Source organism: Collinsella aerofaciens (assembly GCF_040926185.1).
GTDB lineage: Bacteria > Actinomycetota > Coriobacteriia > Coriobacteriales > Coriobacteriaceae > Collinsella > Collinsella aerofaciens_BC.
In genome coordinates, this window is the sequence record NZ_JBCOIQ010000018.1 from 1 (window position 1) to 46415 (window position 46415).

The following is a 46415-nucleotide window of genomic DNA, read 5'->3' on the forward strand; positions in this document are numbered from 1 at the left end:
TACGCCGCGTTCCCGCTCAAGGACGGCGGGGCATGCGCGCTCGTCAGCGAGTACCTGCCGCAGTGGGTCTCGCGCGATCTCGCCGGCCTGCTTCCCAACCCGCAGAACCTCATGCTCGTCGGCGCCGCGGCGGGAAGCGCGCTCGCGCTTGCGCTCGTGGCGCGCCGCGCGAGCCGCGTGATCTCGCGCAAGATGGCGCCGCTCGCGGAGGCGGCGGGGCGCGTCGGCGCGGGGGAGCTCGACTTCGCGGTCGGCAGCACCAACGTGCGCGAGGTGAACGACGTCCTCGCCGCGATGGACGCCATGCGGGCCTCCCTCGCCGAGTCGCTCGAGGCCCGCTGGGCCGCGGAGCGGGGGCAGCGCGAGCAGGTGGCGTCGCTCGCCCACGATCTCAAGACGCCGCTCACCGTGCTGCGCGCCAACGCCGACTTCGTGGCGGAGGAGCTGGAAGACGAGAAAGACGCCGACCTCGCGGCCGCCGCGCGCGACATAGCCGGCAGTGTCGAAAGGCTCGACGGCTACGTGCGCCTGCTCATCGAGGCCTCGCGCGGGTCCGGCGGGGCGGAGAGGGCCCCCATGCGGCCGGCCGAGCTCTGCGAGCAGGTCCTCGCCGAGGCCGCCCAGATCGCCCGGGCGCGAGGCGTGACGCTCGACGCGGCCACGGGCCCCGCTGTCGTGGGCGCGCCCGAGGCCCCGCTCGACCGAACCGCCCTGGCGCGAGCCGCCGCGAACCTCGTGGTCAACGCCGCCGAGCACGCGCGCTCGCGCGTGGCGGTCTCCTGCGACGTCGCGGGCGGACACCTCGTCATCGAGGTGGCCGACGACGGGCCGGGCTTCTCTCCCGCCGCCCTCGAACGCGGCTGTGAGCGCCTCTTCACAGACGACTCCTCCCGCTCCTCGCGCGACGGAGGCCGCCACTATGGGCTCGGCCTCCACGCCGCCGCCGAGGCCGCGAGCGCCCACGGGGGCTCCGTCTCGCTCGCCAACAGCCCCTCGGGTGGCGCGGTGGCCACCATCGCGGTCCCCCTGTGCGGGGCCTGACGACTCAGGCCCCGCACAGGGGCGTGCCTCGCAACCAAACGCTTCCCGGATAATAATGCCCGTTGCGGGGATCGCCCTGGCTAGTCGCCGCCCATGTGCATGAGCATGTCGGCGATGCGAGTCGCCATCTCGTCCGCCGCTTCACGGATGTTGGCGACCCAGGACGCATGGCCGGCCTGATCGGATGCCTCCGCCTCAAGCACGTCGCAAATGACTGCGGCGACCGCCCCGGGAGCCGCCCGCGGCCGGGCACGCGAGGGAGCCTCGAGACGAAAGGAGCTCGAGGACGACCATGACCAAGAGCATTAGCAGGAGCCAGGTGAGGCTCATCGCATCGACCAACGCGATATTCGGCGCCGACGAGGCGTGCGCGATGCTGCGCATCAGCCGCGACGCCATGTACCGGCTCGCCCCCCTGCACTTACCGTCAGAGCATGCTATAAGGTTATTGGTGGCCCATTGAGCTACTTCCAAGTGCCGGGGGAGTCCCCCGGCTATTTTTTTATCCATTCCATTAGGAATCCCCATTGGCCAAGGAGCTCAACATCTTCGTCGACGAGAGCGGCGACCGCGGCGGCAAAGCTCGCTACTATCTGCTCACACTCGTCTTTCACGACCAGGCAGACAGCATCGCCGAGGCGGTCACGGGCTATGAGACCAAGCTCGCCAGGGCTGACCTCCCCAACATTCCGTTTCACTCCGAGCCTCTCATGAACGGACACAAGGACTTACTGCATGATTCGTGTGTTATAGTTAGATGTCTCTAACTATTTGGGGGCGATAGCAATGCACGAACGCAAGGGCTTCTGGGACAAGAATGCCGGTCGGTACGACCGTTTCATGCGAAAGGACCGGGCGGCGTATGAGAAGATGTATGAGCTGATCAGGCCGGTGGTGAAAGCAAAAACCGTACTGGAGGTTGCCACCGGCACGGGGCTTATCGCAAAGAGCATCGTAAATGCGGCGGCGCACATCGAGGCTACGGACGCTTCTGCAAAGATGATCCTTGAAGCAAAGCGGGACAATCAATCCGCAAAGCTGCACTTTTCCGTACAAGATATGTTCCGCCTGCCCTATGCACAGAAGTTCTTTGATGTGGTGATCGCGTCCAACGCGCTTCACATAGTGCCGCATCCGGAAAAGGCCCTGCAAGAAATCAGGCGGGTGCTGAAGGACGACGGCGTGCTCATCGCGCCAACCTTCACCCACGCGGGGAGCTCGGTTTCCGGCAAGGCAAAAGCTTTTTTCATGAGTATGGTGGGATTCCCCCTCCACAGCAGGTGGACAAGCGAGGAATACCTACGTTTCCTGCGTCAAAACGGCTGGGCAGTGCAGAAAAGCGTGGTGCTGAAGGCCTCATTCCCGTTGACCTATGCGGAATGCACGAAATCGGAGGGGCCAGATGTCGTTCTTTGAAAACACCCGCAAGCCCGTGGGCCTCGGCGGAAAACTTATGGTTGCCATGATGAATCTGGGCCACAGCCCTGTGGCGCGGTGGGGACTTCGATTTCTACGACTTGCACCAAATGCCAAGGTGCTGGATTGCGGCTGCGGCGGCGGGGCGAACATAAAACGGCTGCTGAAAAAATGCCCGCATGGCGTCGTTAAGGGCATCGACTATTCGCCCGTCAGCGTGGAGAGGACTAGAAAGCTCAACCGAGCTGCAATTCAGGAGGGGCGTTGCGCCGTTCTGCAAGGCAGTGTGGCGGATATGGCGTTTGAGAACGCCATGTGAGCATTTTTCATCCATCCTGCACATGGCGATAGGCATGACGGTCATAGTGGCTTTGCTGGCGGCAATTATGACAGTTTTTATTCACTGAGGAAGGAACCTATGAAATGTAAAATTGAGAAAAACACCGTGCAGGAGACGCTGATCCTCCCGCTGTATTCCCGAAAGCTGTGTACGGAGCTATACCCGAACCTTTACAGGGATGAAACAGCGGTTCGTCTGCTCGATCAGATCGACTACGACTTTTCAGAGGCAGAGAAAAACTCCCGCAGCCTGATGCAGCGCTTTGGTGCGCTGGAGGTGGCCATGCGGCAGAGTGATCTTGCTTTCGAGGTGTGGGATTACCTGAAAGGCCACCCCAATGCGGCGGTGGTCAATCTGGGCTGCGGGCTGGACAACACCGGCAGAGCCTGCGACAACGGTAGATGCAAGATCTACAATCTGGACTTCCCGGATGTGATTGCCTTGCGGCAGCAGCTACTGCCCGCCGGGGATCGGGAGCATAATATCCCCTGCGACCTGAAAGACACCGCATGGTTTGGCAAAATCGATGCCTCCGGCGGGGCGGTGTTCTTTGCCTCCGGGGTGTTCTATTACTTTCTGACCCAGCAGGTCCGGGAACTGGTGCGGGGGATGGCGGACGCTTTCCCCGGCAGTGTGCTGGTCTTTGATGCTGCCAATCGGACGGCGGTAAAGATGATCGCAAAAACATGGCTTAAGACTGCAAAAATCAAGGATGTGGGGGCATATTTTGCGGTTTCGGATGCCGCCAAGGAAATCGGCACGTGGGACAGCCGTCTGCAGGTCACAAGTCGCGGCTATATGCTGGGCTACAACGATTTGAAAGACCCTTCTGTCAGCGGCTTTTTCCGGTTTCTCGCAAGGGTCGGTGACAACGGGATGAAAATGCAAATCGTGAAAATAAGATTTTGAGAGGCAAACATAAAGCGCATTCACTTTGACGTTGAAGAAGACGGCTTTTACGGCGCATATTGGGCGTGCAAGGGCACGCGAGGGAGGTCGGAAACGGCCTCCCTCGTTTTTATTCATGGACTTTAGTCCGTGCCGCACGGCACGCGCGGCATAGAAAGCCACCCGCTCAGCGGGTGGAGGCCAATTTCCGCTACGCGACAAAAACCTTCCCCCTAGCATGAGGATTGTTCAGGTCATCATGCTAGGGGGAATGTGATTGCTGTGGCCCAGAAAGCCAACAGCCTCGCGCACACGAAATGGCTATGCAAGTACCGCATCGCACCGAGGTCAAGCTCGTCGCCGCCATCGCCGAGAAGCACCCCAGGGTGCGCTTTGCCGTGAGCTACACCTCGGCCTACGCCGACCTTTACGACCGCATGGAGCAGGCCCTGCGCGAGCGCGTGGCCAACGCGGTGGAGATCGTCCGCTCCGACATCAGCCCCGCGCTTCTTGTCCACACCGGTCCAAACCTCGTGGGTGTGGCGGTCCAGGGACTCTAGCGGAGGAGGGGCGTTCTGCCCAAAAACAAATGCAAAAGACGAGCGCTTCTTGCCGCCCAATTGGCAAGAAGCGCTCGTCTTTTCTTAACGCGTTGTATGGCGGAGAGAGCGCAAGTTACGCGAGCGCCCTTCTTGCCAGCTCGGCCGCGCCGAGGATTCCTTGGTCGCCGCCGCAGCCCGGGGCGCAGATGTAGCTCTCCATGTCCTTAAGCTCGGCGGTCTGGATGTAGCCACCCAGATATTCGAGGGTCTTCTTGCGGACGATGCCGTAGAGCTGCTCCTGGTGCATCACGCCACCGCCGAGGACGATGCGGCGAGGCGAGTACATGAGCACGAGGTTCGCACACATCTGCCCCAGATAATCCCCCTCGAGCATCCACACCTCATCGTTGTCCGCGAGCTCGGCCGCGGGCTTTCCCCAGCGCGCGGCGATGGCGGGGCCGGAGGCGAGGCCCTCGAGGCAGCTCGCGTGGCTCGGGCAGACGCAGCGTCCTTCCTCGGTGGGACGGGTCCTTACCAGCATGTGACCGGCCTCGGGGTGCAGCATGCCGTGAAGGAGCCTGCCCGCGCACATGACGCCCGCGCCCACGCCGGTGCCGATGGTCACGTAGACGGCGTCCTTGAGCCCCTTGCAGCAGCCGAAGACCACTTCGCCGAGGCAGGCAACGTTCACGTCCGTATCGTAGGCCACCGGAATCCCGAGGGCGTCGGCGAACGCGGCGCGAAGACCATAGCCTCGCCACGCGAGCTTGGGCGTTTGGAGGATGGAGCCGTAGCGCTCGTCGGCGGGGTCGACGCAGGTCGGGCCGAAGGCGCCGATGCCCAACGCGTTCACATCACGGGCGGTGAACCACTCGACCATTTGTGGGACGGTCTCGGCGGGCATAAGCGTCGGGGTCTCCATACGGTCGAGGACCTCGCCGTCGCCGGACACCACGGCACAGACCATCTTGGTCCCGCCGGCCTCGAGGGCGCCGAGCCTCATTTGCTTTTCGCTCATGTGATCCTCCTTACAAAGGGACGCCCGCAGTCATGGTCAACCGCGGGCGCCCATAACGTTGGCTTGTTTCGAGGCGACCCTACCTGGGCACGCGGTCCTGCCTTGCGGCAAACGGGGCGAGCACGGCGTGCGGCTCGCTTTGGTACCAGTAGGCGACGGTGGAGATGTCGTCCTCGCGCTCGTAGAGCTTGATGTCGTCGTTGCCGAGGTCCTGGAACGTCACGCGCAGGTCCTCCTTGAACGAGATCGGGTCGGGAAGGTGCCACCTGTAGAGGCCATGCCTGGGCAGCGCGTCGTCGTTGGTCGCGAGCATCGGGTTCGGGTTCGGCTTGCCCGCGCTGAAGCGGTCGCGCGTGGCGTCGCGCGTCGAGCGGTACGGGTAGCCGGCGAACAGCGTGTTGAAGCACTGCGCCTCGGGCAGCGCGTGGGGCGGCCTGTCGAGGAAGGCCCAGGCACCGCCGAAGTAGTCCTCGGCTCCCGTCGAGGTGACCGTGGGGAACTCCTCGTCGCCGTCGAGGAAGAACTTCATCTCGCCCTCGCCCCACCAATAGCGCTCCAGGGCGCACAGGGCCATGTAGGTGCCGACGTAGTAGCCCTTACCGCGCACGCCGTCGAGCACGGTGTAGTCGACGCCCCTGCGGGTGCTGCGCTCGCGGTTAAAACGGGCGTGGAAGTACATGGCGTCGTCCGGCACGTCGGTGAGCGCGTAGTTGAACGTGTAGAAGATGTACTTAATGAACCCGGGGTGCTCGCTCGTAAGCGTGACCTTGGCGTGCTTCCTGAAAGGCATCTCGAAGTAGCAGTTCATGCCGCCCGTCGGGTTCACGCAGATGGGCATCGAGTTGACGATGGCGCGCTCACCGAAGCCGTTGCAGAAGAAGTCGCCGACAGGGCACTCGACCGAGGGGGTCTCCTCGTCGTCCCAGTAGAAGCGCAGCACGAGGTCGCGCATGACGAAGCTGCCGGCGGCGGTCTTGTCGGGGACGGTCATCCAGATGTGGCGGATGATGCCGGGGCCCTCGATGTCCGCGAGCGTGATGGTCTCGCCGGACTCAAGGGGCACGCAGCACGAGCCCTTGCGGCCGACGCCGAGGTGGCTGGCCGACATGGCGGCACGGCCCTTCTCGCCCGTGATGTTCTCGGGGGTGATGGCGCGGCTTTCCTCACCGCCGTGCATCCACACGTCCTTAAGGAACTCTCTCATCGTCGACCTCCTCTATTCGTCGTCTTCGCACTCGGCGGAACTGGCACCGTTCACGTAGACGATCTGCTGGCGCGCCTCGTCGACGAGGGCGTCGAAGTCGAGTTTCTCGTCGGGGCGCGCGAGCGCGACCGTCATGGCGAGCGGGAGGTTGACACCCGCGATCACGTGGATCCGGTCGGAGGCGAAGCGGGAGAAGCGCTGGTTCACGCTGCCGCCGAGCGCGTCGGTGAGGACGACGACCTCGTCAGTGCCCGAAAGAGCCGCCTCGACCGCCGCGTCGAGCCCCTCGCCGTTGTCGTTCACGTAGGCGCACACGGCGTTGACGGCGTCGCTCTTACCCGTAAGGAACTCGAGGGTGTCCTTGAAGCCCTGGGCGAGAAGGGAATGGCTCGCCACAACTATCTTTCTCATTGATTCACCAATCTCTTGGGTCGAAGCTAGGCGAGGATGCCAGCGGCGGAGGCGACCATCGCGAGGACGATCACCACGAGGATGAGGGCCGTCATGCTCGCGTTCTTCTTGGTAAGAAGGTAATACGCGCTTCCCGTGATGGCGGCGGGGATCATGGCAGGCAGGATCTTGTCGAGCAGCGGCTGAATCTCCATCGAGACGTCGCCGAAGCTGAAGCTAATCGGGCAGGTGACGCCGATGACCGAGGCGATGAGGCAGCCGACCACGGTGAGGCCGAGCACGGAGGCGGCGGCAGTGAGGTTGGGAAGCTTCTCGCTGAAGTCGGTGACGAGCTTCACGCCCTGCTTGTAGCCGAACTCGAGGGCGTGCATGCGGACCCAGAAGATGGCCAAGATGAGCGCGAACCAGATGCCGGCTCCCACGGGGTTGCCCTCGATGGCCATGTAGGCGGCGATGGAGCCCATGATGGTCGGGATCATGGTCATGAGCAGGGAGTCGCCGACGCCGGCGAGCGGTCCCATGGTGCCGATCTTCAGGTCTTGGACGGCGTCCGCCGCCGCTAGGCCGTCGCGTTCCTCCATGGCCACGCAGGCGCCAAGGATGATGGCGGCGAGCCAAGGCTGGGTATTGTAGTAGCGGAAGTGGTTGTTGAGCGCTTGCTTATAGTCCTCGTCGTTCGTGTAGATCTTCCTCAGGACCGGCGAGAGGGCGTAGGCGACTGAGGCGCCCTGCTGGGTCTGGTAGTTGAAGGTGCACACGCTCATGAGCCAGCGCCAGTTCGCGTTGCGCAGATCCTTCTTGGTGACCTTGTAGCCGGAGGGCTTGCCCTCGGCGACGGCGGTGATGTTCTCGTTTTCCATGGTTACTCATCCTCTCCGATGAAGGCGTCTGCGGAAGCGTGGGCGGCGAGCTCGGTGTCCCTCTCGGCACGCTGGTAGAACGCGATCGCGAGGGCAACGCCGACGATGGCGGCGCCGATGATGGGCACGTTCAGGAAGGCCGAGAGGAAGAAGCCGACGAGCAGGTACTGGAAGTACTTGCCGGTGGGCATGTAGCGGAGCAGCATGGCGATACCGATGGCCGGGAGCATCTTGCCGGCGAGGGTGAGGCCGGAGAGGAACCACTGAGGCATGACCTCGAGGAGCCAGTTGACGGCGGGCTGGCCGAGCGTCACGGAGACAAAGACGGGCAGGGCGGCGCACAGGCCGAAGAGCGCGGGGCAGACCCACAGGATGGCGTTCATCTGATTGAACTTACCCTCGTTGCAGAACTTCTGGGACTTCTCGACGACGAAGCCGTTGAGGATCTTGACGATGACGTCGAGCTGGATGCCGAGCATGCCGACCGGCAGGCCGATGGCGAGGCCCGTGTCCGCGCCCAGGGTCACGCCGTAGGCGGTGGCGATGATGGCCATCGTGCCGTAGTCGGGAATCGACGAGCCGCCGAAGCCCGCGACGCCGAGCTGCATGAGCTGGATGGTGCCGCCGATGACGAGGCCGGTCTGCCAGTCGCCCATGACGACGCCGGTGATAAGGCCCCAGAAGACGGCATAGTTGACGAAGATCATCGGGATGCCGTAGTAGTCCACGTGCTTGATGAAGGCCAGCAGGGTCAAAAGGACGACCTGCAGGATAGTGAAGTTGACCATGATCCCTCCTTAGATGAGGTCGGCGACGGAGACGGGCTTGTCGGCGGGCACGAACTGTGCCGTCACCTTGACGCCGCGGGCGATGAGCGCCTTGTAGCTCTGGACGTTCTCGGCGGAGGCATAGGCGCGCTGGGTGAGCTGGACGCCGCCCTCCTTGACGAGCGAGCCGCCGACGATCAGCGACGGGAGCTCGATGCCCGACTCGACCAGGTGAAGGATCGTCTCGGGCTCCTCTGCGATGACAAAGACCTTCTCGCGGTCGTACTTGCCCGCCGCGAAGTTCTTGAGCGCGGTCTGCTCGGAGATGATCGAGACGGCCATGCCCGCGGGGCGCGCCATCCTCATAGTGGACTTCAGGACCTCGTCGCCGGCGACCTTGTCGTCGATGACCATGACTCGGGTCGCGCCCGACACCGGGGCCCACTGCGTCACGATGATGCCGTGAAGCAGGCGATTGTCGATTCGTGCCATAACAACACTCATGTTTGCTCCTATCAAATGAAGTTTTACGTTCGGTACTGCCTCGGCGCTATCCGGATTCGCGCCGGGCAAGGGGTTATCGGATTATTGAGGACGCGCGGTCAGCTTGCGGCGGCGCGGGGAAGGTCACTCGTCGAGCAGGAGGTCCGAGGAGCCGAGGCGCTCTTCTCGCGCCGGGGCGGCGCTCACGCTTATGTAGTCGAAGACATATGCGATCTCGCTTACGGGAACCTCTACGCGATAGCGCGTCGAGATACTCGAGAAGCTCTGCCTGAAGGACTCGATGAAATCGGCACGCTCCTCCTCGAAGCGGTCCTGGCCAACGTAGGTCTCAATGGGGTTTCTGGTAACAAGGCGCTCGACGAGACAGCAGAGGTGGACGTAGAGCCCAATGATGGCGTTGCTGCCGATCTTCTCGCCTGTCCTGCGCTGAAGCTCGTGCACGGCGCTCTCGATCTCGTGGAATAGCCGCTCCGGGTCGAGGATGGTGATGGAGCGGATGACGTTCTGCAGCGTCATGTTCGAGAGCAGCTTCTCGTGGAAAGAAGAGAGCTCGGAAGCGTCAAGCCACCTGCCGAACACGGCATCGACCTTAGAGGCGGACGCCGTCGACATGATGTCCTCGAGGGCGACGAAGGGGATGGAGGCGACCCCGGGGTCTCCCGTGCCGATGACGGCGCAGACGCGGTGCTCGGAGAAAACGGCGTCGTTCGACCCGTTCGCGACGAGCTGCTTGAAGGGCCTCGTGAGCAGGCGCGCGCCTATGGTGCGCGGGAGGCTCTGCGAGACGAGCTGGCGTATCCTCTCCGCGGCGTCGACCCCGGACTCGGAGCAGAAGACGATGGCGTCCTCACGGTTGACGCGCTCGATCACCTTGCAGTGCGTCACGCACGCGGCGGTCGCATCGCCAAGAACCTCGGCGATGGACTTGCCGCCGAGCAGCCCGACCCCGATCTCGAGCGCAAGACCGGTAGAGACGTTGTTCACCACGCCGATAGTGGAGTCGGTAACGTTCTCGAGGGCCTTATAGGCCTCCTCCAAGGAGCCCATGTCGACGAGGAACACGACCCCGGTGCAGTAGGAATGGCGGTCGACGAGGTGCTGGAGCGGACCGACGATGTCCTTCAGCTGCTGGTCGTAGGGCATGTCGACAGCCTCGTACACATGCATGCCGAGCATACGGTTCGCCGCGTCGGCGATGCTCGTCGCCGTTGAGTAGCCGTGGGACAAGATGACGCAGAGCGTCCGAAGGGCCTTCGCATCGCGAGACTCCGATGCGACGCACAGCGTCAGAAGCGTCTTCGTGAAGTGATCGAGCGAGATTCCCAGCGCCCCTTCCACGTCTGCGGCGACCTGATCGGAGACACTCGAGGCAAACGGCAATTCGGAGGTCACGGCACCGAGGAGATGGGAGATTTGCTCCGCACAGGCAGACTTTCGCTTAGCCAGGCCGATACCCGGCCACAACTGCAGGCAAATCTCCTGGGCCAGTAGAAAAGCGACCTTCCTCGAAAGCTCGATGCCATAAGAAGAGCCTGCGTCGGCAAGGACCGCGCCCACGACGCGCTCGAAGGCGCGCGACCTCGAGGAGGCGACGCCGTGGTCGAAGATCAAGTGATCCTCAACGCCGCGCACAGCGGAGACAGCTTGCGAGACGAGCTCGGAGACAGAGAGCTCCCCGGCGCAGAATCGCTCATCGAGGGAGCACAGGGCATCGAGCGCCTGCTCGACCGGCCCTGTGCCCTCGGCGGCATCCAGGGACGCGTCGATCAGAACGCCATCGTCGGGCTGTTGATCGATCTGCGCGGAGGAGAGGAGCCCGCTGGGAAGAAGATACGGGCGAACGACGACGTAGTCGCCCTCGCGATTGAGGAACGCTTTGGCGCAGCAGTTCGTCACGCAGGCGCGCAAGCCGGCGATGTTATCGGAAAAGTCCGCGTTCACGAGGCAACGGTATGCGCCGCGGCTGATCTTCACATCAGAACCGATTCGGCACCCCTCGCTGCGCAGGAAGCTCAAGATGAGATCCTCGCGCTCCTCGGGGGTCCGCTCCTTGAGTGAGGGGACGCGGGCACAGATGGGCATTTTGCTGTAGGCCGAGGAAACCTTCAGGTCATCGGCGGAAAGCGTCGTCGAAAGAACGAGGCGAGCGCGCGGCGCATCCTGGGAGGCATCGAGCCCGAGGGCCGTCGCAAGGCAGTGCTCCATCGCAGAGGGAGAGAGTGCCTCGATGCCGTTGACAAAAACCACACCCCGCGCGATTTCGCGATCGACTCGTCAAGAAGCCCGTTGAACGAGGCGGCATCCGGGACCCCGGCGCAGTCGATGCGCACATAGGAGGAGTCGCGGGACAGCAAGCCCTGGTTCTTGCCGTACTCGTACACAAGGCGAGAAAGGAAAGACTTACCGACACCCACGCCGCCGCTCAAGAGGATGGGCAGGCCAAACGGAGGGTACTGAACCGCAGCCTTGCACTGCTCGACAACGGAGCTGAGGCTCAGGTCAAAGCCCACGGCACGCGCGAAGTCGCGATGATCGGCGATTCCCGTCGCCTGGATGAGGTCGGCGAGCGAGGCGTACTCGCTTGCAGAGAGCTTTACCTGAAAACGCTTCTGGAACGCGCGGCGATGAAAAAAACGGACAGGCCTGCCCGCCACCTTAACCACAAGGCCGGCGCGAACAAGGTCGTTGAGGTACTGGCTCGCCAGGCTCCTGGAGATGATGAGCGTCTCGGCGATGTCGGAGGTGGACAGACGGGCAAGGTCGTCGAGCGAGACGGCAGAGGTGAGGGCCTCGAGATGCTCGAGAATCCTGTCCCTCATGTCGACGGGTTTCTTTGCCAAGCTGTCCTGTGCGGTCTTGTCCATGACTTCTTACCTCCTCGTACAAGGAGTATAAGGGGAGAACAGAGAACGGAAGGGGGCGCGTGGGGGAATCAACAGCTCCGAGGAAAAGTCCACCACTTGAGGGGCAGAAAACAACGGTCATTGAACATTCAGGGCCGACGCTCAACACTTCGGCTCGACACTTCGCTTTGGAAAGGGCCCTGCACGATGGTGCAGCCCTCCATCTCGCAGCACAGGTCGCTGAAGGTCGAGAGGATGCGCTCCTTCTGTTCCGCGGGCGAGACGACTCGGTGGGCAAGGTCCTCTCAAAAGGGGTCGTCCGACGCCGCAAGACCTCGATGACCGACTACCGCCTCGAGCAAGTGGCGGATTACCTCTACACTATCGAACTTGCCTTGGTCAAGTACGAGGCCAAGGAGAACGGTGAGACGTACAACAAGCTCTTCGGAGGTATAGGCTCTTTCAAGAGGAACTGGCTCAAGCAAGCCCGCAACAAGCGGATATAGCTGGTCTCGCGGTTTCGCAAGGAACGGTCAGTTCTCCTCTGGCGAGGAATCCCGGGCGACGTGCTTCGAGCAGCGGAAGCTGAAGCAGAAGCAGCGCGGGCATTGATCGGTGCCGACATGGGCCCAGACGTGAACAGTGCTACGTCCCCTGTTCACGGGGCGCGAAACCGCAAAGGTTGCACAGAGGTTGCAAAATAAGAAGCCCCCGACCTGTTTTCGCAGGTCAGAGGCTTGAAATCAACGAATATCGTTTACTCCCACTCGATGGTCGCGGGCGGCTTGGACGTGATGTCGTAGCAGACGCGGTTGGCGCCGGGGACCTCGGCAACGATGCGGCCGGAGATGCGGGCAAGCACGTCGTAGGGCAGCTTGGCCCAGTCGGCGGTCATGGCATCGCTGGACTCAACGGCACGCAGGATGATCGGGCGCTGGTAGGTGCGCTCGTCGCCCATAACACCGACGGACTTAATGTCGGGCAGGACCGCAAAGTACTGCCAGCAGCTGTGCTCGGAGTTGCGCTCGCCGGTCTGCTCAAACAGACGCTGGTTGTAGGCGTCGAGCTCCTCGCGCACGATGGCGTCGGCGTTCTTGAGGATTTCGAGTTTCTCCTTGTCGACCGCACCAATGATGCGGATGGCAAGACCCGGGCCCGGGAAAGGCTGGCGGAACACGATGTGGCCCGGCAGGCCCAGCGCCAGACCAAGTGCGCGGACCTCGTCCTTAAAGAAGTGGTCGAGCGGCTCAATAAGGTCGAAGTGCACGCCCTCGGGGAACGGGATCAGGTTGTGATGGCTCTTGATGGTGGCCGTCTTGCCGCCCGTCTTGCGAGCGCCGGACTCGATGATGTCGGGGTAGATGGTGCCCTGAGCCAGATACTTGACCGGCTTGCCATCGGTCTCGAGCTGCTGCGCCACGGCGAAGAACTCTTTCCAGAACTGCGTACCGATGATGCGGCGCTTCTCCTCGGGCTCGGTCACGCCGGCCAGAAGCTCGGCATAACGGTCCTCGGCGTGGACGTGGATAAAGTCGACGTCAAACTGCTTGGTGAAGACCTCCTCCACCTGCTCGGGCTCGCCCTTACGAAGCAGACCGTGGTTGATGAACACGCAGGTCATCTGCTTACCTACGGCACGAGCACCCAGCGCAGCCACGACGGAGGAGTCGACGCCGCCGGACAGGGCCAGAATCACGCGGTCGTTGCCGACCTTCTCGCGGAACTCGGCCGTCATGGTCTCGACCAGGTTGTCCATGCTCCAGTTGGGCTCCAGGCCGCAGATCTCAAACAGGAAGTTGCTCAGCAGCTGCTGACCATACTCGGAGTGCTTGACCTCGGGGTGGAACTGCGTGGTGAAGATCTTGCGCTCGGGGCACTCCATGGCAGCAACCGGGCACACGTCGGTGCTGGCGGTAACGGTAAAGCCCTCGGGCACCTCGGAAACGGCGTCGCGATGGCTCATCCACACGGTCTGCTCCATGGGCGTGGAGTTAAAGAGCTTGGCGCCGGCCGTGCGCGTGATGGTGGCGCGGCCGTACTCGCCCACCTCGGAGTGGCCGACCTTGCCGCCGAGCGTCACGGCCGTGATCTGATGGCCGTAGCAAAAGCCCAGGACGGGAAGGCCCAGGTCAAAGATGGCGGGGTCGATAGACGGAGCGTCCTCGGCATACACAGAGGCCGGGCCGCCGGAAAGGATGAGCGCAGAGGCGTTCATCTCGCGAATCTCGTCGGCCGAGATGTCGCAGGGGACGATCTCGGAATACACGTTGAGGTCGCGGACGCGACGGGCAATGAGCTGACCGTACTGCGCACCAAAGTCGAGTACGAGGACCTTTGCGGAAGCCTTTTGATCCATGGTTCCCCCTCTTGTTGGCGGGGAGCCGGTGCCCACCCGCGTGAATGAACGAAAATAACCTCCATAGTGTACACGTTATATGGGGTTTCTCGCCCCTCGCGGCCATCAGCGCACGGCAAACGCACGACCTGGGCCCCTATTTGACGGCAATTGAAGTGTTTTCAAACGTTACAGATGATGTAATACGTTTGAACATTGGACGCCCTGTGCCACAATACTGCCGAACGACTCCGCCTCTGCGGCGGCAAATACGATAGGAATACCAGCATGAAGCGCATCCTTCTCATCGCCACGGGCGGCACCATCGCATCGACCGAGGACGGCAACGGCCTCTCCCCCGCCCTGACCGGTGAGGAGCTCGCCCAGAGCGTCCCCGAGATCTCGGGGCTCTGCGAGCTCGACGTCGTGCAGCCCATGAACATCGACAGCACCAACATGCGCCCGAGCGACTGGATGCGTATCCGCGACGTCATCGTCGAGGGTTATGCCGACCACGACGGCTTCGTGATTCTGCACGGCACTGACACCATGAGCTACACCGCGGCAGCGCTTTCCTACCTGATTCAGGACAGCCCCAAGCCCATCGTGCTCACCGGCTCGCAAAAGCCCATGGGCAACCCCTTTACCGACGCCAAGCTCAACCTGTACCAGAGCCTGCTCTATGCGCTCGACGAACACTCGCACGACGTCTCAATCGTGTTTGGCGGCGTCGCCATTGCCGGCACGCGCGCCCGCAAACAGCGCACCATGAGCTTTAACGCGTTCATTAGCGTCAACTATCCGCCCATCGCCTATATCCGCAACGACCGCATCGTGCGCAACGGGCTTCACGGCACGCATCAGGGCGAAAACCCGGTGCGTTTCTACGACAGCATCGACCCGCGCGTATTTGTACTCAAGCTTACGCCCGGCGTAAACCCGGGCATCCTCGACGCCCTTGCCGATAGCTACGACGCCGTGATTTTGGAGACCTTTGGCATTGGCGGTATCCCCGAGTTTGGTGAGTCGGGCGAGTCGTTCCAAGAAGCAATTTTCCGCTGGGTCGATTCGGGCCGCACCGTCGTTATGACCACGCAGGTCCCCGAAGAGGGCCTCGATCTGGGCGTTTATGAGGTCGGCCGTGCTTACGCCGATCATCCGGGCATTCTGCGCGGCGACGACATGACCACCGAGACGCTCGTGGCCAAGACCATGTGGGCACTCGGCCAGTCACGTGATGCGTCAGAAATTCAGCGCCTGTTCTACAGCCAAGTCAACCACGACCGTATCCCGATGGCGTAATTCAGCTGTCGGCGGGTATCCCCTATTCGATACCCTCAAGAAGCTCTGACACCGTCATACCGAGTGCGGGTGCGATCTTAAATAGAACCTTGAGCGTGAAATTTGCCGTTCCATCTTCGATTCGGTCGAGGTAGGGTCGGCTGATTCCTGTTGCCACACAAAAATCAACCTTGGAGATACCAAGGTCCCTGCGTGTCTCTTCGACCCGCCTGCCAAGAATCTGTTTCGCACGTTCGTCCATGCAGCCGAGTTTGAAATGGAGCCGAACATAAACGTAAACTATAGTTTACGTTTTGCCGAATACACAGGAGTTTTCTATGTCGGGTTCTTCGGTCCGCATGTACCGAGCCACGCTTCGCACAAACAGCGCGCCGCCCAAGCTCGTCATCGTTGAAGCTGCATGCCTTTCGCCCGATGAGCGCACGGCATTTGCATTGCTATCAAGTCGCGTCGCCGCTGTTCTGGTCCCTTGCCCGGCGCAAGGCGAACTTGCCATCCACTGCCAGACGCACAGTTGCTCGCTCAATCAGGCTGCCGTAATTGCAACCAGCCAACGCGGCCTGCCCCTTCTCTTGGAAGCCGGTATCGCGCTCGCCCTTCGCGGTGCCGGATACGAAAACGAGGCCGCCGCCGACATGGTCTTTAAACCACGATCGAGCGGCGGCCTCGCAGCAGCCATCGAATTTGCTTGTAGGCTCGTTGCCTAAAAGGACAAGCTAGAAACCAAAGCCAAAGCCCGTTCCGGTAATCGCCGAGTACATAAAGTAAACGTTGATCACGTTGAGGAACACACCCGTGATGCAACCGTTGCGCAGGTAGCGTTCGCACACGATGCGCGCCATGGCGGCGGAGTCATCATTGTTTTTAGCTTGACGTCCCGCCGTAAAGTACGTCGCCACGCTCAGCAGCAGGTTGAGCACCGGAAGCGCCAACAGCTCGTAACTCTTGCCCCAGCGCATCACCTCACCGGCGGCATTAAACTTCGTTGCCACCTCGGGGCCAATGTTGGGGATAACACACGCTGCGACCACCAGCGGAAGCACCGCAAGCACCAGCAGCGCGATGCCCATGTAGCCGGCTTTTTTGCCGTATTTAAACATATGCGTCGTCCTTACACGTTAAAGCGGAAGTGCACGACGTCGCCGTCGGCCATGATGTACTCTTTGCCCTCGATGCGCAGCTTGCCGGCAGCCTTGGCGCCCTGCTCGCCGCCGAGCTCGATGTAGTCGTCGTAGCCAATGACCTCGGCCTTAATAAAGCCGCGCTCAAAGTCGGTGTGGATGACACCGGCTGCCTGCGGAGCAGTCGCACCCTGACGCACCGTCCAGGCCTTGACCTCCATCTCGCCAGCCGTAAAAAACGACTGCAGACCGAGCAGTTTGTAGGCAGCCTGAGCGAGCACGTCAAGACCAGGCTGCTCCAGGCCCAGGCTCTCCAGGTAGTCGGCGGCATCCTCGGGATCGAGCTCAGAAAGCTCGGCCTCGATCTTGGCGCAAATGGGCAGCGGCTTAACGCCATCGATGGGCGCCAGGTCGTCGTTGAGCATGTCCTCGTCCACGTTGGCCACATACAAGATGGGCTTCATGGTGAGCAGGAACAGACCCTTGGCAGCGGCACGTTCCTCGTCAGTCATCTCCATGGACGCGGCTCGCTTGCCCTCGTTGAGCCAAGCGAGCAGGCGCTTGGCAACCTCAAACTTGGGCATGAGCTCCTTGTCGCGCTTGGCCTCCTTCTCGAGCTTGGGCAGCTGCTTCTCGAGCGTTCCCATGTCGGCCAGGATAAGCTCGGTCATAATGGTATCGGCATCGCCGGCGGGGTCGACGAACTCGCCCGTGCGACCAACCTCGCGCATGACATTGGGATCCTTAAAGTAGCGCACGACCTCGCAGATGGCGTCGGTCTCGCGAATGTTGGCCAGGAACTGGTTGCCCAGGCCCTCGCCCTCGTTAGCGCCCTTCACCAGACCTGCGATGTCGACGAACTCGACCGTCGCCGGCACAATACGACCCGGGTTAACGATGTCGGCAAGCTTTTGCAAGCGGCTATCGGGCACGTCGACGATACCCACGTTGGGGTCGATCGTGGCAAACGGGTAGTTGGCGGCAAGGCCGGTCTTTTTGGTAAGCGCGGTGAACAGCGTCGACTTGCCCACGTTGGGCAGGCCCACGATACCGATGGAAAGGGACACGACAGCTCCTTTTGATACAGGTACTTCAAACTGCATAAGTATAGCGCCGCCGCAGCATCCGGGCGAATCCGGACACCGCGGCGGCGCAAATGAAGCAGAGATAGAGCTCGCTGACTAGTCCGCGAGCTTCTCCACCTGATCGAGCATCTTGTCAAGCTTGGCCTTTGCCTCGGCCTTGGCCTTCTGGGCCTCTTCGTGGGCCTTGGCCTTCTGAGCGGCCTTTTCCTCGGCCTCGGGGTCGACAACGACCAGATTGGACGCATCGTGCTCGACCAGCTTGAGCGCATGTTCGGGACAAACCTTGGCACAGGCCCCGCAGCCTAAACAATACGTGGACTCCAACGCAAAGCGACCGCTTCCCACCAAATCGCAGGCAAACGTGGGGCACACGTTGACGCACTCGCCGCACGACGTGCACTTGTCAAAATCGCACTCCGGCGTGCTCACCTGCATGTTCTGGGCAAGCTCGGGATGGTTCTGCAGCGTCGAGAGCACCAGCTGCCGCCCGTGCGTGAGCGAACGGCGACGCTTGGTCGTCGTGGTGCCGCACATGGTGTTGAGCGTGCGCTCCAGCTGGGTAATCTGATGGCGATGGACCTTGAGCTTTTGCGTCACCGAAGCCAGCGCCGCCGTCGCCGGGTTGAGCTTGGTCACTGTCAGGCCCGTCGTGCGGGCGATCTTTTCCATGTACTCCTTGCGCTCGTACTCGCGAAGCTTATGGCACTTGAGGCTCTTGGGGTCGACCTCCAGACCCATACCCGTGCCAGACCACTCCTCGGCCTTCGCAATCGCCTCGCCCAGAATGTCCTCACCGCCGGTGTTGCGGCATTTATCGCACACGCCCAACGGCAGGTAGACGCTCACGTTGGGATAGTCGGCCAGCACCGAGAACCAGGTCTCGGCAGTAATATCGCCCACGCAGGCGACGACGACCTCGTTCTCGCGCGGCATGCGCTTGAGGGCGCGCGTGCAGGTGACGTAGGCGGTCTCGTGGCTCGTAGCAGCAGAGACGATATCGTCATACAGGTTTTTGGGCGCCAGGCGCGGCGAGATGATCGCCTCGGTCGGACAGGCAGCGGCGCACAGGCCGCACTTGCGACAGGAGTCGAGGATCTCGATGGCGTCTTCCTCGACCTCGATAGCGTTGACCGGGCACACGTCCATGCACGCGGTGCAACCGCTCTTTTCGTTTTTGCAGGTCAGGCACGGAATGGTGTTGCCGCGCGGGCGCTCCTTGTAGTCGGCAGGATTCCACTGCGGCGCCGATGGATCGAGTGCATCGGTCACGCCGCCAAGCGGGTTTTTAAGAAAGTCGAAACCCTTGCTGATCTCGATAATGTCATCAAACAGATCGTGTTCCTGCGCCATGCGCGGCCCCTCCCTGAGCAGTGCAAACAAGCAAGAGATAATGATACGCCATCGGCCCACGACTCGGGCAAATTACACGCGGAGCACCTTTGAGGCAAATAGCCTATGCCTATCGCCGCCTCGATTGCACAAGGTCGATCAAGCGCCTAGCTATGCCTCGCGCATGAGCTGCACGAGCTTTTGTCTGGTCACCTTGGCCTGTTCGTTAGCCATATTGCGTTCGTTTCTAAAGGCCGCATCTGCAACGCTCATCAGGTCGGCATCGGAAATCTCGTCAAGGCCCAGCTCCTCGAGCGTCGTCGGCAGACCGACGCGCTGGCAAAACTCGAGCACCTGATTAAGCTCGGGCGCACGCTCCAGGCGCAGCTGCACCACCAGGCCAAATGCCACGGCCTCACCATGCATGGCCTTGCACTCGGGCAGAATCGTCAGGCCGTTGGCTATGGCATGGGCAAGCGCTAGGCCACCACTCTCAAAGCCAACACCCGAGAGCAGAATACTGCACTCGATCAGGCGCTCAACCGCTGGCGATGTACGGCCCTTTTTGAGATCGCGCTTGGCAGCGACGCCGCACTCCATGAGTGTGTCATAGCAGGCACGAGCCGCAACCAAGGCCAAGTGTCCCGGCGCGCCACCGTGCTCGTTAGCGCCGTGCGCCGCGGCGCACGAACGCGCCTCGAAATACGTTGCCAGCGCATCGCCCATACCAGCGACCGTCATACGCAGCGGAGCCGCCGAGACCACGTTGGTATCGACCACGACCAGGTCTGGATTCTTCTCGAGCATCAGGTAGCGGTCGAACGACCCATCCTCGTGATACAGCACCGAAATCGCACTGCACGGACCGTCCATCGAAGCCGCCGTGGGGCATACGCACAACGGCAACTCGGCATAAAACGCAACGGCCTTGGCGATATCCAGCATCTTGCCGCCGCCAATACCCACCACCATGTCGCAATACTCGGCCTGGGCTTCCTTAGCCATTTTTACAACGGCTTCTTCCGTACACGGACCGTTATAGATCTTAAAGAATGGCTCGCTTAGGTCTTCGTCCAGAAATCCATCGACGATCTGCTTGCACAGCCGATCCTCGGTGCCCTGGTCAAACAAGACATAGGCAGCGCAGCCCAACCATGACAAATACCTGCCCTGACGCGAAAGTTCGCCCGGCCCCTGAACATACCGGCCAGGACCGCCATAAACCATGGGAAGCGCCATACGAGAATCCGCCCTTCATCAAACAACGATTGGTGCAAAGCAACCTGACCCCTTTGCACCATAGCAAAAAGGGGCCTCGTGCATAGAGCACGAGACCCCTTGCAAGACAGCGAGAGTCGATTAGAAATCGATGTCGGTGTCGTAGTAGCAGGCCTTGAGAATCTTCTCGAAGTCGGCAGCCTTGGTCTCACGCGGGTTCTCGGGCGTGCAAGCGTCCTGCTCGGCGTTCGCGGCGATCTCGGGCAGCTTGGCGAGGAACTCCTCCTCGGAAACCATCTGCGGGTTCTCGGCGTCGACCTTCACGCCACCATTCGCGTAATCCTTGATGGACTGCGGAATGTTGAGCTGGTCGTTGAGGTCGCGAATCTTCTGGACGAGCGCAGCGATGAGCTCCTCGTTGGTCTCGCCGGGAAGGTGCAGGATCTCCTTGGCCACGTATGCATAACGCTCGGCAGCACGCGGGTCCTTGGAGTTCCACTGGATGACCTTGCCCAGGTACATGGCGTTAGCAGCACCGTGGATGATGTGACCGTTCTCAAAGGCTGCACCGGTCTTGTGAGCCATGGAGTGAACGATGCCGAGCAGGCCCGAGGAGAAGGCGATACCGGCGATGCACTGGGCCTCGTGCATGTGCTGACGGGCCTCATGGTCGCCAGCATAGGACTTGGGCAGCCACTCGACGATCTCGCGGATGCCGTGCAGGGCGTTGGCGTCGGTGAACATAGAGGCGCAGGTGGAAACGTAGGCCTCCATGCAGTGGGTCAGAGCGTCCATGCCGGTATGAGCGCACAGCTTGGCGGGCATGGTGTAGGTGAGCTCGGGGTCGACGATGGCGACATCAGGGGTGATGTTGAAGTCGGCCAGCGGGTACTTGATGCCCTTGGCGTAGTCGGTAATGACGGAGAAGGCAGTAACCTCGGTAGCGGTACCGGAGGTGGAGGAAATGGCGCAGAAGTGAGCCTTCTGACGCAGCTCGGGGAAGCTGAACGGCTGGATGATGTTATCGAAGGACTCCTCGGGATACTCGTAGAAGACCCACATGGCCTTAGCGGCATCGATGGGCGAGCCGCCGCCGATGGCGATAATCCAGTCGGGCTCGAACTCGCGCATGGCCTCGGCGCCCTTCATGACCGTCTCGATGGACGGGTCGGACTCGACGCCCTCGAACAGCTTGACCTCGAAACCGCCTTCCTTAAGGTCGGCCTCAACGTCCTGCAGGAACCCGCCGCGGCGCATAGAGCTGCCGCCAGAAACGATGATGGCCTTCTTGCCCTTGAGGTTCTTCACCTCGTGGCGAGCGCCCTCACCAAAGTACAGATCGCGAGGATTGGTAAAACGTCCCATACTGTGCCTCCTAAACAAGCCCCTCTTAGACTTGCGTATATAACGGAGCACCCGATTGGCTCCGTTAGGACCGTTTTGCGCGTTGCCGGCGATGACAATGCGCGATGTCTGAACGTCTCAACGCTCAGACAAACACTATTTTACCGTTCTGGTTGGTCAGTTATTCACCTAAAGCCAACAATGATGAAACGTTTTTTCTATCCCTGAAGACCCTTGTGGGACATTCATACTCCCAAGCTGGGCAAACGTTTTATCAGGGTTGACCACATATCCCGGACAGGGCTGTGCCCCTCCAAAATGTGCCCCGTTCGCCGCCAAAAATCGACCGTTTACGGCACTGTGATACCACTCGGTCGTCCAAGGTGCCGACATTTGTGCGACATCCGTCTTCGTGGTGCAAAGGTGCAAGTCCAAGTGCGGCACCCCCGGTGTGCCACATGCGGGTAAACTAGAACCTTATATAAAGATATTTGAACCCTAACTGCAGCAAAGGAGGCCCCATGGCATTCGATCCCATTCAAGAGGATTGCCATCGCCTCGTTCTTGAGGCCTTGCGCCGCGACAATATCCCGCTCACTGACGGCCCCGCCGTCGAGCGTCTAATGGAGCAATTCACCCGCAACCCCGCGCCGCTCATCGTGCACGACCGCGACCGAGCTGGGCATCTGATCGCCAAGGTCGTCGAGGCTGTCGACTACCGCATCCCCTTTATCCCCGACGACGCCCAGGCAGAGCAAGAAGAGGCCGCTGCCGAGAACATGCTCCGCGAGGCAGCCGCGCTCGATCCGGCAAACTGGGATGCCCAGCGCATGCTGACGGCGCTCACCGCCGAATCCAACGAGGAATACGTACAGTATCTGGTGTCCAAGTGCGACGAGGTGGAGCACGATCTGGCGCTCAAGATTGCCTCGGCGCAGGACCCCTACGAGCGTGAGGCCGCAGGCGACCTGACCCGCCGTCCCTACCTGCGCTGGCTTGCCGCCTTGGCATCGCGCGCGCTCATTAGCGGCCGCTACCGCATGTCGCTGGATGCCGCGAATCGCAGCCTGGACTTTGCGCCCAACGACCCCGCCGGCGTCCGCCATACTGCGATGCTTGCCATGGCAAAGCTTGAATACCCTGCCGAGGAGCTCAAGCGATTTCGTTCTGCCCACTCCGTACCCTATCTTGCCAACACGCCGCTGCGCCGCCGTCCCAAGGACGCAGAGCGCGACCTGGACCCGTGGACGCTCATCGCGCTGATGAGCGCTGCTTGGCGCGAGCTGGATTACGAGGGCGCCGAGCACTACCTGCGCATCCTTGCGCGCTCGTGTCCGCACGCGGCCGAGGCGCTCTACTTCCAAACCGAGTTTCCCGATGGCGTCTATGCCCGCGTCAACGTAGGTCCGGGCTCCACCGATGAGCTTGTCCTTGCCCTGTCCGAGGCGACGCCGGTGCTGCAGGAGGGCCTAGGCGCGCCCGACAACGCCAGCTTTGCCGCCTGGGTCGCCACCAACGACATCGTGCGCTCCCAGATCGACGAACGAATCCTGCGCGCGGCCGAACAGGGATTGCCGTTTAAGGGAGGAGACCTCTAATGGATCCGAGCGTCTACATCCCCGCCTATCTGGAGCGCACCTATCTGGCATCGCACCCCGAACTCACCGATGCAGCACGCGAGCTTGTCCATAACGACATCAGCGCAAACCCTCACAAGTATGCGCAGACCGAGCATGCCCAAGCGCTGCTGTCCTATGCCGGCGTTCATCGTCATTTGCTTGACGAGCTTCGCCGCATCGAGGACATGGGCAGCGACGAGGAGTTTGAGCAGACGCGCAACCGCCTGTTCGACGACATGCGCGATGAGCTGCTCAAGATTGTTCGCGTCGATGCGCATGTCCTCGATGCCCAGCTGCTCGCCATCATCCTGGCCGACACGCCCGTCGATGCCTGCCTGGGCGACTTGATGAAGCTCGAGGCGAGCACGGCCGACTACCTGCAACAGAGCGTGCCCGGGTTTGATATGGAGGCCCCGCACTACTGGGCCAATAATGTTTTGGCCGACGGTGTCACCGCAGCAGACCTTACCGTGAGCGAGCCGGCGCTTATCGGCTGGCTTCACACGCTCGAGGCCATCTCGCAGCTGTGCATGGCGAGCGCTCGTTACCGCGCCGCCGCCAACTACTCTCGCCGTGTTCTTAAGGCGGAGGGCTATCCCACCCGGGCCGCCGGCACCGTGTTGCTCGCCCTCGCTCGCCTGGAAGACGAGGACGGCTTTTTTGCCCTGGCCCACCAGCTCGAGGAGCAGATGGGGGCCGATGCCCTCGAGAACTCCCCCTGGTACCTACTCGCCCGCACGATCCTGCTGTTCAAAACGAACAAGATGCGCCCGGCGACACGCGCGCTGCGCGAGTTTGCCAACCGCTGCGAGGGCGGCGCGTTCTTTTTGCTGAACCCCATGTATCAGACGCCGTACCTTCCCTGCCGGCCCGAACCGCACGACCCCTGGGACCTTTCGCATCAGGCAGTTTGGGAGGCCGACGGCATCATCTCGGATACTCCCGACTTTGCTCCCTGGGCCAACGCTTGCGAAGACGTATCGCAGCTTGCCCAGGAATTTGCGCGCCGTTACGGTTTTTAACGGCGCAAACGCCACGACCATGTCATTCACGTTAGGAACGGCTTCATGAACTTCCGCTCATCTCTCGCCTGCACCTCGAGCGATATCGCCCGCTGGGGGCTGCGCTCCATCCTTAAGCGCCAGGGCGGCGTACTCCCCGGCCGCATCGCCATGAAGATCGACCCCGAGCTGCTAAGCGACCTCGCGGGCCTTGTCGACCGCAGCGTGGTGATCACCGGCACCAACGGTAAGACCACCACCTCCAACCTCATCGCCGACGCCGTTGCCGTCAGCGGCGCCACCGTGGTATGCAACCGCGCTGGCAACAACATGGAGCCGGGCGTGGTGGGCGCGTTGCTCGAGGCGCGCGGCAACCTTAAGCGAACCGCCAGCAGCAAGCGCGTAGGCGTCTTTGAGTGCGACGAGCTCTACACGGTGCGCGTCCTGCCCAAGCTCAAGCCGACGTACTTTGTGCTGCTCAACCTGTTCCGCGACCAGCTGGACCGTTACGGCGAGATCGACCATACCCAAGACGTCATCGCCCACGCGCTGGAGCTTTCACCGGCAACGACGCTCATCTACAACGCAGACGACCCGCTGTGTGCCGCGATCGCCGCGCGCGTTCCCAATGCAAGCATCGCCTTTGGCATCGACGGCGCCACCAACACTGAGTTCGACCGCATTAGCGACTCGCGTTTTTGCTCACAGTGCAACGCACCGTTGGAGTACGACTATGTGCAGTACGGCCAGCTTGGCGCATACCATTGCCCCTCGTGCGGCTGGACCCGCCCCGGGCTTGTCCGTCGCGTGACGGGCGTGGAGCTCGGCTGCGACGGCTACGTCTTTGACCTGGTCTTTGGGCCTGCGCCCGACGCGGCTGCCGTACACATCGCCACACGCTACAACGGCCTGTACATGGTCTACAACGTTGCCGCCGCCTTCTTTGCGGCGCGCGAGCTGGGCGTGGACGCGGCGCATCTGCAGCCCACGCTCGACGCCTACGTGCCAGCAGGTGGTCGCATGGGCCGTTGGAATATCGCCGGCCGTACCGTCGAGGCCAATCTGGCCAAAAATCCCGTAGGCTTCGATCGTCAGATCCAGTCCATTAAAACAGCAGGTGGCAGGCTCTGCGCCTTTTTCCTGAACGACAACGATGCCGATGGCCACGATGTCTCGTGGATCTACGATGTCGACTTTGAGCGCATCGCCGACACAACGGGACTTGTCGCCTTTGCCGGCGGCACGCGCGCGCGCGACATGCAGGTGCGCCTCAAGTACGCCGGCATCGATGCCACGATTATCTCGAATATCGAGCAGGCGATCGGTGCCGTTGCGGATGAAGCCGCCGGCGACACTTTCTATGCCGTCGCCAACTACACGGCCTTTCCGCCGCTGGTCAAGGAGCTCGACGAGCTTAAAGGCACCGATGCGGCTACGGTTGCCGCCCACGCTGCAACGTGCGCCGATGGCAGTGCCGTCCCCGTCGGCGTCGCGCCGACCGAGCTTTCGCGCCCCCTGCGCATCGTCTATCTGTACCCCGATGCCCTCAACCTCTACGGCGACGGCGGCAATGTCATCGCCCTCGAGCGCCGCTGCGCCTGGCGCGGCATCCCCGTTCGCGTGGACGAGGTCCGCATGGGCGAGGCGCTCGATCTCACCGACGCCGATATCGTCATGATGGGCGGCGGCTCCGATCGCGACCAGCTGGCCGTGGCGCACGAGCTGCTCGCTCAAAAAGACAAGGTTGCGGCCTATGTTGAGGACGGCGGCTCGTTGCTTGCTATCTGCGGCAGCTATCAGCTGCTCGGCCGTTCGTACTACATGGGTGAAGATCGCATCGAGGGCTTGGGCGTCATTGCCGCCGAAACTGTACGCGGCTCCGACCGACTGATCGGCAACGTCGCCGTCAAGACCGACCTGGCACCCGAGCCCTTTGTAGGATTCGAGAACCACGGCGGCCGCACTCTGCTCGACGCAGATGCCACGCCACTCGGAACGTCCGTCGTCACGGGCACCGGCAACAACGGCGAAGACGGCTTTGAGGGCCTGATCTACAAGGGCGTCATCGGCACGTACCTGCACGGACCGGCGCTACCCAAGAATCCCAAACTCGCCGACTGGCTCATTACCCACGCCCTCGAGCGCCGCGGCGATGCGCAGGCCACAGCCCTGCTGCCGCTCAAGTCCCTCGACGACACCTACGAACACGCCGCCCACGACGCCGCCATGAAGCTGCTCCCCTAGCACCTCACCACCACAAAGGGACAGGCACCTTTGTGGTGGTTTTCCAGTTTGCCAACGATATACGCGCCGGCAAAAAAGTCTGCTATACTCTTTCCCGCTGTCCCCATCGTCTAGCGGCCAAGGACGCCACCCTTTCAAGGTGGATATCGCGGGTTCGAATCCCGCTGGGGGCACCATTTGAAACGAGAAGCCCGTTACCCCCGCGGTGACGGGCTTTTTTCTACCCCAACGCCGGGATTCGAACCCGACAGGGTGCGAATCCCGGCAAATCGGCGGCAAAACGGACTCCAAAGCGTCCTTCGCAAACAAAAAGCCGGGGCCCGCGCGATGCGGACCCCGGCTCAATACCGTGACGATATGTCAGTTACGTTCTACACGTAGAACAGGATGTCGTCGTAGGTCGGGACCGGCCAGTAGTCGGCGGCAACGATCTCCTCCATGGCGTCCACGGCGGCGCGCAGCGTATCCATAGCGGGAACGACCTCGTGTGCATACACATTGGCCTGCTCCTGGCCATCGAGGGCCTCGGCCTTCTGATGCACGGCGTCGAGCGCCTTGATGGAGTCGTTAATGGTGGTGATACCGTTGCAGAGCTTGTTGAGCGTGTTCTGCTCGCACTGCATGGCGGCCTCGGCACCGGCGGCACGAATAGTCTCAAGACCCTTAGCGACCTTGGTGGCATATGCGGTAATGACCGGGCGATAGGTACGACGCGCCTCGCGAACCATCGTGGTGGCCTCGATGTTCATGAGCTTGTTGTACTTCTCGAGCTTGCAGTCGTAGCGGCACTGGGCCTCGGCCTTGGTCAGGACACCCGTCTCCTCAAAGAGCGCAATGGCCTTATCGGAAACAAAGGCGGGCAGGGCGTCGGCCGTGGTCTTGTTGTTGGCAAGGCCGCGCTTCTCGGCCTCGACGGGCCACTCGTCGGAGTAGCCATCGCCGGAGAAGAGGATGCGCTGGTGGTCGGTCAGCACCTTCTTGCAGTACTCGAGCGCGGCGTCCTGGAACTCATCCTCGGGCGTACCCTCGAGTGCGTCGGCGAAGGACTTGAGTGACTTGGCCACGGCGGCATCGAGCACCAGGTTGGAGTCGGAGACGTTCTGCTCGGAGCCGCAGGCACGGAACTCGAACTTGTTGCCGGTGAAGGCAAACGGGGAGGTGCGGTTGCGGTCGGTGTTGTCCTGCATCAGCTTGGGCAGGGTATCGGCGCCCAGGTCGAGCACGCCGCGCGTGGCATGGACGGAAGCCTTGCCATCGATGATCTTCTCGACGACCTCGGTAAGCTGGTCGCCCAGGAAGATGGACATAATCGCCGGAGGAGCCTCGTTGGCGCCCAGACGATGGTCGTTGCCGGCCGAGGCAACGGAGGCACGCAGGAGCTCCTGATAGTTATCGACGGCCTCGATCACCGCGGTGAGGAAGACGATGAACTGCAGGTTGTCGAGCGGGGTGTCGCCCGGATCGAGCAGATTCTCGGACTCGGTGCCAAGCGACCAGTTGTTGTGCTTGCCCGAACCATTGATGCCCTCGAAGGGCTTCTCGTGCAGCAGGCAGACCAAGTCGTGGCGGGAGGCGATGAGCTTCATCTTCTCCATCATGACCAGATTCTGGTCGATGGCCTCGTTGACCTCGCCATAGACCGGTGCGAGCTCATGCTGGCAGGGAGCGACCTCGTTGTGCTTGGTCTTGGCGGGAATGCCAAGCGCCCACAGTTCATCGTCCAGGTCCTTCATATAGGCCGAGACGGTGGGGCGGATAGCGCCAAAGTAGTGCTCCTCGAGCTCCTGGCCCTTGCAGGGAGCAGCACCAAAGAGGGTGCGGCCGGTGATGACCAGGTCCTTGCGCTTGCGGTAGGCGTCCTTCTTGATCAGGAAGTACTCCTGCTCGTCGCCCACGGAAGGAACGACCTTCTTGGGGGTCTTGCCAAACAGTGCCAAAACGCGCTTGGACTCACGCGAGAGCGCGGTCATGGAGCGCAGCAGCGGGGTCTTCTTGTCCAGGGCCTCACCCGTGTAGGAGCAGAAAGCCGTGGGGATGCATAGGACATCGTCCTTGATAAAGGCGGGGCTGGTGGGATCCCAAGCGGTGTAGCCACGGGCCTCGAAGGTGGCACGCAGGCCGCCGTTGGGGAAGCTGGAGGCATCGGGCTCGCCCTGGATGAGGTTCTTGCCCGTAAACTTGGTAATGGCGGTGCCGTCGTGGTTGGGCTCCAGGAAGCTGTCGTGCTTCTCGGAAGTAATGCCCGAAAGCGGCTGGAACCAGTGCGCGTAGTGCGTCGCGCCCTTGGAGATGGCCCAGACCTTCATGGCATGGGCAACGGCGTTGGCCACATCCAGGTCGAGCGGCTCACCGCCCTCGAGGGTTGCAGCAAGGCGCTTCCAAATGTCCTTGGGGAGGTAGTCCTTCATGACTTCCTCAGAGAACACCATGGTCCCGAAGCGGTCAGTAAGTTCGGCCATACGGAACTCCCTTCGTATCGGCACCGCGTGAGAAGCGGTGTTGATTACTAACGAACGAGTCATAGCTTAGACTCGCCGTGTTTCCGCGACATTACCGTTATGTTGCTGTCGCGAAACCAATCAATGAGGTTACCCTATCGAGGCGGCGTTGCCACCCTCAACAGCCAATCAACTGCATAAATTGCAGACCTCTCCCCATGGTTTAAGGGTAGTCAATTTGGGATGGGGCTCTATTAACTGGTATTTCGCATCAAATACCATTCAATATAGCCCCATCCTAGATTGACCGCTCTGTTATAGGAAATGCCGATAGCAAAGCATTTTCGATTGGTATCCCCAAATAGCGAGTGAAACTCCACCGTGACACAGTGGTGCTGTAGAATCCTTAAAACACATCACACTATTGCGTATCTAAAGGAGCACGATATGCGCGTCGACGAGGTTTTTAAGCAGGCAGCATCCCAGGGCACCGCACCCGTTTCGTTTGAGATGTTCCCGCCCAAGGGCGAGCTTACCCTCGACACGGCTCACGAGGTGGCAGGCAATCTGTGCAAGCTTTCGCCGAGCTTTGTCTCGGTCACCTGCTCTGCCGGCGGCTCGGGCAACGGCGCCACCACCGCCCCCATCGCACATATGATTACGAGCGAATTCGATACACCCTCGGTGGCACACCTTACCTGTGTGGGCCGCTCGCACGCCGATATCGCCGCCAAGATCGACGAGTATCGCACCGCCGGCGTTGAAAACATCCTGGCCCTACGTGGTGATCTTCCCGCTGGCGCGACCGAGGACGACAAGCCCGCCTCTGACTACGCCTACGCCCGCGACCTCATCCCCGAGCTCGTCGACGCCGGCTTTTGCGTGGGCGCCGCAGCCTACCCCGAAGGCCACATTGCCTGCGAGGATCTCAACCTCTCGGTCGAGCACCTCAAGCAAAAGCAAGACGCCGGCGCGAGCTTCTTTGTGACACAGCTCTTCTTTGATAACGAGTGCTTCTATCGCTTCCGCGAGCTTGCCGACAAAGCCGGCATCACCGTGCCTATCACCGCGGGCATCATGCCGTTTATGGGCAAGTCGCAAATCAGCCGCATGGTCTTTATGTGCGGCGCATCGCTACCCTCCCCCGTCATCAAGATTCTCGCCAAGTACGAGAACGACCCCGAGAGCCTGCAGGCAGCCGGTGTAGATTATGCTGCTCGTCAGCTTTGCGACCTTAAGGAGCACGGTGCCGACGGTCTGCACCTGTACACTATGAACCGTCCTGCAATCGCCGCGACCATTATGGAGCGCCTGGGGTAATGGAAAAACCGCACGTCGATACAACCGTTGTTGAAGTGCCGGCCGACCTTGCGTCGCCGGCGCTTTACCGTATCGACGCTGCCCACCGCCCTCGTGTCGACCGTGCCGAGATGCTGCGGTATCTGGGCTACGGCGGCCAGCAGATTGAGCCCGAACTGTCGCAGCGTATTGAGCTTGTCGTTGAGCGTCTGGAACTGGACATTGAGCCCCGTGGCGTGCGCCGTGTGTTTGCCGTCGATGCCGCAGGCGTCGACGAGCAGGGCGAGCCCTGCATCCGCTTGGTTGGCACCAATGTTGAACTGCGGGGTCGTGATATCTATCGCCACCTTAAGGACGCCCGCTTTGCCGCGCTCATGGCATGTACCCTCGGCATGGAAGCCGAGCGTCGCCTGCGCACCACGGGAGCCCAGCAACCCCTGGAAGGCGCCGTGCTCGACGCCGCATGCTCTGCCTATGTGGAAGCCGCCGTCGAGCAGATGGACCAGCAGGTCAAGGCTGCGGCCGCTGCACACGGACTCGCCGGTAACTGGCGCTTCAGTCCCGGCTATGGCGACTGCCCGCTCACGGCACAGCGCTCAATCGTGGATGCACTCAACGCCACGCGCCTCATTGGACTTACCGTCACTCCCACCAGCCTGCTCATGCCCACCAAGAGCGTGACCGCAGTGATCGGTCTGTTCGACGGCGAGGTCCACGACGCCCAGAGCCGCCCCACCTGCAATATCTGCCGCATGCGCGAGCACTGCCGCTTCCGCGCCGCCCACACCACCTGCTATTCCAGCCATTAGGAGCCATCGATGTTTACTCCGCTTATCACTCATGATCTGGACGGCGCCGCGCTGGCGGCACCCGTTGATGCCGCACGCCGTAATGGCGCTGCATACAAGACGCGCACGATCGACGACCTTCGCATTAAGGATGACCGCCTGCGTGCCGCCATCGAGGGCACGGGACACCTGCTGTTCGACGGCGGCATGGGCACCATGTTGCAGGCCGCCGGCATGAAGGCAGGCGCCCTGCCCGAGCTGCTCAACTTTGAGGAACCCCAGGTCATCACCGATATCCAGCGTCAGTACGTCAAGGCCGGCTGTGACGTGATCACCGCCAACACCTTTGGCGCCAACGCCCACAAGCTCGACGGCGCCGCCACCGTGGCAGACGTCTTTGCCGCGGCAGTCACCTGCGCCCGCGAGGCCGGCGCCCGCTACGTCGCCGGCGACATCGGCCCCATCGGCGCCCTGCTGCGCCCCCTGGGCACCCTCAGCTTTGACGAGGCCTACGACCTCTTTGCCGAGGAGGTGCGCGCCGGCGTCGCTGCGGACGTCGACCTCTTTATTATCGAGACTATGACCGACCTGGCCGAGATCAAGGCGGCGGTCCTCGCCTGCCGCGAGAACTCCAACCTGCCCGTCTTTGCCACCATGACCTTTGAGGAAGACGGCCGCACCTTCTTGGGCACGAGCCCCGAGGTCGCCGCCATCACTCTCGACGCCATCGGCGCCGACGTCCTTGGCATCAACTGCAGCCAGGGCCCGGCCGAGCTCCGAGGACTCGCTGCGCGTATGCTCACCGTTACCGACAAGCCCGTTATGGTGCAGGCCAATGCGGGACTGCCCCACGTGGACGATGACGGCAATACCGTCTTTGATATCCAGGCGCCCGAGTACGCCGAGGCCGTCGCCGGCATGATCGAGGACGGCGTGAGCGTCGTCGGCGGATGCTGCGGAACCACGCCGGCGCACATGGCGGCACTTCGTACCCTCATCGACAACCACACGCCCAGCCCGCGTCACCGCAAGCCCAGCATGTCGGTCACGAGCGCCCAGACGGTCGTGGACCTCCCCTGCGACGGCCACAAGATCGCCGTCATCGGCGAGCGCATCAACCCCACCGGCAAAAAGCGCCTGCAGCAGGCCCTACGCGACGGCGACCTGGACTACGTCGTGAGCCAGGGCATCAGCCAACAGGAGCAGGGCGCCGACATCCTGGACGTCAACGTGGGCCTGCCCGAGATCGACGAGGTCAAGGTCATCCAGCAAGCGACCGAGCAGCTCCAAGGTTCCACGCTGCTGCCGCTGCAGATCGACTCCACCGACCCCGCCGCCGTCGAGGCCGCCGTGCGTCGCTACGCCGGCAAGCCCATCATCAACTCGGTCAATGGCAAACAGCAGATCATGGACGAGATCTTCCCGCTGGTCGCCCACTACGGCACCAACGTCGTCGGCCTCACGCTCGACGAGGGCGGCATCCCGGATACCGCCGAGGCTCGCTTCGCCATCGCCGAGCGCATCGTGGCCGAAGCCGCCCGTTACGGCATTGGCCCGGACCGCATCCTCATCGACTGTCTGGTCATGACCGCCTCGACCAACCAGCGCCAGGCTGAGCAGATCCTGCGCGCCATGTCTATGTGCAAGGAGCGCCTGGGCGTCAAGTGCGCACTCGGCGTATCGAACATCAGCTTTGGCCTGCCCGCGCGCCCGCTGCTGGGCTCGGTCTTTTTGGCCGCCGCCTTTGGTGCAGGTCTGGACGCCCCCATCATGAACCCGGGTTCCAAGCGCTTTATGGACACTGTCTACAGCTATCGCGTGCTGAGCGTTGAGGACGAGGGCTCGACCGGATACATCGAGCGCTACGCCGACTGGACCGACCCGTATAAGATCGCCGCGAACCCGGCGGCCGCCCAGTCAGCATCGAGCGATGCCGCGCCTGCCGCGAGCGCCACCGCAAGCGCCGATGACGACCCCATCCGCCACATGGTCGTCTCGGGTCGCAAGGGCGAAATCGCGGCCGAGACCGAGCGCCTGCTGGCCGACCACGACGCCATGGACCTCATCAACAACCACTTTATCCCCGCCCTCGATGAGGTCGGAGTCCTCTTTGACCAGGGAAAGTTCTTCTTGCCGCAGCTCATGGCCTCGGCCGAGGCCGCGCGCGTGGGCTTCGATACCATCAAACGCCTGATGCCCGCCGGCGAGATTGCCGACAAGGGCAAGATCTGCGTGGCCACCGTCAAGGGCGATATCCACGACATCGGTAAGAACATCGTCAAGATGCTGCTCGACAACTACGGCTATACCGTCTTTGATCTGGGTCGCGACGTCGATCCGCAGGAGGTGCTCAAGACCGTCAAGGAGCGCGACATTAAGCTCGTCGGTCTCTCGGCGCTTATGACCACCACGGTCGTCGCCATGGAGGAGACCATCAAGCTGCTTCATGCCGAGGTGCCGGGCGTCAAGATCATCGTAGGCGGCGCCGTACTCACCCCCGAATACGCCAAGCAGATTGGCGCGGACTACTACGCCAAGGACGCCGCCGAAAGCGCGCGCATCGCCGAAGAGGTCTTTGGGCAGTAACACAACGGAAACAACCGAGCACCAAAACGTGCCGCATGCGCCACTTGGCACGTGCGGCACGTTAGAATAGATAAGACTATGCTCGTTTTGGCAGATAGGAGCGCAAGGATGGCGATCACGCCCGCAGAAATCGCGGAAACCCGCGGCATGGTTGAGGAGCAGAACCTCGACATCAGGACCATCACCATGGGTGTTTCGCTCATGGGTTGCGGCGACGAGAACCTCGACCGCATGTGCACGAAGATCTACGACCACGTGACGCACACGGCTGAGCACTTGGTCGAAACCGCCGAGAACCTCGAGCGCGAGTACGGCATCCCCATCGTCAACAAGCGCGTCTCCGTCACCCCGGTGGCGCAGATCGCCGCTTGCTGCAAGGATGAGGACCTCACCCCCATCGCGCATGCCCTCGACCGTGCGGCCGAGACCCTCGGCATCGACTACCTGGGCGGCTTCTCCGCGCTCGTCCAGAAGGGCATCGGCGACGCCGACCGCCGCGTCATCCAGTCCATCCCGCAGGCGCTCGCCACCACGAGTCGCGTCTGCTCCAGCGTCAACGTCGCCAGCCTGCGCGCCGGCATCAACATGGACGCCGTGCTCATGGCTGCGCAGACCATCATCGACGCCGCTAAGCTCACGGCCGACCAGGACTCCGTCGGCGCTTCCAAGTTTGTCTGCTTTGCCAACATGGTCGAGGACTCCCCGTTCATGGCGGGCGCTGTCCACGGCGGCGGCGAGGCCGACGCCGTCATCAACGTAGGCGTCTCGGGCCCCGGCGTTATGGCCGCAGCCCTGGAGACGCTGCCCGATTCCGCATCGATGATGGAGGTCGCCGAGAAGATCAAGCAGACCGCCTTTAAGATCACCCGCGCCGGCGAGCTCATGAGCCGCGAGGCCGCCCATCGCTTGGGTGTCGAGAAGGGCATTGTCGACCTGTCGCTGGCACCTACGCCCGCCATCGGCGACTCCGTCGCACGCATCCTCGAGATCATCGGCGTGGGCACCTGCGGTGGCCCCGGCACGACCTGCGCGCTCGCCATGCTCAACGATGCCGTCAAGAAGGGCGGCGTCATGGCCAGCTCCAGCGTGGGCGGCCTCTCGGGCGCTTTTATCCCCGTGTCCGAGGACGCCGGCATGATCGCCGCCGTCGAGGCCGGCGCGCTTTCGCTCGAGAAACTCGAGGCCATGACCTGCGTGTGCTCCGTTGGCCTGGACATGATCGCCATCCCCGGTGACACCCCGGTCGAGACCATCGCCGGCATCATCGCTGACGAGATGGCTATCGGCGTCATCAACAACAAGACCACGGCCGTCCGCGTGATTCCCGCCATTGGCAAGGGCGTGGGTGACTGCGTCGAGTACGGCGGCCTGTTCGGCCGTGCGCCCATCATGCCGGTGAACCCCAACGCCTGCACCGTGCTTGCCCACCGTGGTGGACGCTTCCCGGCACCGCTGAACTCGCTGAAGAACTAGCTGAGGGGTTCGGGCGAGGAGCCCCGGGGAGGGCAAATATATAAGGTCGCCTGCTCGGACAGTCCTGACTCGCACGGAGAGCACATTAAGTGCTCTCCGGCTCGTGCGGAACTCGCGATCGACCTTATATATTTGCCCTCCCCGGGGCTCCCGCACAACGGGACCTCGGTTGAGTTCTATCCCGGTTGCAGTTGCTTCGCTCCTGCACTACATGGTCGATGCGACGGTTTGGCGTTGGATCGGTTCTTTCTGATATATGCTGGTTGCGGCTCTTCTTTTGGGAGGAGTCGCTTTTTTGTTGCTAGGAGGTTGACCCGTGGTTGATGGGGATGCTCGCTCTGAGCTGCTTTCCACAGATTGGAACCAGGAATGGATGCGTCTGCAAGCTAATCGGCGGCGGGCTGATGACTCTTTTGAGTGGGACAAAAGGGCTCGGCATTTTCGGCCGCTTGAAACCGCTCCGTATGCCCGGGACTTTATGAAGCTGCTGGCGTTAAAGCCTGGCGAATCCGTGCTGGATATGGGGTGTGGGGCTGGGTCGATTGCTATTCCGCTTGCTCAGGCTGGGCATCCCGTGATTGCTGCTGACTTTTCCCCTGCTATGTTGGGCACACTTGATGCTGGCATTGAGTACTATGGGCTCGAGGATCGCATTACACCGCTTGAGCTTGCTTGGGATGATGACTGGGATTTGGTTGGACCGGTCGCGAAAGCGGTAGATGCTGCCTTTGCCAGTCGCTCTGTCACCACGACCAACCTAAAAGGCGCGCTTGCCAAGCTTGATCGAACGGCTCGTCGGCGTTGTGCTGTCACGATGGTCGCCAACTCCAGCCCGCGCTATGACCTGCACCTGATGAACGCCATCGGTGCCTCGGTTACCTGCAGTAATGGCTTTGTGTATGCCTTCAATATCCTCATTCAGATGGGTGCCCTGCCGCAGGTTACGTACTTTGAATCGCCTCGTCGCGATACCTTCGATAGCCTTGAGGCAGGAGTGGCGGACTTCTCCCGCATGCTCGAGCACGGTAATGAGGATAAGATCGACCGTCTGCGCGACTACGTCGCTCAGCATATGATTGAGAATCCCCATGCCGGCGAGCCAGGGTCCAAGGGCGTACCGCAGGGACGCTACATGCTCGACCACGTCCGCAAGGTTCGGTGGGCGTTTATTGCATGGGAGCCGGTCCCTTCGGGCAGTCCATAGACCGCTTTCGGCCGCCGTACACGTCCGTCTGTAACCCGCGCTGTTCTCCCGCTCGGCATCCGCATTCTTTTTGAACTGGGTAAACACGCCCCACACCGCGCCGTTCCTGCGCTATCGTGGGACAGCTCACGTAGATTAAGGCCCCATCGCGGGGCGCCCCATAACATAGAAAGCGAGAACCCATGGCACTGACAGGAGCCCAGGTCAAGCAGCTTCGCAGCATGGCCCATCACCTCAACCCCGCCATCATCATCGGCAAGTCCGACATCAACGAGGGCACCGTCGAGCAGACGGTCGCCTACCTGGAGAAGCACGAGCTCGTTAAGTGCTCCGTACTCGATGGTTCCAGCCTTTCTGCCCGCGAGGCCGCCGAAGAGCTCGCCGATCGCTGCCATGCCGAGGTCGTCCAGGTTATCGGCCGCAAGTTCTCGCTGTATCGCGAGTCCTCGCGCAAGGACATCGAGAAGATTAAGCTCGTCTAAGCGCCAACGATCCGGCGAGCCAACACACATCAAGCTAGCGAGCGTCCGAGCAATTCGGACGCTCATTTTTTATCGCTCGACGAGCACGCGGCTAAGCCTGCCCTCCACCAAGCGCTCGTACAGACGCCGCGTCTCGGGCTCGGGCACGCCATTGACCTGCTCCCTCAGGTGATGCATATGCCCACTGTACAGCTCGACGATATCGCGTCGTCGCCCTGCCGCACCGTAGACGCGCATAGCGCAACGCACCATGTCCTCGCGCGCCGTCTCTTGCCGCAGCCCCGACTCCACCAGCCATACCGCCGACTGCAGGTCGTTTTCTTCTAGGGCGGCATTCGCGCCCCGAATCATGCAGTCGATATATTTCGATTCCATAATTCGCCTCATACGCAAAAAGTAGGTGGGATTACAGCCATTGGGAACATACAACGGGCCGGCGTAGAGCTGCTCGATCTTAAGGCACAGCTCGATCAGATGGGGCCCGCGCGCACCCGTGCGATTTCCCAAAACTTCGCGGCTTATCTGATCAAACAACCGCACGTCGGTCTTGACGTAATCGCCGTTAAGCCCAATGCACTCGTTTTGGATCAGCACACACGACTTGCCGTCCGGTGTCGGCCCCAAGGCCGAACGCAGGCGCGATATCGTCGAGTACAGATTGTTACGAGCGCTATTGAACTCGGCGTGGGGCCACAGCTCCATAGCCAGCGTCTCGCGGTCGACCAGTGCATCCATGCCCAGCGCAAGCCGCTCGGCAAGCGTCGCCGCTTTCTTGCGGCGCCACATCTTATCCGTGATGGGAAACCCGTCGCGCTCGGCGCGAAACGCCCCAAACATGCGGATCTCGATATGGCCAATCACATCGACATCCTCGGCATCGCCGGCCTGGAACAGACGCTCGCCTTCGCCCTCAAAGTCGTCACGCAGCGAATACCGCGACAGCTCGCGCACCGGGAGCTTCTTTCGAATTCTAGCAGCCGGCTCACCCAGACAATGCATTGCAAGACGCGCAAACAGCCGATACGACGGATCCAAAATCCCCGGGCGGTTCATGGACATCCAAGCTGCAAGGTCGCTATCGCGGCCCGCGGAGGCCAAATGCAGCGCCACCATCCAAGCCTCGGCACCACCGACCTGCGTCCGACTCAAATCGAGCAGCTCTGCCTCTTCGCGCACCGATACCATCGATGTATTGCGTAAGTATGCCGCGCGCTCTAGCAGCAGTGCGTTGTCGCGTATGTATCCAATCGATTCCTCGGCAAGCCTGAGCACCTGCACCGCACGGAATTTGGCATTGACCGGACGCCCCTCAGCCAGCGACTGCCAGCCTTCCAATATCAAGCCAAACAACTGGACTTGATTGTCACGCACGCGCACGGCAAAACGGTCGAGCTCATTGAATGCCTGCTCGTCGGTCACCGGCATGCCGGCAAACAGGCGCCGCGCCGATAATACCATGCGCACCCAGATGGCGAGTGCTCGGATTCCACGCGCTTCGAGTGCCTCGAGCGTCTGGGTCATCTCGTCATCACGCTCGTCAGTCCCTGCATACGACCCATCAAACAGCTCCGTCAACATGCGGTCCGCCCGCACAAACGTCCCCGCAATATCGAGCTCACAATCGTAGGCCTTATCTGTTTTGAGCCTCGCGAGGATCTCACCACCCTTCGCCCGCTCGGTCAGCCCATGCTTTATCTCGACATGTGCGGACAGCATGTCGAGTGCGGCACAAGACGCCTCACTTTCCAGCGCTGCATGGCCTGTCGGAAGCCCCAGACCACTATCTCCATAACAGGCGGCCGTAAACGCGTGCGCCACCTTCCACGACACGGGATCGAGCTCGCAAATCGCTTGCTCGCCCGCATGCTCGATAATTGAGGCCATATACCGCGCGAGCTTTGTATTGGAGACGCTCACCGCCGCCAGATAGATGCCGAGCGCCTCGTCAGGCGTCGGCTCCGATGCCCGGCCATCTGCCTCGGTCTTTCCCAGCGCCGCGCGGCAGATATCCCCTCCATGCCCCGTCAGGGCCAGATCGACCCCATACTGCCCGGCAAGCTCCAACACCGCGCTGCGGTCCAAAAACGCGTCGGCGAGGTCCATCGCGGTATCGCAGCGCCCCGCTTTAATCAAAATACGTGCTGCCCGCACAACAAGTTCGGGGCGAATTTCGGCGACCAGCTTGCGCAATCGCAGACGTGCGTTGTCCTCGGTACCCAGGCAGGTAAAGCTCCGGTCTGCCGGATCAACGCCAAAAATGGGATAATCGCGGACAAGATAGGACTGGTCAATCGCCGAAAGCCTAACACCGCAAGCCTCGAGCTCCGAAATATTGCCCTCACCCATTAGGACCATCAAGCATGCCACACTAAACAGGGCGTTGTTCTCAAGCGACGCCAGGTCAACAAGTGCCGCACCGTAGATATTGACAATCTCGTTTTCGAGCATCTGGGCAACGTCTCCCTGCCCGTATAGTCCCGACTGCATAGCCGAGACGAGCTCGGGCACGCCCTGCGTAAGCTGATAGAAGTCGAGCGATGTGCTGATCGAAAACGCCGATGCCCACGCCGAGTACTCATAGGCATGCACCTTGAGCATCTGCGCGTTGACTTTAATCGAATCGCCCAGTCCATGAATCAGCTGGCGATTCGAAGGACGGCAGCTCATAAAGACCCCAATCCCCATAGCACGCAGGCTTCGGATTCGGTCGATCAGCTCCTCGGTCTCGCTCTGGCTGAGGTTAGGCACGTTATCGATTGCAATCAGGGAGTGCGGCTTGTCCTTAAGCTCTTCGGTAACGACCTCGAGCTGCATAAACACCTCGCGCCCAATGGCGCGGTCTGCCTCGATGATCCGCACGGGACCTCGCGTCGGATCGCTTTTGACCTCTTGGGTATACTGCAGCAGCACCGAGGTTTTCCCAAAGCCATCAGGCGCGTAGAGGACTACGATGCCGGCCTTTCGGCCCTTGGCGATAAGTTCGTTCATCAAGCGATCGCGCCGTACCGTATAACTACTGCCCAGCGGCATAAGCTCGAGGTCGTCCGTATTGCCCAAATCGTTAACCATGCCCGCTCCTCAACTCGACCACATGGACACCGTAACGCTAGACCATATGTATCGCTAGATGAATAGAGCGATGCTACGGTTTAGGATGTTTGTTGGTACGCAAATGGCAAGTTTTTGTTCAGCGTGGTCCGATTGAAACTTATCCCCCAACCAATCAGTCTTTGCGCAGGTCAATGCGCTTGCCAGCTTGTCCCATCCTTTGGCAGTGTACCTCAAATGAGCGCTGTTCAATTGTGTTGCGCAACTCACCTAACGCCAGCTACCGTCTGCGACCTTTTCATAGCATTTATGCATAGTATCTGTTATGGAATGAATCATGCTGCACCAGACGCACCCGTCCAGTTCGCAGCCAGATTTTCGTCAAGCACACGGCGCACGCTCAGCAAAAAGGCCCCCGCAAAGCGGGGGCCTTCGGCAAAGCTATGTCGAGGTGATAGGCTTTCGCTACTTGCAGAGCGAAAGGGCGGCCTCGTCGGCAACGACAACGCAGTTGGTGTGCAGTTGCAGGATCGAGGCAGGGCACTCGGGGGTAACCGGACCATAGCACATGTCATGCACGGCCTGTGCCTTGGCCTCGCCGTTGGCGACAACCAGGATCATGCGGGCATACATGATGGTCTGGGTGCCCATGGTGTAGGCCTGACGGGGCACGTCGTCGATGCTGTCGAACAGGCGGCTGTTGGCCTGAATAGTGCTCTCGGTAAGGTCGACGCAGTGCGTACCCTTGGAGAAGTGGTCATCGGGCTCGTTGAAGCCAATGTGACCGTTGTTACCGATGCCGAGCAGCTGCAGATCAGGGTAACCGGCAGCAGCGACGATCTTGTCGTACTCAGAGCAGGCAGCGGCAGCGTCGGGATTGGAGCCATCGGGCACATGCGTGTTGTTCAGGTCGATGTTAATGTGATCGAAGAAGTTCTCACGCATAAAGTAGTGGTAGCTCTGGGGATCGTCGTGCGAAAGGCCACGATACTCGTCGAGGTTGTAGGTGCTGACCTCGGCAAAGTCGACGTCACCCTTCTCGTACCAAGCGGCGAGCTGCTTGTAGGCGCCAATCGGGGTGGAGCCGGTGGCAAGACCCAGCACGCAATCGGGCTTGAGGATAACCTGGGCCGAGATGATATTGGCGGCCTTGCGGCTCATATCCTCGTAGTCTTTAGCTTTAATGATCTTCATTACGCGTCCTTTCTCATACAAGAGAGGCAAGGCTCTCCTTACAAGCACTTGCCCGCGGCCCGCGTCGGCCGCAACCAACGTGTGCGGCCACCAGGGCGAGGTCGCGTAATGTATGTGTCTCGTGTCTAGCCGCGTCGAGGCCCCTGCCCGTCCACGGTGACCCAAAGCTGTTTAGCTTCGGACAAATCCCATCTTGCCACGGAGGGCGTCCTCTTTCAAGGGCGCCCTCCGTAAACGTGTTCGAATTGTAGGCTAAAGGCCGAGCGCGCTCACTAGCGCTCGCGAGCGACGATGAGTTGGTCCATCTCCTCGACATGCTCGCCAACGGAACCCTTGATGCTCGAGAACTCAACGGAGTTGCACACCAAGATGGGAACCGTCACATCGTAGCCCTCGGCAGCAATTGCCTCGCGATCGAACTCGATGAGTACATCGCCCTTATGGACGATGTCACCCACTTGCGCATGTACGGTAAAGTGCTTGCCCTCGAGCTGAACAGTGTCCAAACCAACGTGGATGAGCACGTCCAGACCATCGACTGTGTTAAGCGCAACGGCGTGTCCCGTGGGAAAAATGGCCTCGACCTTGGCGTCTGCCGACGCAATCACGCGCGTGCCGGTAGGCTGAATCGCCACGCCCTGACCCAAAAGGCCGGTGGCAAACGTCTGATCGTTTACCTCGGAGAGCGGAATGACGTCGCCCGAGATGGGAGCATCCAGCGTAAGGACTCGACCACGCATACCAAATGACCTCAGGACTTTAGTGAACATGCTCCCCCTCGGACATACCAATCAATCAAAATAACCTTGTCAGTTTACCACTTGGCACCCGTTTTTGGCCATTAGGGAAGTTCGCGCTTGACAACCTCGACGATATCGTCAACAACACGCTGGGTCAGCTCGTGCGTCTCCGCCTCGGCCATAACGCGAACCAGCGGCTCGGTACCGCTCGGGCGCACCAAGATGCGGCCGCGACCGTTGAGCTCCTTCTCGGCGGCAGCGACGGCGTCCCAAATGGGCTGGCAATCGTCCAGGCCGGCCTTGTTGTCCGAATGCACGTTGACGAGCACCTGCGGGTACTTCTTCATGATGCCGGCAAGGTCGGTGAGGGTGCGGCCGGTGCGCTTGAGCACGGCCAGCAACTGCAGGGCCGTCACCAAGCCGTCGCCGGTGGTGTTGTGCTCCAGGAAGATGATGTGGCCGGACTGCTCGCCGCCGATGACGGCACCGTCCTCGAGCATACGCTCAAGAACATAACGGTCGCCCACGGCGGTCTGGACCATCTCAAATCCCTGCTCCTTCATGGCGATGGAGAAACCGAGGTTGCACATAACGGTCGAGACGATCTCAGAGTTGGCGAGCTTGCCGCGAGCAGCAAGGTCGGAGCCACAGATGGCAAGAATGTAGTCGCCATCGATCTCGTTGCCCTCGCTGTCCACGAACAGCACACGATCGGCGTCGCCGTCGTGGGCAAGGCCGATATCGGCGTGGGTGCGCAGCACGAGCTCGCGCAGGGGCTCAAGGTGCGTGGAGCCACACTCAACGTTAATGTCGGTGCCGCAGTAATCGGTGTTGATGGCATGGACCGTGGCGCCCAGGCGCTGGAGCGCGGCAGGCGTGGTCTGGCACGAAGCACCGTGGCCGCAGTCGACGGCAACAACCAGTCCGTCGAGCTTAAGGCCGTCGAGCGTGCTGATGGCATGATCGACATAGGCCTTGCGGGCGTCCTTCATCTTGATGATGTGGCCCACGCCGGCACCGGTCGGCAACGTGTCGGCAGCCATGGCCTCCTCGGACATGACCCAGGCGCTGATCTCTTCCTCGACAGCATCGGGAAGCTTCATGCCCTTGCGGCTAAAGAACTTGATGCCGTTGAACTCCGGAGGATTGTGCGAAGCGGAGATGACGATGCCGCCGTCAAGCTCGTTTTGGACGGTGAGCAGCGCCACGGCCGGCGTAGGGATAACGCCGCAGCAGTGCGGACGGCCGCCCTCGGCCATGATACCGGCGGTCAGAGCACTCTCGAGCATGGTGCCCGAAAGACGCGTATCGCGGCCGATGCAGATGTCCGGACCAAGGAACTTGGTCGCCGCACGGCCCAGGCGAAACGCGAGGTCGCACGAGAGGTCGGCATTGGCGACGCCACGGACGCCGTCGGTACCGAAGATGTTCTGGGGCATAGGATCGCTCCTTCCCAAGCAGGCGATATGCAACCGCCCACCCTAGTCGAAAAAGAAAAGCGGGACCCGCCGAGGAATCGGCAGGCCCCGCTTGTACATTGTATCTCGAAAGGAGATAAAACCTTAGCGCTTGGAGAACTGGGGAGCGCGGCGGGCCTTCTTGAGGCCGTACTTCTTGCGCTCGACCACGCGAGCATCGCGCGTAAGGAAACCGGCCTTCTTGAGGTCAGCACGGTAGTCGCCAGCGTTCAGAAGAGCGCGAGCGATGCCCAGGCGCAGAGCGCCGGACTGACCGGAGATGCCGCCGCCATCGCACAGAGCGATAACGTCGAACTGACCGGCGGTGTCGGTCACCTTGAAGGGAGCAAGGGCGTTCTCAACGAGCTGATGACGGCCGAAATACTGCTCGGCGTCACGCTTGTTGATGGTCACCTTGCCGGTGCCGGGGACGAGACGGACGCGGGCGACGGCGTTCTTACGACGGCCGGTACCCTGGTAGACAACGGTGTTCTCAGCCATCTTTAAGCCTCCAGCTCAATCTTCGTGGGGTTCTGGGCAGCGTGCGGATGCTCGGCACCAGCGTAGACCTTAAGCTTGGTCATCTGGGCACGGCCGAGGGTGGTCTTGGGCAGCATGCCGCGAACGGCGCGCTCGATGACCTTCTCCGGGTGCTTCTCCATAGCCTGGCGGAAGCTCTCAGCCTTGAGGCCGCCGTTGTAGCCGCTGTGGCGATAATAGGTCTTCGTGTCGGCCTTGTTACCGGTAAGCTGGACCTTATCGGCGTTGATGACGACAACGAAGTCGCCGCAGTCGCTGTTGGGCGTGAACTGGGGCTTGTTCTTACCGCGCAGGATCATTGCGATCTGGGTGGCAAGACGGCCCAGGACAGCACCATCGGCGTCGACGAGAACCCAGTTGCGCTGGACCTCGCCCTGCTTGGCGTAGTGAGTCGATTTCGAAATCACTTAGACTCCTCCATGTACAGTACGTGTTGTTACAGAGATTCACGGGGCTCTGCAAGTAACCCGTCCATATTACCCCGCTCGCCGCCCGAGTCAACAGGTATTTTGGCTTCGACCAGAGTTTCTGCACATGTCGTCCATGGGTCATGACGTCGCGACGCTAGCGCTCGACAAACGCCTCGATATCTCCCAGCAAGCGCTTTGCCTCCTGGCGACCCTGAATATACAGGTCGAGGAGCTTTGCCGGATCGTGCTCAACGTGACCGACCTCGACCGGCTTTTGCGGAGCGACGACCAACGCACGGCCCTCGCGCTCATACTTCCACAGGTGCATGCGCTGGATGTTATAGCGGTCGTGGCGCGTCTCGATAGCCTCGAGCAGGTAGGGGTAGTCGGCATAGCGAGCGCGCGCGGCTGGCATAAACTCGTAGGGCTTCTTCTCGTATGAACGGTCCTGCGTGACAATAACAACCGCGCGATCGAAGCCCGCCTCCTCCAGCACGTGCTCGATGGGGACCGAATCGGCTACGCCGCCGTCGACGTATTTGTGCCCGTCAATCTCGACCGGCGGCGTCACCAGCGGCAGCGAGGTCGAGGCGCGCACGGCGTCGAGGTCAAGTACGGCGCTTTTGACCGGCAGGTACGTGGCGGTTCCAAAGAGCATGTCCGTCGCGACGGCGTACATCTCGATGGGGCTCGCGTCGAACGTTTCATTGTCAAAGGGGTCCAGGCGGTCCTGGACATCGTTGAAGATAAAGTCGTAACCCACAATAGAGCCCGTGGATGCAAACGATGCGGCGCCCATGTAGCGGCTGTCGTTGCAGAAAGCCAGGTTGATGCGGTTGGCACGGCCGATCTGGTGCGACTTGTAGTTCACGCCGTTGAGAGCACCTGCCGATACACCGTAGACAGCTGGAATCTCGACGCCAGCCTCCATGAGGACGTCGAGCACACCCGCGGTAAACTGTCCGCGGAAGCTGCCACCCTCCAAGACGAGCGCGACCTTGCCGGCGTTCTTTGCCTTATCTTCTGCAGTCATATTGACCTCCTGCGATTGCGTTTTGGCTTTCTTCTACCCAGTTTTGGAATGGAGGGCGCATAGGTTTTGGAGTTGAGGAGATGGAGCGGAAAGCGCGTCCCAGTTTGAGGCGGAATTCCGGGATGCGCTTTCCGCTTGGACTGCCGTTGGGAAAGCGCGTCCCGTTCTGAGCGCGGATTCCGGGATGAGCTTTCCGCCAACAGCCCATCCGGAAAATGCATCCCATTCCGAATGAGGATTCCGGGATGCGGTTTCCACTTGATGTGCCATCCGGAAACCACGTCCCAGTCTGAGTGCGGACTCCGGGACGCACTTTCCGCCTGGGCCGCCATTGGGAAAGCGCGTCCCACCCTGCGTTGCCGTAGCGTTTTCTTTACGCCCGCGCCCTGCACAGAGTTCGATTCTCCGCGGGTTTGGGGTTCCGTTGATGCGGCGCATGGCAGGCTGAGATTCGATAACATCGCATCCGTTTTGAGTCGGAAGTTTGCGCGGAGAATCCGCGTATTTGCTTCGCAAATCCGCACCGGCTTCGGCCGCCTGCCGGCGTCCTCGCCCGCGGGCTAAAAACGGTTACGCGTTTTCTTTACGCCCGCGCCCTGCATAGAGTTCGATTCTCCGCGGTACGAACAAGAAAAAAATAGCAGGTAGATATGGGTATCTACCTGCCTGTTACTTATGGTGGAGGCGCGGAGAATCGAACTCCGGTCCACGAAAGCCCCCTGATTGGCATCTCCAAGCTCAGTCGCTGGTTTTGTCTCGGACGCTTTGCGCGCAGCGACACGCTCGCGGTGTCCTAACCGGTTCGGTCTTAGCCTGCGCCATACCGATTACGTTCGCAGGAGCATTCCCCTAAAATGACGTCGCGCCGGTGTCGGGGAAATCACCGGGTTGACGCGCCGCTATAAACTAAGCAGCGAGAGCCATAGGCTCAAAAGAAGAGTTGTTGTCAATTCAATTTGACGGTACCCCTGTTTAACGAGGCGAGGAGACCTCGGCTTGCTTCCTCTCTCAGAGCTATCGTGTCGAAACCAGTCGCCCCCAAATGTCGGAAAGTCTGGATGGCATCGGGCCTGCAAGCACCCAACAGCCGTCGACTTTTCAAGGAACATGCGGGGCGAGCCCCGCTTGTGGAGTGTTATCTTACCACGTTCTGAAAGCGGACAGCTGTTCTATGCACGAGCTGTGAAGACCTCAATGTGCGCCCTTGATTATCGACTTCATCCGAACACTTCCCACATTCATCCGCACATGTGCGGATGAATGTGGGAACCCGATACCCTGAGGGCCGGAC

At 61.4% G+C, this 46415-nt stretch carries 42 protein-coding genes, 1 tRNA gene and 1 other RNA gene; 19 read left to right on the top strand and 25 right to left on the bottom strand.

Annotation, left to right across the window (positions count from 1 at the left end; genetic code table 11):
• Positions 1 to 1041 (top strand): sensor histidine kinase (locus tag AB5750_RS07570; RefSeq protein ID WP_368154971.1); only part of this gene is annotated, 1041 nt, incomplete at its 5' end.
• Positions 1042 to 1121: 80 nt separating this feature from the next.
• Here AB5750_RS07570 and AB5750_RS07575 read toward each other — a convergent pair.
• Positions 1122 to 1244: a hypothetical protein gene (locus AB5750_RS07575; RefSeq protein ID WP_368145911.1), complete on the bottom strand. Its 123-nt coding sequence runs from the start codon at positions 1242 to 1244 to the stop codon at positions 1122 to 1124.
• A 324-nt stretch (positions 1245 to 1568) separates the two neighbouring features.
• Here AB5750_RS07575 and AB5750_RS07580 point away from each other — a divergent pair, with 324 nt between their 5' ends.
• From AB5750_RS07580 to AB5750_RS07600, 5 genes are all read left to right on the top strand, one after another.
• Complete coding sequence (locus tag AB5750_RS07580; protein WP_368145909.1) at positions 1569 to 1808, top strand: hypothetical protein; 240 nt, start codon at positions 1569 to 1571, stop codon at positions 1806 to 1808.
• Between the two features lie 19 nt (positions 1809 to 1827).
• Positions 1828 to 2457 carry a class I SAM-dependent methyltransferase gene (locus tag AB5750_RS07585; RefSeq protein WP_368145908.1) on the top strand — a complete coding sequence of 210 codons (630 nt, stop codon included), beginning with the start codon at positions 1828 to 1830 and terminating at the stop codon, positions 2455 to 2457.
• Complete coding sequence (locus tag AB5750_RS07590) at positions 2444 to 2776, top strand: SAM-dependent methyltransferase (protein WP_368145907.1); 333 nt, start codon at positions 2444 to 2446, stop codon at positions 2774 to 2776. The genes AB5750_RS07585 and AB5750_RS07590 overlap by 14 nt, the downstream gene beginning before the upstream one ends.
• Before the next feature lie 99 nt (positions 2777 to 2875).
• The gene (locus tag AB5750_RS07595; RefSeq protein WP_368145906.1) at positions 2876 to 3706 is read left to right on the top strand and encodes a class I SAM-dependent methyltransferase; all 831 of its coding nucleotides are present in this window, start codon (positions 2876 to 2878) and stop codon (positions 3704 to 3706) included.
• Positions 3707 to 4008: 302 nt separating this feature from the next.
• Positions 4009 to 4245, top strand: a complete 237-nt coding sequence (locus tag AB5750_RS07600) for a DegV family protein (protein ID WP_195246216.1) — start codon at positions 4009 to 4011, stop codon at positions 4243 to 4245.
• Positions 4246 to 4360: 115 nt separating this feature from the next.
• On the opposite strand, the gene AB5750_RS07605 is transcribed toward AB5750_RS07600, so the two are convergent.
• The 8 genes from AB5750_RS07605 to AB5750_RS07640 all read right to left on the bottom strand — a co-directional run bounded on the left by AB5750_RS07605 (position 4361) and on the right by AB5750_RS07640 (position 11855).
• Positions 4361 to 5245, bottom strand: coding sequence for an ROK family protein (locus tag AB5750_RS07605; RefSeq protein WP_368145905.1), 885 nt, complete (start codon positions 5243 to 5245; stop codon positions 4361 to 4363).
• A gap of 79 nt (positions 5246 to 5324) precedes the next feature.
• Positions 5325 to 6449: a glycoside hydrolase family 172 protein gene (locus AB5750_RS07610; protein WP_172676343.1), complete on the bottom strand. Its 1125-nt coding sequence runs from the start codon at positions 6447 to 6449 to the stop codon at positions 5325 to 5327.
• A 12-nt stretch (positions 6450 to 6461) separates the two neighbouring features.
• On the bottom strand, positions 6462 to 6860 hold the full coding sequence (locus tag AB5750_RS07615) for a PTS sugar transporter subunit IIA (protein ID WP_055287011.1): 399 nt from the start codon (positions 6858 to 6860) through the stop codon (positions 6462 to 6464).
• A gap of 26 nt (positions 6861 to 6886) precedes the next feature.
• Entirely contained in the window at positions 6887 to 7720 is an 834-nt protein-coding gene (locus tag AB5750_RS07620; RefSeq protein WP_117680463.1) for a PTS system mannose/fructose/sorbose family transporter subunit IID, read from the bottom strand.
• Between the two features lie 2 nt (positions 7721 to 7722).
• Entirely contained in the window at positions 7723 to 8508 is a 786-nt protein-coding gene (locus tag AB5750_RS07625; RefSeq protein ID WP_055287014.1) for a PTS mannose/fructose/sorbose/N-acetylgalactosamine transporter subunit IIC, read from the bottom strand.
• 9 nt (positions 8509 to 8517) lie between these two features.
• Entirely contained in the window at positions 8518 to 8991 is a 474-nt protein-coding gene (locus AB5750_RS07630) for a PTS sugar transporter subunit IIB (protein WP_368145904.1), read from the bottom strand.
• A 123-nt stretch (positions 8992 to 9114) separates the two neighbouring features.
• A complete protein-coding gene (locus AB5750_RS07635) occupies positions 9115 to 11196 on the bottom strand; it encodes a PTS sugar transporter subunit IIA domain-containing protein (protein ID WP_368154973.1) in 2082 nt (693 codons plus the stop codon).
• On the bottom strand, positions 11097 to 11855 hold the full coding sequence (locus AB5750_RS07640) for a hypothetical protein (protein WP_368145903.1): 759 nt from the start codon (positions 11853 to 11855) through the stop codon (positions 11097 to 11099). The genes AB5750_RS07635 and AB5750_RS07640 overlap by 100 nt, the downstream gene beginning before the upstream one ends.
• Positions 11856 to 11914: 59 nt before the next feature.
• Between AB5750_RS07640 and AB5750_RS07645 the strand changes: the two genes are divergently transcribed.
• Positions 11915 to 12340: a hypothetical protein gene (locus AB5750_RS07645; protein ID WP_368145902.1), complete on the top strand. Its 426-nt coding sequence runs from the start codon at positions 11915 to 11917 to the stop codon at positions 12338 to 12340.
• Positions 12341 to 12591: 251 nt separating this feature from the next.
• On the opposite strand, the gene guaA is transcribed toward AB5750_RS07645, so the two are convergent.
• On the bottom strand, positions 12592 to 14190 hold the full coding sequence (gene guaA, locus AB5750_RS07650; protein WP_117770017.1) for a glutamine-hydrolyzing GMP synthase: 1599 nt from the start codon (positions 14188 to 14190) through the stop codon (positions 12592 to 12594).
• Between the two features lie 267 nt (positions 14191 to 14457).
• On the opposite strand from guaA, the gene AB5750_RS07655 reads away from it, so the two are divergent.
• Positions 14458 to 15471 carry an asparaginase gene (locus AB5750_RS07655; RefSeq protein ID WP_195443548.1) on the top strand — a complete coding sequence of 338 codons (1014 nt, stop codon included), beginning with the start codon at positions 14458 to 14460 and terminating at the stop codon, positions 15469 to 15471.
• Between the two features lie 22 nt (positions 15472 to 15493).
• Here the strand turns inward: AB5750_RS07655 and AB5750_RS07660 are convergent, their stop codons facing one another.
• Complete coding sequence (locus tag AB5750_RS07660) at positions 15494 to 15712, bottom strand: helix-turn-helix domain-containing protein (RefSeq protein ID WP_035136926.1); 219 nt, start codon at positions 15710 to 15712, stop codon at positions 15494 to 15496.
• A 76-nt stretch (positions 15713 to 15788) separates the two neighbouring features.
• Between AB5750_RS07660 and AB5750_RS07665 the strand changes: the two genes are divergently transcribed.
• Positions 15789 to 16178 carry a hypothetical protein gene (locus AB5750_RS07665; protein ID WP_368145901.1) on the top strand — a complete coding sequence of 130 codons (390 nt, stop codon included), beginning with the start codon at positions 15789 to 15791 and terminating at the stop codon, positions 16176 to 16178.
• 9 nt (positions 16179 to 16187) lie between these two features.
• On the opposite strand, the gene AB5750_RS07670 is transcribed toward AB5750_RS07665, so the two are convergent.
• The 5 genes from AB5750_RS07670 to AB5750_RS07690 form a co-directional block, all read right to left on the bottom strand.
• Positions 16188 to 16571 carry a DUF1648 domain-containing protein gene (locus AB5750_RS07670; protein ID WP_368145900.1) on the bottom strand — a complete coding sequence of 128 codons (384 nt, stop codon included), beginning with the start codon at positions 16569 to 16571 and terminating at the stop codon, positions 16188 to 16190.
• 11 nt (positions 16572 to 16582) lie between these two features.
• Positions 16583 to 17659: a redox-regulated ATPase YchF gene (gene ychF, locus AB5750_RS07675; protein ID WP_368145899.1), complete on the bottom strand. Its 1077-nt coding sequence runs from the start codon at positions 17657 to 17659 to the stop codon at positions 16583 to 16585.
• Positions 17660 to 17773: 114 nt separating this feature from the next.
• A complete protein-coding gene (locus AB5750_RS07680; protein ID WP_368145898.1) occupies positions 17774 to 19027 on the bottom strand; it encodes a 4Fe-4S binding protein in 1254 nt (417 codons plus the stop codon).
• A gap of 150 nt (positions 19028 to 19177) precedes the next feature.
• Positions 19178 to 20245, bottom strand: coding sequence for a glycerol dehydrogenase (locus tag AB5750_RS07685; protein ID WP_368145897.1), 1068 nt, complete (start codon positions 20243 to 20245; stop codon positions 19178 to 19180).
• 120 nt (positions 20246 to 20365) lie between these two features.
• On the bottom strand, positions 20366 to 21589 hold the full coding sequence (locus AB5750_RS07690) for an iron-containing alcohol dehydrogenase (protein WP_035136916.1): 1224 nt from the start codon (positions 21587 to 21589) through the stop codon (positions 20366 to 20368).
• A 500-nt stretch (positions 21590 to 22089) separates the two neighbouring features.
• Between AB5750_RS07690 and AB5750_RS07695 the strand changes: the two genes are divergently transcribed.
• The 4 genes from AB5750_RS07695 (at position 22090) to AB5750_RS07710 (ending at position 26608) form a co-directional block, all read left to right on the top strand.
• Positions 22090 to 23166, top strand: a complete 1077-nt coding sequence (locus AB5750_RS07695; RefSeq protein ID WP_368145896.1) for a tetratricopeptide repeat protein — start codon at positions 22090 to 22092, stop codon at positions 23164 to 23166.
• The gene (locus AB5750_RS07700) at positions 23166 to 24209 is read left to right on the top strand and encodes a hypothetical protein (protein ID WP_368145895.1); all 1044 of its coding nucleotides are present in this window, start codon (positions 23166 to 23168) and stop codon (positions 24207 to 24209) included. The genes AB5750_RS07695 and AB5750_RS07700 overlap by 1 nt, the downstream gene beginning before the upstream one ends.
• Positions 24210 to 24254: 45 nt before the next feature.
• The gene (locus tag AB5750_RS07705; RefSeq protein WP_368145894.1) at positions 24255 to 26432 is read left to right on the top strand and encodes a MurT ligase domain-containing protein; all 2178 of its coding nucleotides are present in this window, start codon (positions 24255 to 24257) and stop codon (positions 26430 to 26432) included.
• Positions 26433 to 26531: 99 nt separating this feature from the next.
• A tRNA-Glu gene (locus AB5750_RS07710) sits at positions 26532 to 26608 on the top strand.
• 195 nt (positions 26609 to 26803) lie between these two features.
• On the opposite strand, the gene AB5750_RS07715 is transcribed toward AB5750_RS07710, so the two are convergent.
• On the bottom strand, positions 26804 to 28891 hold the full coding sequence (locus AB5750_RS07715) for a glutamine synthetase III family protein (protein WP_118205277.1): 2088 nt from the start codon (positions 28889 to 28891) through the stop codon (positions 26804 to 26806).
• Positions 28892 to 29317: 426 nt separating this feature from the next.
• Between AB5750_RS07715 and AB5750_RS07720 the strand changes: the two genes are divergently transcribed.
• The 6 genes from AB5750_RS07720 (at position 29318) to AB5750_RS07745 (ending at position 36702) form a co-directional block, all read left to right on the top strand.
• Positions 29318 to 30190 carry a methylenetetrahydrofolate reductase gene (locus tag AB5750_RS07720; RefSeq protein ID WP_368145893.1) on the top strand — a complete coding sequence of 291 codons (873 nt, stop codon included), beginning with the start codon at positions 29318 to 29320 and terminating at the stop codon, positions 30188 to 30190.
• Positions 30190 to 30978 carry a hypothetical protein gene (locus AB5750_RS07725; RefSeq protein ID WP_368145892.1) on the top strand — a complete coding sequence of 263 codons (789 nt, stop codon included), beginning with the start codon at positions 30190 to 30192 and terminating at the stop codon, positions 30976 to 30978. Before AB5750_RS07720 ends, AB5750_RS07725 begins: the two co-directional genes overlap by 1 nt.
• Before the next feature lie 9 nt (positions 30979 to 30987).
• Positions 30988 to 33543 carry a homocysteine S-methyltransferase family protein gene (locus AB5750_RS07730; protein WP_368145891.1) on the top strand — a complete coding sequence of 852 codons (2556 nt, stop codon included), beginning with the start codon at positions 30988 to 30990 and terminating at the stop codon, positions 33541 to 33543.
• A 108-nt stretch (positions 33544 to 33651) separates the two neighbouring features.
• Positions 33652 to 35016 (top strand): PFL family protein, encoded by a 1365-nt coding sequence (locus AB5750_RS07735; protein ID WP_368145890.1) that lies wholly within the window; start codon positions 33652 to 33654, stop codon positions 35014 to 35016.
• Positions 35017 to 35389: 373 nt separating this feature from the next.
• Positions 35390 to 36220 (top strand): methyltransferase domain-containing protein, encoded by an 831-nt coding sequence (locus AB5750_RS07740; protein WP_368145915.1) that lies wholly within the window; start codon positions 35390 to 35392, stop codon positions 36218 to 36220.
• A 182-nt stretch (positions 36221 to 36402) separates the two neighbouring features.
• Entirely contained in the window at positions 36403 to 36702 is a 300-nt protein-coding gene (locus tag AB5750_RS07745; protein WP_117583334.1) for a YhbY family RNA-binding protein, read from the top strand.
• 69 nt (positions 36703 to 36771) lie between these two features.
• Here the strand turns inward: AB5750_RS07745 and AB5750_RS07750 are convergent, their stop codons facing one another.
• The 8 genes from AB5750_RS07750 to ssrA all read right to left on the bottom strand — a co-directional run bounded on the left by AB5750_RS07750 (position 36772) and on the right by ssrA (position 46164).
• Positions 36772 to 39771, bottom strand: a complete 3000-nt coding sequence (locus tag AB5750_RS07750; protein ID WP_368145889.1) for an AfsR/SARP family transcriptional regulator — start codon at positions 39769 to 39771, stop codon at positions 36772 to 36774.
• 444 nt (positions 39772 to 40215) lie between these two features.
• Positions 40216 to 40944, bottom strand: coding sequence for a glucosamine-6-phosphate deaminase (gene nagB / locus AB5750_RS07755; protein ID WP_161145374.1), 729 nt, complete (start codon positions 40942 to 40944; stop codon positions 40216 to 40218).
• Between the two features lie 272 nt (positions 40945 to 41216).
• Entirely contained in the window at positions 41217 to 41714 is a 498-nt protein-coding gene (locus AB5750_RS07760; RefSeq protein WP_368145888.1) for a PTS sugar transporter subunit IIA, read from the bottom strand.
• 71 nt (positions 41715 to 41785) lie between these two features.
• The gene (gene glmM, locus AB5750_RS07765; RefSeq protein ID WP_117583337.1) at positions 41786 to 43123 is read right to left on the bottom strand and encodes a phosphoglucosamine mutase; all 1338 of its coding nucleotides are present in this window, start codon (positions 43121 to 43123) and stop codon (positions 41786 to 41788) included.
• Between the two features lie 123 nt (positions 43124 to 43246).
• Positions 43247 to 43642, bottom strand: a complete 396-nt coding sequence (rpsI, locus tag AB5750_RS07770; protein WP_022094634.1) for a 30S ribosomal protein S9 — start codon at positions 43640 to 43642, stop codon at positions 43247 to 43249.
• Positions 43643 to 43644: 2 nt separating this feature from the next.
• On the bottom strand, positions 43645 to 44088 hold the full coding sequence (gene rplM, locus AB5750_RS07775) for a 50S ribosomal protein L13 (protein ID WP_022094635.1): 444 nt from the start codon (positions 44086 to 44088) through the stop codon (positions 43645 to 43647).
• Positions 44089 to 44245: 157 nt separating this feature from the next.
• A complete protein-coding gene (locus AB5750_RS07780) occupies positions 44246 to 45124 on the bottom strand; it encodes a patatin-like phospholipase family protein (RefSeq protein ID WP_343006895.1) in 879 nt (292 codons plus the stop codon).
• A gap of 676 nt (positions 45125 to 45800) precedes the next feature.
• Positions 45801 to 46164: a transfer-messenger RNA gene (gene ssrA / locus AB5750_RS07785) on the bottom strand.
• Positions 46165 to 46415: the final 251 nt, after the last annotated feature.

Coding starts and splice junctions, on each gene's coding strand:
- AB5750_RS07585 (WP_368145908.1), top strand. CDS start 1,828: ATGCACGAACGCAAGGGCTTCTGGGACAAGAATGCCGGTCGGTACGAC.
- AB5750_RS07590 (WP_368145907.1), top strand. CDS start 2,444: ATGTCGTTCTTTGAAAACACCCGCAAGCCCGTGGGCCTCGGCGGAAAA.
- AB5750_RS07595 (WP_368145906.1), top strand. CDS start 2,876: ATGAAATGTAAAATTGAGAAAAACACCGTGCAGGAGACGCTGATCCTC.
- AB5750_RS07600 (WP_195246216.1), top strand. CDS start 4,009: ATGCAAGTACCGCATCGCACCGAGGTCAAGCTCGTCGCCGCCATCGCC.
- AB5750_RS07605 (WP_368145905.1), bottom strand. CDS start 5,245: ATGAGCGAAAAGCAAATGAGGCTCGGCGCCCTCGAGGCCGGCGGGACC.
- AB5750_RS07610 (WP_172676343.1), bottom strand. CDS start 6,449: ATGAGAGAGTTCCTTAAGGACGTGTGGATGCACGGCGGTGAGGAAAGC.
- AB5750_RS07615 (WP_055287011.1), bottom strand. CDS start 6,860: ATGAGAAAGATAGTTGTGGCGAGCCATTCCCTTCTCGCCCAGGGCTTC.
- AB5750_RS07620 (WP_117680463.1), bottom strand. CDS start 7,720: ATGGAAAACGAGAACATCACCGCCGTCGCCGAGGGCAAGCCCTCCGGC.
- AB5750_RS07625 (WP_055287014.1), bottom strand. CDS start 8,508: ATGGTCAACTTCACTATCCTGCAGGTCGTCCTTTTGACCCTGCTGGCC.
- AB5750_RS07630 (WP_368145904.1), bottom strand. CDS start 8,991: ATGAGTGTTGTTATGGCACGAATCGACAATCGCCTGCTTCACGGCATC.
- AB5750_RS07635 (WP_368154973.1), bottom strand. CDS start 11,196: ATGGAGCACTGCCTTGCGACGGCCCTCGGGCTCGATGCCTCCCAGGAT.
- AB5750_RS07640 (WP_368145903.1), bottom strand. CDS start 11,855: ATGGACAAGACCGCACAGGACAGCTTGGCAAAGAAACCCGTCGACATG.
- guaA (WP_117770017.1), bottom strand. CDS start 14,190: ATGGATCAAAAGGCTTCCGCAAAGGTCCTCGTACTCGACTTTGGTGCG.
- AB5750_RS07655 (WP_195443548.1), top strand. CDS start 14,458: ATGAAGCGCATCCTTCTCATCGCCACGGGCGGCACCATCGCATCGACC.
- AB5750_RS07660 (WP_035136926.1), bottom strand. CDS start 15,712: ATGGACGAACGTGCGAAACAGATTCTTGGCAGGCGGGTCGAAGAGACA.
- AB5750_RS07665 (WP_368145901.1), top strand. CDS start 15,789: ATGTCGGGTTCTTCGGTCCGCATGTACCGAGCCACGCTTCGCACAAAC.
- AB5750_RS07670 (WP_368145900.1), bottom strand. CDS start 16,571: ATGTTTAAATACGGCAAAAAAGCCGGCTACATGGGCATCGCGCTGCTG.
- AB5750_RS07680 (WP_368145898.1), bottom strand. CDS start 19,027: ATGGCGCAGGAACACGATCTGTTTGATGACATTATCGAGATCAGCAAG.
- AB5750_RS07685 (WP_368145897.1), bottom strand. CDS start 20,245: ATGGCGCTTCCCATGGTTTATGGCGGTCCTGGCCGGTATGTTCAGGGG.
- AB5750_RS07690 (WP_035136916.1), bottom strand. CDS start 21,589: ATGGGACGTTTTACCAATCCTCGCGATCTGTACTTTGGTGAGGGCGCT.
- AB5750_RS07695 (WP_368145896.1), top strand. CDS start 22,090: ATGGCATTCGATCCCATTCAAGAGGATTGCCATCGCCTCGTTCTTGAG.
- AB5750_RS07700 (WP_368145895.1), top strand. CDS start 23,166: ATGGATCCGAGCGTCTACATCCCCGCCTATCTGGAGCGCACCTATCTG.
- AB5750_RS07705 (WP_368145894.1), top strand. CDS start 24,255: ATGAACTTCCGCTCATCTCTCGCCTGCACCTCGAGCGATATCGCCCGC.
- AB5750_RS07715 (WP_118205277.1), bottom strand. CDS start 28,891: ATGGCCGAACTTACTGACCGCTTCGGGACCATGGTGTTCTCTGAGGAA.
- AB5750_RS07720 (WP_368145893.1), top strand. CDS start 29,318: ATGCGCGTCGACGAGGTTTTTAAGCAGGCAGCATCCCAGGGCACCGCA.
- AB5750_RS07725 (WP_368145892.1), top strand. CDS start 30,190: ATGGAAAAACCGCACGTCGATACAACCGTTGTTGAAGTGCCGGCCGAC.
- AB5750_RS07730 (WP_368145891.1), top strand. CDS start 30,988: ATGTTTACTCCGCTTATCACTCATGATCTGGACGGCGCCGCGCTGGCG.
- AB5750_RS07735 (WP_368145890.1), top strand. CDS start 33,652: ATGGCGATCACGCCCGCAGAAATCGCGGAAACCCGCGGCATGGTTGAG.
- AB5750_RS07740 (WP_368145915.1), top strand. CDS start 35,390: ATGCGTCTGCAAGCTAATCGGCGGCGGGCTGATGACTCTTTTGAGTGG.
- AB5750_RS07745 (WP_117583334.1), top strand. CDS start 36,403: ATGGCACTGACAGGAGCCCAGGTCAAGCAGCTTCGCAGCATGGCCCAT.
- AB5750_RS07750 (WP_368145889.1), bottom strand. CDS start 39,771: ATGGTTAACGATTTGGGCAATACGGACGACCTCGAGCTTATGCCGCTG.
- nagB (WP_161145374.1), bottom strand. CDS start 40,944: ATGAAGATCATTAAAGCTAAAGACTACGAGGATATGAGCCGCAAGGCC.
- AB5750_RS07760 (WP_368145888.1), bottom strand. CDS start 41,714: ATGTTCACTAAAGTCCTGAGGTCATTTGGTATGCGTGGTCGAGTCCTT.
- glmM (WP_117583337.1), bottom strand. CDS start 43,123: ATGCCCCAGAACATCTTCGGTACCGACGGCGTCCGTGGCGTCGCCAAT.
- rpsI (WP_022094634.1), bottom strand. CDS start 43,642: ATGGCTGAGAACACCGTTGTCTACCAGGGTACCGGCCGTCGTAAGAAC.
- AB5750_RS07780 (WP_343006895.1), bottom strand. CDS start 45,124: ATGACTGCAGAAGATAAGGCAAAGAACGCCGGCAAGGTCGCGCTCGTC.